The following is a 57,671-nucleotide window of genomic DNA, read 5'->3' as shown; positions in this document are numbered from 1 at the left end:
CATTACTGTTGCTCAAGGTGATGAAGTTTCTCATTTTAGTGAACGAGAGGTTTCTTGGGAATCACCAAATCCTAGCAGTATTTCGGAAGCTGTTCCTAATCACAATCATAAAACTACTGATTTAAACTCTAAATATGTCTTTTCCCGGTTTGTAGTTGGTGCCAATAATCGAATGGCTCACGCTGCTTCTTTGGCAGTTGCGGAATCTCCAGGTAGAGAGTTTAATCCTTTATTTTTGTGCGGTGGCGTAGGTTTAGGTAAAACTCATCTTATGCAAGCTATCGGTCATTATCGCTATGCAATTTCGCCTAATTGTAAAATATTTTATGTTTCGACTGAGCAGTTTACTAATGATTTAATTACAGCGATTCGTAAGGATAGTATGCAAAGTTTTCGAGAGCATTATCGAGCCGCTGATGTTTTATTGGTTGATGATATTCAGTTTCTTGAGGGAAAGGAATACACCCAAGAAGAATTTTTTTATACTTTTAATACTTTACATGAAGCTGGTAAACAAGTTGTCATTGCTTCCGACCGTCCTCCTAACCAGATTCCTAGCTTACAAGAGCGACTTTGTTCTCGGTTTTCTATGGGGTTAATCGCAGATATCCAAAAGCCGGATTTAGAAACTAGAATGGCCATTTTGCAGAAAAAAGCTGAGGATGAAAATATTCGGCTTCCCCGCGACGTGATTGAGTATATTGCTTCTAACTACACTTCTAATATTAGAGAATTAGAAGGAGCTTTAATTCGGGCGGTGGCTTATATTTCCATTTGGGGCTTACCGATGACGGTGGAAAATATCACACCAGTTTTAGAACCGCCTAACGAAAAAATGACAGCTACCCCAGAAGCAATTTTAAAGGTTGTGGCGGATAATTTTGATATTTTAATAGACGATCTCAAAGGTAACTCACGACGTAGAGAGATTAGCTGGGCGCGTCAAATAGGAATGTATCTCATGCGCCAACACACATCTCTGAGTTTGCCGAGAATTGGCGAGGAATTTGGTGGTAAAGACCATACAACGGTAATCTATAGTTGCGATAAAATTACTCAACTTCAAGAAAGCGATCGCACTTTAGCACAAACCCTACGCCAACTGAGCGATCGCATCAATATGACTAGCCGCTCCCAAAAACCATCGTGAAGATTTATTTGAAGTTTTCCACAACCAGCACTCTGATCATTAGCCTTGACGGCTGAATAAGTAGTCGAGAATATTAAGTAACGTATAAAAATTGATTAAATTTAACTTATATTGTGGAAAAAATCTTACTTTTTGTGGAAAAATCTGTGGAAAACTTGATATTTTGCTGGTAAAACTTAATTAAGTATAATTACCTTGTGGAAAAACTCGCATGTTTTTCCACAAGTTTTCCACAGATGTAAAGTAGTTTCTGTTAATAATTTTTGCCTCCTGCCGACGCTCTCTACGAGACGCTGCGCTATCGTGTTTCCTGCCTCCTGGCTTTCTTTGTAACTTAATAGTAAAAGTGCTACCTTTGCCGAATTCACTTTGCACATCTATGCTGCCGTGGTGTGCCAAAACAATTGCTTGCGCGATCGCTAATCCCAATCCAGAACCGCCAGTGCTACGGGAGCGATCGCTATTCACTCGATAGAAGCGGTCAAAAATTCGCGTTAACTCTGGCTGGGGAATACCAATGCCTGTATCTTGCACCTGAATCACGGCATAATGATCACTGCGGTCTACGGAAACCGTTACCTTTCCTCCTGATGGGGTGTATTGAATTGCATTGACAATTAAATTAGAAAACAAGCGATAAAGCTGATCTTCATTGCCGACAATATTTAGAGGATTTGAAACCCGGGTTGAAGATGTTAGTGTAATATCGGCTGCGATCGCTAATGCTGCAAATTCCTCTATTAAGTCATTAACAATATCATCCAAGCAACAAATGTCTCGTTGCATTGGCACAGATTGACGATCCAGGCGAGTCAGCAGCAGCAAATCTGTAACTAGAGTTGTGAGCCGCTGATTTTGACGGTGTATGGTTTGTAGAATATCCCGCGCTTCTGTTTCATCTAATTGAGACATCATCAACGCGGATTCTACTGTCGCTTGTGTTGCTGCTAGAGGAGTTCGTAATTCGTGTGCGGCATCTGCTGTAAATTGTTGGACTTGTTTATATGAGCGATAAATCGGCTGCATTGCCAATCCTGCTAACCACCAACTTGCAACGCCAACCAAACCCATTACGATTGGTAATCCCAATGCTAAAGTGAGTTTTATAGCAGTGAGATAGCTATTAAATTCCGCAAGACTTCGCCCTACTTGGATGTAACCCCAATCGAGATTTTCTTGGGTATGCAGCACAAAAGAAATTTGATGATAAAAGTTGCCTTTGCTATCTTTAAGGGTTTGCCAAAGTTCTTTGTTAAAAATTATAGGTAATTCGTCTGGATAAGTTCCTGTGATCGCAATTAAGCGTCCTGAGCTATCGAAAAAACGGACATAGTAATTGCTTTGATTGATAGCGCTTAAAATATGGCGTTTGGAAATTGATTGTTCTTGAATACAACTTTTACCAACTACACAAATATTAGGTAAAAGTTGCTGTATTACTGGTTCCAATTGACCAGGCTTTTGTAATTTTAATTCAATAGTATCGTGCAATGTTCCCGCGACAGACTCCAGTTCTCGGTCTAATATCATCCAATGGGCATGGGAGATTGCTCTGTAGATGCCGAATCCGCACAGGCTTAAAATCAAAGCCATGACAAGCGCATACCACAGTGCTAAACGTAGGCGGGTTTGCTGAAATAGTTTATTCTGATTCATAAGAAGATATTGTGAACAGCCGTGCAGTTTCAACCTGTGGTTAACCTGTAATTATCCTAGTGCGATCGCATTCCCCATGTTTGAACAATTTTCCGAATTCATCCAGCAGTTTCTACCTGAATTTAAAATTGAATTAATGCGGATTGAGCCGCTTCTAAAAACAGTAAAGATTCAAAAGGGAGAATTCTTGTTTCGTGAGGGTGATGTTTGTGAGTTTCTCGGCTTGACATTAAAAGGTTGTCTGAGAACATTTTTCCTCAAAGATGGAAAAGAATTGACATTGTTTTTCCATCTGGAAAATCAACCGCTAGGTGACTACGAGAGTTTCCGCAAGCAACAACCCGCGTGTTTTTCTTGCCAAGCAATTGAAGACTCTGAGGTGCTGATCGTTAGCAATGAGTTGTTTCAAGTTTTTGAACTAGCTCCTGAAGGCCAAAAATTCTTGAGACTCCATGCAGAGAGCCTTGCATTTATGCTACGAGATAAACTGCTTTCTCTTTTTAAAGACACGCCTGAACAACGGTATCTCAAACTTCTTCAAACTGAAGCTGAACTTTTACAGCGCATTCCTCAATACTATATAGCGTCCTATCTCGGTGTTGAGCCAGAGTCTTTGAGCCGATTAAAACGAAGAATTCAAAAAAAGGCAATTTCTTAACCTAAGTCAATGTAAACGGTAATTTTGCCAGCTAAATTTACAAGAAGGTATTGAAAAACAAGAATCTGTATGTCTTTAGCACATAACAAATCCACTGTTCTGCAAGCTTACAAAGCTTTTGATTTAGGTGATATTGAACAAGGGAAAAGGTTAGTTTCCCCAGATATTATTGGTTGCGTGATGGGAAGTCATAAACTCGAAGGTGTTGATGCTTTTTTTGAGTATGCATTAATGATGCGTGCGGCTTTTCCAGATGGTTATCATACTTTTGAAGATGTGATTGCTGAAGAAAATCAAGTTGTGACTCGTGGGATTTTTTGTGGAACTCACCAAGGGGAATTTATGGGTATTCCGCCAACTGGTAAACAGGTTAGGTTCTCAGTTGTACATATAGATCGTGTTATAAATGGCAAAATTGTGGAACATTGGGGTCAAGGTGACACAATAGCTTTGATACAGCAATTAGGGATAGTAATATTACCGAAACATTGCTGATTATTATATTGCACTTGTTAAAACAGCAGTTCTATTAACTCAAAATTAAAGAGATTTTGGTAAAATGGTGAGTTTGCAAATAGTAGAATAGATGTAACAATTAGTGACTTTTTACTAATCAGTTTTCCATTCAGATTCGGGAATATCTGCACCTATCATGATATTACGCAAAGTTCCAATTGGCAGATTCCGACCTTTATGATAGGGCGCAATTACTTGTAGTTGGCGATCATCATTTCGCTATTTACGATGGCTACCTATTTGGGAAATAAGCTCGAATCCGTAGTTTTGTAAAATTCTTTCAACCTCATCCGCATTCATTCGTCGGGTACGAATCATCCTACCGTAACCTCGCGGGATATTGCTCCTGGTGCTAATTGAATTGGATCGGCTTCCAAATATAATTGAATTGCCTCACGGATATTTTCTAAAGCTTCTTCTTCCGTATCACCCGCAGATGTACAACCAGGTAATTCGGGACACCAAACAGCCCATTCCCCGGTTTCTTGATCGGGCTCGAGAATTACTCGCCACTTCATAGTCAATACGCTTCCTTGAAATTTATTTGACAGTTATAGCTATTTTTGAGTGTAACGGAATCTAAGATATACGAATCACTCTGTTCCATTCGCAATGACATACCTTGAAGTTTTCACACCGATCGCGCTTATGAAATTTCATTAGTAAGATTCAGACGATATCCCGTACCATGCAAAGTTTCAATTATATTTTCGCAGCCACTATTAGCTAGTTTGCGACGCAGCAACCGCATTTGAGCAGCTACCACATTACTAACTGGTTCTGCGCTTACTTCCCAAAGCTGATTACGAATTTGTTCTGTAGTAACAATTTGGTTTGGGTGCTTCATAAAATATTCTAGTAACTGGAATTCTTTATTTGTTAGGGGAATCTCTTGTTTATTTCCCGCAGCATTCTGACTAACAACTAAATTATTACCGTAATCTAAAGTCAGGTTGCCAACGGTTAATTCCTGGGGCTGAAATTGGGGCGATCGCCTCTGCAATGCCCGCAATCTTGCTAATAATTCTGCCATCCCAAATGGCTTTACTAAATAGTCATCTGCACCTGCATCCAGCCCAGCCACTTTATCTTCCATGCTGTCTTTGGCTGTCAGCATTAACACAGGCAGAGGATTTTTGTGGGAGCGTAGTTGTTTGCACAATTCTAATCCTGATATTCCTGGTAGCATCCAATCGAAAATAGCTAATGTATATTGTGTCCAGCTATTTTCTAAATATGCCCATGCATCTGTACCATCCAGTACCCAATCGACTAAGTACTTGTGTTGGGTAAGAGTTCGTTTAATAGCATCACCTAAATCTGTTTCATCTTCTACTAGTAGCACTCGCATAAATTTCACTTGTCAGACTAATTCGTAATTCAGTAAGTCGAGCTAACAGTTACCGATTAAAATTAAAACGCCCGTTTACTTTTTCACCTTTAATATCCGCAGTAATTTTCACCTGATATTGACCAGATGTATTTTCAGATAGCGTCGCCGCATAGTGTTTACCACTAACGTCATAGGTTAAAGGAATTGACTTTTGTTTCCCATCCGGTAGCTGAACTTGAGCAATTACCTTTGCATCAGGTACTGCTTCGTGATTGTCACCTGTTTGCAAATATAAATCCATGTGAGTTGTATTAGTTTCTTTCTCGGCTAAAAACTCTAAGTGATAAGTTCCTGTCTCTACAACTTGACCTCCTTTAGATTCACCATGCGGACTATTTGTTTTTTTAGCCCCAGGTGAAGGTATAACTGATGGAGTCTTGGCGCTTGAAGTAGAGGAAACTGGGCTATTTTCTGTATTAACTGTTTGATTACTATTACTACAAGCTCCTAAAAAAAGCAGTCCTACACTTCCGATAATAATGAAACTAAATTTTAGCTTTTTCATTGATTTCTTCCTTGTTTGAAATTGATTTTTCACAAATCATATAAGATTGCTTTAGTGTGCTGAGGGATCAAAAACCTGCCAAATTTGACATACAGTGCAGGGAGAACCACTAAGGTTAATGCCGTAGAAGTAAACAACCCACCTAACACTACTATTGAAAGTGGTTGTAAGATTTCCTTTCCTGGCCCACTTTCAATTACTAAAGGTGCTAATCCCAAAGCAGAGGTAAAAGCTGTCATCAAAATCGCATTCAAACGTTCCATTGACCCTTTAATCAGAACATCTTTAAGTGGTAGACCTACAGCAAATTTGGTGTTGTAATTATCCACAAGCAACAAACCATTGCGGGTAGCAACTCCAAATAGAGTGATAAAGCCAACCAAAGAAGCAATAGAAATAACACCACCAGTCAAAGCTACTGAAAATACTCCTCCCACTAAAGCCAAAGGCAAATTAATCATAATCATGGCAGTAGAAGAGATAGATTTGACAGAAATGTACATGATGACTGTAATTGCAACAAAGGCGATCGCACTCGATATTAAAATATTCTGAGTTGCTCTTTCTTCTGCTTCAAATTGACCCGCATACTGGATATAGTAACCAGATGGTGGATGTACTTGTTGATTAACTTTGTCTCTAATTTCATTGACGATAGAGCGTAAATCTCTACCATTAGCGTTAGCGGAAACAACAATTAATCGGGATACATTCTCTCTATTTATAGTATTAGGTCCAGTACCGTTTTCAATTGTAGCAACCTGTGATAGAGGAATTTTTTGACCGATAGGAGTATCAATTAACAAATTGCCAATCGTATCCAAATTTTGCCGTGCATCTGGCTTCAACCACACAGCTAAATCGAAAGTTTGTTGTTTTTCTAAAATTTGAGATACTACTCGTCCATTCAGAGCAGTTTCAATAATTTCCGAAAGTTTGCCTATTGTCAAGCCATACCGGGAAGCAGCAGGTCGGTTGAATTTTATTTGTATTTGTTCAATCGGTATTTGGGGTTCTAGTTGTAAATCTACAATCCCATTAACGGTTTTCATCACATCATTAACTTGCTGTCCAACGGTGTGGAGTTGTTCTAAGTCTGGCCCGAAGATTTTGACAGCGATCGCACTCCTCACCCCAGACAACACCTCATCCATGCGGTGGGAGATAAAACCACCAATATTTGGTGCTACCCCTGGTAACTTAGCAAATTCTTCCCTTAACTTCTCAATCGTCCCCTCCCTATCTTTCATCGCTGCATCGCTTAACTCGATATCCAAGTGTCCTAAATTCACCCCTGCTGCATCCCCGTCTCCTGGCGCACGTCCAGAACGCAACTGCACATAAGGAAATCTCGAGTCTCCCTTGAGTGCGTGCTGAAGTGCTTCACCAGCTGCATTAGTAGCTTCCAGTGAAACCCCCGGATAAAGAGTTAGGGTATTTACTAAAGTTTGCTCCTGAAACTCTGGTAAAAATATTCTGCCAAAGGAGGGGAAAATTATAGTTGCAGCTACCAAACTAGCGATCGCTAAACCTAAAACAATTTCCGCACGCTTGAGAGAAAATATTAATAATGGATAATAAAGTCGTTTAAAAAATCTCGCTATCCAAGGTTCTGTTTCTGGCAAGCGACCATAAGGCAGTAAAATTGCACATAAAGCCGGAGTCACCGTTAATGCTGTGATACTAGAAGCGATAACTGCTGCCATATAGCCTAATCCCATCGGGATAAAAATGCTACCTTCTACACCAGCCAAAGCAAAAACTGGGGAGAAGACAACTATAGTAATGATGGTAGCTCCAAATACCGAATCGCGTACCTCTTGACAACCGTCAAATACAACATCTAAAACCGGGCGGGGGTTGGGAGAATATTTATTTTCTCGCAGGTTACGGTAAACGTTTTCAGCATCAACAATTGCATCATCAACGGCTGAACCAATCGCTACGGCTAACCCTCCCAAAGTCATAGTATTTAAACCCTGTCCTAACCAATTTAGTAATAGTACTCCTAGTAATAAAGATAAAGGTAGGGCAGTTAAACAAATAGCTAAGTTACGCCAATTCATTAAGAAGGGAATCAGAATTAAAGCAACAATAATACTGCCTTCGATTAAAGCCTCTCTAACATTTTCAATAGAAGAATCAATATAGTTTTCTTGACGAAAGGTAGGTGTGACTTTGATATCTTTGGGCAATCCTCCTTGAATCTCTAACATCGCATTTTCTATAAGACGGGTGACAGTAGGAGTATCGGCTTGAGGCTGTTTGTTAATCATCACAACAATTGCCTTTTGAGTGTTAAAACTACCATCACCCCGTTTTATCGCCGCCCCAATTTGCACATCAGCAATATCTGAGATATTAACAGGTGTACCATTACGAGCAGTAATCACTGATTGCTGTAATTCTTCGATAGATTCAATCCGCCCAATCCCCCGAATTAACTTTTCTCGATCAGGTGTAATTAAATAGCCACCAGGAGCATTGACATTGGCAGCTTTGGCTGCTTGCTCTACCTCTTCTAAAGTGACATTAAAGGCTTTTAATTTTTCTGGATCAACTAATACTTGATATTGGCGAACATCGCCACCATAAGCTACTACCTGACTAACACCAGGCACAGCTAAAAGACGATTTGTTACTTGCCAATCAACAATACGCCGCACTTCCATTAAAGGAGTGCTTTCGGAGGTAAAGGCATATTGTAATACAGTCCCAATGGGGGAGCTTGTAGGGGAAATTTGGGGAGTTTCCACTCCTGACGGTAGCTTATTAAAGCTCTGTTGCAATCGCTCTGTTACTAACTGACGAGCTTGATAAATATCAGTATCCCAGTTAAAAATGACTTTAACCACAGAGATTCCTGCTGCTGAAGATGAGCGGACTGCTGTCACTCCCGGAGTACCATTAATCGCACTTTCAATTGGTAAAGTTACTAAGGATTCTAATTCTTCGGGGGCGAGTCCTGGTGCTTCAGTTTGAATTTCAACTTGAGGTGGTGCAAAGCTAGGAAAAACATCCAAAGGCATTTGGATAATCGTCCGAAATATCCAAATAGTGAGGATAATTGTCCCTAGAATGGCTAACCAACGGCGAGCGATCGCCCACTTAATAATGGCACTCAGCATTGTTATTTCTCAATCTCTGAATCTTTACTTGTCACCCGATGGTTATCATTGAATTCTGGCGCGGCACTGTTTAGAGGTTCTTTTGTAAGGTAGCTTTCTGTGGCTAATTGATATTGATATTTGCCATGACGGCCGGCCCAGAAAGTACCTGCCATAAAAGCTACAGTAGCTAGTGCTGATCCTCCCCCGGCTGCAATCCACCAGGGTACTGGCAAGCTAGGCGTAGTCTCTGCTGTTTGTACAGGAGTTTCCGTGTGTTTGTCTGCTTTTTTCTTGGTATCACCGCGCAGAGATTGAGCGTAAAGTTGCGGTGCGCGTTGCGTAACTATCAAATCACCCTCGAATAAACCAGTTTTTACCTCAACCATGTCTCCAGAGGTTTGGCCTAAGGTAACTTCAACAGGTTGATAAGTATTGCCATTTTGAATGTAAACAACTTTTTTATTATTAGCTTCTACCACAGCCGCGCTCTTAATCGCCAAGATAGCTGAGGAGCTTTGGTTTGTCAAAACTTCCAAGTCTGCAAACATTCCTGGTTTGAGTACACCACCAGGGTTATTGATTTCGGCTTTTACAGGTACAACCTGCGTCTCACCTGTTACTACAGAATTAATTACCGCAATTCGTCCCGTAAAAGTCCGATTCGGGACTGAAGCAACTTTAACCCTAACTTGTTGTCCTGCTTTAACTTTATCTAAATCTTTTTCATATATATTTGCTGTGGCAAAAACCTGATTGTCATTGACAATCGTCATCAATTTACCACCTGCATCTTCAAAGGTTTGACCAAGGGTAACTTCCCTATCTGCAACCTTCCCAGAAATGGGAGATGTTACTGTCACCAATCCTTTAGCATTGCCACGGATTCCTAGTTGTTGCAGCCGAGTTTCATAAGTGCTGTTACTGAGAGTAATCTGGGATTTTGCTACGTCAACAGATGCCTGAGCGCGTTTAAGTTGATTTTCAGCTTCAATCACCTCTCGGCGGCTATTGGCTTTGGTAAGTTCAGCTTTAGCTTGTGCCAGTTGAGTTTGAGATTCGAGAGCATTACGCCGTGGTAAAGCACCTTCAGCAACTAATTGTTGATCTTTGTCATACTTCTCTTGGGAAAATGCCACTTGACTTTGGGCTTGGGCGATCTCTGCTGTGGTAATTTGTTGATAGCGATCGCGGTTTTGTTGGGCTAATCTTAAATCAGCTAAGGCTTGTTGTAAATCAGCCTGTCCTTGAGCCAGTTTTTCTTGGGAGTTAACCCGCAGTTCTACCAAATCAGGACTAGATAGTATAGCGACGGGTTGACCTTGTTTAACTAATGCACCAGGTTCTACTAATAACTCAACCACCTTCGCGCCTGCAATTGGTGTGGTTACTTCTACTTGTTTACTAGGTAGAGTTTCAATCTGTCCTGTGGTTTTTATACCCACAGCTAAACGCTGACTTTTAACTGGCTCAACTTTAATTCCTAAACGTTGGGCAGTTTGATTGTCAACTTGAATAGAGCTAGTTGCTGGGGTGGCTTCACTTTCTTGGTGAAATTCATCTCCGTGTCCGGCGTGGGCTAAAACTGCTACTGGGCTTGCCAATAATAGCAAGCTGACAAGTGTACCAGAAACACAATGCATGGTTAGAATTGGTTGGAAACGCAGAGAGTTGGGCATCGCTATTAGAAATCCTTGAGTATAGGTGCAAAGAAATTGCGATCGTAATTTTTGGTAAACAAAGCTAGCTTTGTTTTGGGGGATTTTTCTGCACCTTATACCCAGTCTTTCATCTCAAAATGAAATTGGCATGAAATTGAGGATTGATATCAAAATTTTCGGTTCCGTTCTTCAAGCCAATCTACATTGGAGTTATTTTTTAAGCTTAACCGAGCAATAAGGTAAAATCTATGTTTAGAGTGATGATTAAGTAAAAAGTTTATGGCCACAACAATCAAAAAACTCACTCTGGACGAGTATCTTGTCTATGATGATGGCACAGATGTTCGCTATGAACTTGTGGATGGAGAGTTAGTTGAAATGCCACTGGAAAGCGATAGGAATAACTTGATTTCTCTCTATCTACTGTCACAGTTTCTCAAGTTTGTCCCGATTCAACTCATTCGCCATAAAGATACAGAACTTGTGGTCATAGGCAACCGCACTCGTGTACGGCTACCTGATTTAATGATATTGACACAAGAGTTACTAGAAGCGATCGCAGGCGGACGAGCGACAATCACTCCAGATATGCCTTCTCCAACATTAGTGGTTGAGGTCGTCTGTCCTGGAAAGGTAAATGAGGATAGAGACTACCGCTATAAACGTTCTGAGTATGCTGCACGAGGTATCCCTGAATATTGGATTGTTGATGCTCAGAGAGCTAGAATTACTCTACTGACTCTGGTAGATGGACTGTATGAAGAAACTGTATTTCAGGGAACAGACATTATTAAGTCAGCGACTCTTCCAATGCTGGATGTGACTGTAGTCCAAGTATTGACGGCTGGACAAGTCTAAAATCCGATTATGCAACAATGCAGTAATATGGACTGACTCTGAGCATTGATCGCGCAGAGCGCCAGAGAAATGAAGAAGGGAAAAGAAAAAAGCGAAGAGGGCAATAGGGCAAGAGTGTAAAGGGATACTAAGTCCTGAGGGGAGCCGCAACCACAACCCGAAAACCCACAATGCGGTTCCTAAAGTCACGCGCGTATCTGCGGCGAATGGCCGAGCGGCAGTACTTCGGTTTGCTGCCCCACGAACCACCACGCAGCCGCCGATCATCATTATCACTTATCCAAGCGCTGCCGTCTGTTGGCGCTCCTTTATAATTTTCGTGCCAAGCATCCTGACACCATTCCCATATAGTACCATGCATATCAAATAAACCAAAGGTATTTGGTGGAAATTCTCCAACATCTGTTGTTTGCTGACGATATTCACCCTTTGACCCAGCACCATAAGTATAGTTACCGTCATAATTTGCTAAGTCTGTCGTAATCGTCTCACCAAAATAAAATGGGGTAGTAGTTCCCGCACGACAGGCATATTCCCACTCTGCCTCACTAGGTAAGCGATAGGTTTTCCCAGTCTTGTTAGATAATCTGGCACAAAACTCAATCGCATCATCCCAAGACACATTCTCAACAGGTCGATTAGCGCCTTTGAAGTGCGAGGGGTGGGGATTTAAATCAATATTTACCTTTTTCAGCGCAGCTACAACAGTCCATTGGCTTTGTGTAACTGGATATTTGCCCATGAAAAAGGGTTGAATGGTAACAAGGTGCTGTGGACTTTCCCAATCGATTCGTTCTGGCTCATTCTCTGGGGAACCCATCAAGAATTGTCCACCAGGAATTTTAACCATTTCCAGAACTACGCCATTGCCCAAATTTTCTGTAAAAAGCCTTGCTTCCTGTTCTTGCAGAAGTTTTTCTGCTTGCAGTTTTTGATACTCTACTTCTTGCTCTTTCTCTAAGCGAACTGCATCTTCATCTCTAAGTTTATAGTATTGTTGTAATTTCTTTAATTCATTTTTAGCTTTTTCATCCAATGGATATCCATGTCGGTCTACAAAATCTGGCAAAAATAGCCTGTATTTGTCTATATTTTTCTTATATATACCGTAAGGCTCTAATGCTTTCTCTCGGATTGCACTGGCTTCTAAATCTGTTAATCCTAATTTTTCCTGTAAATCTTTCAATATTTCCGATTCCACAAGAGAAATCTCGCCATCAGACGCAAAACCTTCAGCCTGCTGACGATACTCAACTATGGCGGCTTCTCTAATTACCCGTTTTTGCTCACGCTCCTTAATTAACTGTTCAGCAGCAAATTTAATTCCCTCAGCTACATTCGTGAATGCATCGTCTTGATTATTCCAAGACTTAACAGGTTGGGCATTTTTGGGCAGAGCTTGTAGTTTAGCAAATGGTGCCGATTGCCAAGAAACGTTTCGCAGAATAATTGGAATGACGCAAGCCTCTCCAGCTTCGTGGCGTTCTATTGCTTTGGTAACTTCAACATCCCAGCAGTATTTAGAAAAGATAAAGTCTGAACTGACGAGCAATAGAATAATGTCGGCTGTGTTCAAATTCTCATTAATCTGCCGATCCCATTCTCTTCCAGGCGGGATTTTGCGATCGTGCCAGGTTGAAATTACACCTTGCCGTTCCAACATAGTCAGGTGTTTAGCTAGTTCATCCTTCAGGGGTTCGTCGTTGTGAGAGTAGGAACAGAATACTTTGAGCGACACCAACGATACCTCTTGCGTCTTTAGGAGTGGGATAAATTAGGCTTTTCACAAATTATAGTATGTTTGCGTACTACACTGGGCGACTGGAAGTCGCGGCTACACAGACAAAACCCGCCTCCGCGGGTTAAAAATCTTGATTTTCTGTTAATGAGGTATATCCGTAGGGGCACGGCATGCCGTGCCCTTACACCTTGCGATATGTTGTACTAACTTACGATCGCAGCCGATGCCCCATTCATAGATCCATTTACAGAAGAAGGCTGAACAGAATCGGCTGCTAAAGGATTGGTGACTTTGGAATTGCCTAATACGCTTCGCTTCTTCTTAGTATTACCTCGTCGCGCACCACCCGCCATCTCGTATTCCTGGCTGATTTTACCGTAACGACTGGCAACTCCTAATAACATTTTTTCTGACATTGCTATTACAACCTGTTCTGCGTTCTTCACGTCATCAGTGAGTTTGTCAATTGTAGATAAAGCAGTGTTGTAAGCAGCAAGCTTAGACCGGAGATCGTTAATTGTCATATTATAAGCTTCTATAGTCAGTCCTTGGCCAAAGTCAAGTTCTACGCTGATAGATTGTAAACTTTCAATTCGGCGATCGGCTCGTTCTAAAACGTTGGAATTTCTTTTACGACGTGCCATAATGCATCTCTGCCACTAGGTTGATAGTACTGTTTTATACAAAAAATGCTTGATTGGCATCGGAAAATATAGCAAAATCAGTTGCTTAGGCGTAGCTTGTCGTAAATATCCCATCTCCAAAAATTTAGTTAATTTCACTGAGACTGTTTTAAGCGTCAAGTAGCAAATGCTTTTATAAGTTCATTACAACAATTGCTGCAATGATTTAAGCGTTTCTTATACATGGAAGAGCATTTGTTGCAAAGTATTAAACAATTGTTGCAACGACTTATACGTTTGCAAGAAATACTTAAGCCTTTCTTATACATGGAAGAGCATTTGTTGCAAAGTATTAAACAATTGTTGCAACGACTTATACATTTGCAAGAAATACTTAAGCCTTTCTTATACATGGAAGAGCATTTGTTGCAAAGTATTAAACAATTGTTGCAACGACTTATACATTTGCAAGAAATACTTAAGCCTTTCTTATACATGGAAGAGCATTTGTTGCAAAGGTTTAAACTTTTACAGTTTGAACAGTAGAAGCCATCGCTTTTGCTTGTTGTCTGAGATGAAATAGCCCCTGAACACTTGTTAACGTGATAAATGAAGTTTTGTTGGTATTGAGACAGATAATTTATGACAGCCAGAGAGCAATTTATTCAGGAAATTGAGCAGGTTTCAGATTCTTTAGTGGAAGAAGTGCTAGACTTCTTGCTATTCATAAAAGATAGACAGGATCAGAAAAATTCCACATCTCATGGTGAGCAAAGCATTCTAGAGCGCATGGGAGGAATTCCCCAGCATTTGCTCTCAGTAGGTAATTTATCAGACCGCCTACGCACTAATCAAATAAATAGCGATCGCCTATAAACAATAAGAATGTTAGGATATCTTTCACCAGCTGCATCTGACTTATGAAATTAGTTTGCTCCCAAAGCGATCTCAGTACAAACCTCTCACTCGTTAGTCGTGCAGTTCCTTCACGGCCAACTCATCCAGTACTTGCTAATGTGCTGCTCCAAGCGGATGCTGAAACTAACCAAGTAAGCTTAACAGCCTTCGATCTCAGCTTGGGAATCCGCACCAGCTTTAACGCAGAGGTATGGCAAAGTGGTGCGATCGCACTTCCTGCTAAATTACTTGTAGACATCACCTCTCGTCTTCCAGAAGGCGAAATCACTCTAGACGATGAATCAGCCTTGACAGGTGCAACACCCGGTGGAGAAGGTTTAATAGTCACACTCACGCCCAAGAGTGGACATTACCAAGTCCGAGCAATGGGGCCGGAAGAATTTCCCGAACTACCTGTAATTGAAAATACCGAAGTAATCCATCTCACCACCGCCGCATTAATTGAGGGATTACGAGGTTCATTGTTTGCTACCAGTGGTGATGAAACCAAGCAAGTACTCACGGGAGTGCATTTAACAGTTAAACAAGATACCTTAGAATTTGCAGCTACCGACGGACATCGCCTCGCAGTAGTAGAAACTAGCAACGAGCGTCCTCTAGGCGGGACTACTCAACTAGAAGTAACAGTACCAGCTAGAGCATTACGCGAACTCCAACGAATGCTAGCTCATAGCGCCTCATCAGATGAACCTGTCGCTTTATATTTCGATCAAGGACAAGTTGTGTTTGCATGGCAAAATCAACGCTTGACTAGTCGCACATTAGAAGGGCAATATCCTGCTTATCGACAATTAATCCCCCGCCAATTTGAGCGACAAGTGACAATTGAACGGCGACAATTCGTCAGCACTTTAGAACGGATTGCTGTGCTAGCAGATCAAAAAAACAATATTGTCAAGCTCAGTATTGACAGCGACGCTCAAGAAATTACTTTATCTTGCGAAGCTCAGGATGTAGGCAGTGGTAGAGAGTCAATGCCGGCGCAAATTTCTGGGGAGAATATAGAAATTGCTTTTAACATTAAATACTTGATGGAAGGTTTGAAAGAGTTGCCATCTTCCGAAATTCAAATGCATTTAAATCAAAGCCTAACTCCAGTGATTTTTACGCCGTTGGGTGGTTTGAAAATGACCTATTTAGCTATGCCGGTGCAACTGAGAAGTTAAAAATAATTGTAGTTGGCGATCTGTAGGGGATCACATGTGTGCATTTGTGTCAACTTAACGTTAAAGCGTTTGTTGATAAAGATATTAGATCCCCCAACCCCCTTAAAAAGGCGGCTAAAATTCTAATCCCCCCTTTTTAACTACGTGTACACACAAGTCGAATTACCCCCCTTAATCCCCCCTTGGAAAGGTGGGAAACAGGAATCTAGTTCCCTCCCCTTTTCAAGGGGAGGGTTAGGGTGGGGTAAAACTGACGCGAATTTCTTTCTATGATTTCGTGATTTGTCTAATCGGAATTTCAATCCAAAATTCTGTACCTAACCCCGGTTGAGAATCACATTTAAACACACCACCGTGTTTATCTACGACAATCTGATAACTAATTGATAACCCCAAGCCAGTGCCTTTCCCCACTGGCTTAGTAGTGAAAAAAGGGTCGCAGATTCTTGCCTTCAGAGCCTCCGGTATTCCTGAGCCATTGTCCGCAATGCGAATTACTACGCTCTTAATATTACCTTCAAGCTCTCCAACAGCAGTATGAATGGTAATTTGACTGCTATGAGATTTTGATTCAGATTCCCTGTAATCTTCTAAAGCATCGATCGCATTGCTTAAAACATTCATAAATACCTGATTTAGTGGCCCGGCATAGCACTCTACTAAAGGAAGATCACTGTATTCTTTGACTAATTTAATAGCCGGACTTTCCGGTTTTGCTTTCAAACGATGCTGCAAAATTAGCAAGGTGCTATCAATGCCCTCATGAATATCAACTGGCTTTTTCTCTGCCTCGTCAAGGCGCGAGAAATTGCGTAAACCCAAGACAATCTGACGGATACGATCAATGCCAACTTTCATGGAAGATAAAGTTTTGGGCAAATCTTCCATGAGAAATTCTAAGTCTATCTCGAAGGCGCGATCGCGAATCTCAGGGTTGGGGTTAGGGGAGTCTTGCAAATAGAGGTCTAGTATACTGAGTAAATCTTGGGCGTAATTGTTGACATGATTGATGTTGCCATAAATGAAGTTCACCGGGTTATTAATTTCGTGAGCAATACCAGCTACCAGTTGACCTAGTGAGGACATCTTCTCAGTTTGGATCAGTTGGGTTTGAGTTTGCTTTAAATCATGCAGAGCTTGAGTCAGCTTTTCTGTCTGCTCTTTGGTTTGATGATGCAATTGGGCTTGTTGAAGTGCAACCCCAAGCTGATTGGCAATTTGAGTGATAAACTTAATTTCCGAGGCTTCCCACTGGCGGGGTGCAGAGTTCTGGTAAGCTGCTAATAAGCCCCATAGCTGTTGCCCGATAAATATAGGTGCGATCGCATACGCCTTTGCCTGTAATTGCTCCAGAGCCGCAACGTGGCAATCAGAGTGACCGGCTTGATAGATGTCATTAACTGCAAAGGTTTCATTGTGACGATATCGCCCACCTTGGGTTTCCTGCAAATAACTATCTTGCCAAACTGTATTGATATTATTATTTACTAACTTTACCCAACCATCACCCACAAACTCAGCGATATATTCACCACTCCAATCAGCCTGAAACCGATAAACTGCAACTCGATCTGCTTGTAGTGATTTACAGATTTCTTGGGTGGTTGTCTGAAAAATCGCATCTAAATCAAGAGATTCCCTAACTTTCGCAACAACTTCAAACAATACCCGTTGTTGTTCTGCTGCTTGTTGCAAATTTAACGTCTGTTGTCGTGTCTGAGCGAGTAATTCAGCTTGCTGGAGTGCTACCCCCATTTGGGCAGCAATCTGACTCAGAAAGTTAACTTCAGAGGCTTTCCATTGCCTGGGGCCAGTGTGTTGATAAGTTGCCAGCAAACCCCAAAGTTTTTGCCCAACAAAGATCGGAGCAAGCACAAAAGCGTGAATTTGAAACTGCTCTAGATTGTCGATATGACACTTAGCAAACCCCATCTTGTAGATGTCATCAACTGCAAATGTTTCATTGTTGCGGTAGCGTCCTCCCTGTGTGTCTTGTAAATAGGTATCATTCCAAATTGTATTGATACCTAGTTCGGACTCATTCGACCAGTATGGACTAGCAGCCTCGAAATCGCCGACAAATTCACCACCCCAATTAGAATCGAAACAATAAACAGAAACGCGATCAGCTTTAATTAATTGACAAACTTCTTTAGTAGTGGTTTGAAAAATGGTATCTGTATCAAGAGATTCCCGAATCTCGGCAATAACTTTAAACACAGCCTGTTCTTGTTCAGATGTCCGTTGTAACTCAACTGTGCGTCTTTTAACTTGTTTTTCTAAATTTTCATTGAAGACTTGTACTTGTTGGTATAGTTCATACTGCTGAACTGCTGAAGCAAAGTGTTTACCGAGGTCTCTAGCCAGTTCAATCTCTTCATCTGTCCATTTTTGAGCTTGTGCTTTTTTAGATTCGCGCCAAACCTCAAACGATCGCCGGGGGTACAATTGCCTTTGATCGCTGTCATACTGCCCTGCCCATAAGGTTTCTGTATCTACTTCGTTGCGGAAAATGCTTAAGTAGCCCAGCAACTGCTGACGATATAAAAGTGGGATCATCAACATGCTGCGAATTTTAGTTGGTTCAAAAGCAACTTGTAAACTTCGCAAGCCGGGAGTGTTATATATATCTAAAATCGCCCAAACGTCGTAGTTACTAGACTTATAGTGTTCGTGCCAGACACTGTACTGCTCTATTAGCGGATATATAGTTTGTTCTGGCATCACAGGTTGCTGTCCACAGATGTAAAGCTTGATACAAGTGTTTCCTGGTATTAAGCATTCTGTTAAGCTGGTGACGTTGCCATTTTGAAAATCAAAAGCTTCATTTCTAATGCAAAGCCTGCCACCAACACCATTAAAGGCAGCAACAGCAGCTTCTAGGGCTGGTTGTAGTACAATCGTTGGCAGTGCATGTAGTAGAGTAGCAATGCGGTTAATGATAGCTTGCCGTTCGGCTGTTTTGCGGACTTGAGTCAGCAGGGTACTTTGAGCGATCGCTACTGACAGCTGATCTACTACCATCTGTACTGCTTCTAGTTCATATTTTGAAATCAAATGCACTTCAGAATTATGAGATACCAACAGCCCCCAAAGCTGATCTTGATAGATAATGGGCGCTACCACAGAAGACTTTACCCCCATTGCCGTCAAATATTCAATATGGCAGGAGTCTACAGAGCGGTAACGGATCTCCTCTGATATAGTTTCTCCATTATCCAAGTCACGCAGATGAATTTGACCAATCTTTTGAGTATCAACATTCACAATAGAATGCACCCGTGATTTGATAAATAGATCACGGGCGCTGAGTGGAATATCCTCAGCCGGGAAATTCAACCCCAGTAGTGATGGCAACCGATTTTCGTAAATTGACTCAGCAATGACCTGACCACTACCATCGCCATGAAATTTGTAAATCATCACTCGGTCAGTTTTTAGTAGCGATCGCACTTCTGCCGTTGTCACTGTGATAATTTCTTCCAACTCTAAGCTTCGTCGGATACGGTTTGTAATGCGGCGTAGTAAACTTTCTTCATGACGACATAAAGGCAAATCTTGTTCAGGGTTGGAGGTCATTGCTGATAAAAAATAAATTAATAATTAGCAAACTGGCATAATTAAAGCTAAAGCCATTTTTAAATTTATTTAATATATTTGTCTTCAGTAAAACTACTGGCAAATCATTAATAAAAATATTTATTTACCTTTTATAAAAATACACAAAAAAAATCATAAAGAAAGACGCAATTTTAATAGCGTCTGCATCATTTACAAGAAAAAATCTTGCTTTTGAGTTTTAAATTTTCGTTGACAGAATAACAATCAATAAAATTAAACTCTTATGTTATCGGCAAAGCGTATTTTCAGATAGTCATCTTCCATCTTTGCCCCTCCTGGTTGTAGTGCTGCTAAGGCTTGTGGCAAAACTAAGTTCCGACGGTGGTTACCAATGGTAATGTTTAATTCATCCCCATTCTTACTCAGTTGAACTTGGTTTTTAGGAATACCAGGTAAATAAATTTCTAAGCTGTATTGGTTTTCCTCTTGCACGACTCTCATAGTCGTTTCTTTGTAATAAACCTGAGTTGGATCTTCATCTTTATAGAGAGTTTCCTTCAGGCGTTCTAATGAAGCCAATCCGCACATTTCCTCAGAAAAAAGTGGAACTTCTTTCACCGGTAGAGGGTGAAAATTATCATGAATTTCCTGGCGATATTGTTCCTGACTTTCCTTCCAACGTTGGAAAAATGGATCTTGAACTTCACTTGGAATAATCCGATTAGCCACGACTAAATCTGTTGCAACATTATACAAACTCAGATAAGCATGGGCACGAAGAGACTCTTTAATCACCATCTTTTCGGGATTAGTGACCAGACGCACTGAAGTCTGAGTATTATCTGTTAATACTTTTTCCAGAGCTTCAATTTGTTCATAAAACTCATAAGGTGCATCCATCACCTCTTTATCTGGTAGCGAAAAACCAGCAATTGGTCTAAAAAACGGTTCAACCAGGGGCCGAAGTGCTACCGAGATGTTTTGAAATGGTTTGTAAAAACGGCGCATATACCAGCCACCGACTTCAGGTAAACTCAGTAAGCGCAGTGCAGTGCCAGTGGGGGCTGAGTCGATAATTAAAACGTCAAACTCACCTTCATCGTAATGGCGTTTCATCCTTACCAAGCCAAAAATCTCATCCATGCCTGGTAGAATCGCCAATTCTTCTGCCTGTACGCCGTCTAAACCCCTTGCCTGTAAAACTTGGGTAATATAACGTTTTACAGCACCCCAGTTTCCTTCTAGTTCTTGCAGCGCATCCAGTTCAGCACCCCAAAGATTTGGACGAATTTTTCGGGGTACATGTCCCATTTCTATGTCAAAACTATCTGCCAGAGAATGAGCGGGATCTGTACTTAAAACCAATGTCTGATAGCCTAGTTCCGCACAACGGAGTCCAGTTGCAGCAGCAACGGAAGTTTTGCCCACGCCGCCTTTACCGGTCATCAAAATTACACGCATAGATACTTCTGTCCTGCCTGAAGATTTTATTACATTTATTTACATTATCGACTGTTTAAGGAAAATAAATGCTGTCTCACTACGTTTAGGCGTGAACAGTTTGAGTTATTCATCAGTCATTGCGGTCTTTTCTGACCAAGGGCGTGATGGTCTACCACTTATTTTAAGATAACGTGCGCCTCCGTTGGAGACTCACGTTAACGCTGTTTTATTACTCTGAATAGATAAAAGCTTCTTGTTACTTCTTATTCCACAGACTAATAAATTCTTTATAGATGGCGGGAGTTATCTGACTTTGTAAGTGAGTTAGTGCATCACGATGGTTTTGATTGTTGTCATCATAGTAAGTGAAGACATTCGTCAGCTTGACAATCTCAGGATTTTGATCATTTGTCCCCCTCCATTTGTTAGTGACTTTGTGTAAAACGTCCTTGGGTAGATTTTGCTGTAAGTTATTTAGGGCTGCGATGTAAGAGGGATTTTGAGGATTCTTTTTAAATTGGAAGCATAAATCTATCAGTCTGAGTTGTGTCTGAGGCTGCGGCTGCGGCTTATTTGTTAAACTAGGTTGCTGTAGAATTTGACGCTGTTCAATAGTAGCAATGCCATTTTCAGTTAAACCCTGAGATTTCTGAAATTTCTTGACTGCTGTATAAGTGGCTGGCCCATAAAAAGGCTTGTTTGGAGGAATTTCGGCATTGGTTGCGAAACCGTGAAACTTCAATCTATTTTGAAGTCCTATGACTGTATCTTCCATTACGCTTCGAGTCTCGGAATCAGCGTTACCATTAACCACAAGTTTTTGTGAGTACTGTTTCTGAAACTTTTTAATAGCTTCTTCAGTAGGATCATCTGTCAAGGAGTTGTTATTCCGCTTCCAGGGAGCAAATTTAGTCAGATCCGGCTTAGGATCAATCTCAGGAGCTAAATATCCCAGCCCAATCAATATATGACGGATGACTTCAGGACTACTAACAGCCATGCTTTTTGGTTCCTTTGCGACTAAACTACCATTTAACGTATCTTGTTTTACAAAAATTATGTAAGTAGGAATAAATAAATCTAACATGTCTTGTTTGCAAGGCACTCCAAAAGTTAAGCGATGTGTGACACGAAGGTGCAACTCTTTGAGAGGTTAGGCGTAGGTGACTATAAACTGGTAAAAAGAAAGATGGTTTTAAGTCTTGGTAGGCGATCGCGATCGCTTATTCTCAACTATTGATGATGATACTATGCGTTAGGGGCACACGGATGTCATTGGTGTCAATTTAAGCTCCAAGCCAGTCTATAACAAGCTTTTAGAGATTGTCTCATTCCAGTCGGAGACTGGGAACGCATAATGGGGGCTGCCGCCTCTTGACTTGAAATTGAAGCGATCGCACTGGCTTAGATCCAGATACGCAGTAGGCAAATTTTGACTGCTCTACCATCTAGCAAGGGTGCATCTATGCGATCTGTGATCATCCTGGAAAATGCCCGCCTCTATCAGAAGGCGCAGACTTATGCTCAACAGTTGGAGCGATCGAATGGTGTCGGAATGCCTGAAGAGGTTAAGCAATGGGTATTTGATTACCTTTCACCACCAAGCCCGTGGGTCAAGGAACAGGTTTAGGATTAGCGATCGCTCAACAAATTGTCGTTGAGGGACATGGGGGAACGCTCAAGGCGGATTCTGTTCTAGGACAAGGAACAGAGTTTACAATAATGCTTCCTGTTGCGGTTAAAACTCACTGAGAGTTAAGCCCTAGATTATAATCGGTGCCAGAGAAAATTAGTCATGCAAAAGGGAACTGCGATCGCATTTTGCCACAAATCGTTTCTCAACTCATCTCAATAAGAAGCAAACAAACCAAACTCCGATTTAATATTCCAGCGCTTACCGTCGTGAAGTAGTAGCGTTAATTTGTCGGCAGTAAACTCAAAATGCAACTGACGCTTTTCAAATTCTGGCCAAGCAGTTCTAAAGTTATGCTTTGATAAATCCCGAAAAGCAACCGTCATGTGGGGCGCAAAAGGGCGGGTTTTAGAAACCTTGTCAACAATTCCCAAGTTGCTTTCTGTATAAGCCATTAAATCAGCTTGCAAAGTCAAAAGTTCTTGAGTTCTGTCTACATTAATATATATGACACGAGGCGCAAAGGCATCAAACCCCTTGAGTGTAATTGCTACTGGCAGTTGTCCACTAGCAAACTCCTTCAAGGATGCTTCTAGCTGTGGCAAGTTAGCATCTGTCCATTCAAAGGGCGGTTGCAGGGTAATATGAGGCGGAGACTTTAACGCCCCGCTACTAGCATAGCGATCAGCAAAGTACTGCTTAATCTGGTTGGCGTAATCTTGAATGTCTTGCGGTGGTAAAAGGGCGACAAAAAAACGGCTCATTTATCTATATTAATTATTTTTGTTCTTTAATAATTGCTGGTTAGTGGGAAAACTTAGGGAAGGCGGATCGAGTTGGCGCTTGATCCGCCATGTTGTTTACCGAAAGAGAAAACTAAATGAGCGATCAAATTATTCTGTCCGATGAGGATGTTGTTTCTATGGCTCAAGATACTAACTTGACTGAGGCTTCAACATCGACAGGTGGAGAACTGATGGAACGTCTGAAGTATTTGGTGTATAGGAGCAGCAACTTAAAAGAGGACAAGGCTTCAGACTGGTTTGGAGATGGTGTGAACTGTAAGCTTTTACTGGCTCAGGGTGGCGGCTGGCAGAAAGGTAAAATCCGAATTCTCTTTGAATTTGTTCCTGACAAGCCGACACCAACAGAACGACTAATTCCCACTAACTCGGCATCTCCATTGGATGATCTGCGATCGCATCTAGAGGTCTAACAGTCACAGATGTATCGCTTCTGCTGTTTTAGTTAAATCTTCAGTAAATCGCTGTAGCTCGTGTATATTGCTACTAAATTGCTACTCAAAAATAGCAATAACTAAAGCAGGCTGTCTGTTGTAACTGGAGTTAAGAAGCAAATGCCGTGGTTTGTAAAGATTGAAGAAGGCAAAGTCGATAAACCGACCTTTGACCAATATGTACCTGCCCACAAAGCCTACATTCAGGACTTGATTGCTAAAGGACACAAAGCACGAACAGGCTATTGGGCGGAGCAAAGAGGCGGGATGTTGCTGTTTGAGGCTGCCTCAAAGGCTGAAGCAGAAGCAATTGTAGCTGATGACCCATTGGTGCAAAACGGCTGCGTTAACTATCAGCTTTATGAATGGCGAATTGTTATGGAATAACACACACTTACTGAATTTTAATGCTATGCTTTTAGAAGACCTGGATCTATGCGACTGCAACACCCAAATCTTGTCAGAACCGGAAGGTAGCAGCAACACGGGAGGCTTGTGGTAGGCGTAGTCTCCGGGTCGCCCTATTTTTAGGAGCGTTCAGCAACAATGCCTGGTTTTGGAGATATTGTTCAAAAAGCTTTTTACCTCGGTGTTGGATTAGCTTCTTACGCGGGTGAGAAAGCAGGGGGAAAATTAGCGGAAGTGCGATCGCAAGTCCAAAAACTGGCAGATGAAATGGTGGCAAAGGGTGAAATGAACACTGAAGAAGCCCGCCGCTTCGTTGAAGATATGATGAAGCAAGCCCAACAGCCCCAAGCATCTGGTGAAACCTCTGAGAAAACACCCCATTCTGAACCTCGCCGCATTGAAATTTTAGAGGAAGATGAAGAACCAACGGTGAAAGAGGGATCAGCTGATGAGAACGTGGATAAATTACGCCAAGAAGTGCTAAACCTGCAAGATGAGTTAAAAAGATTGCAGCGCGATCAATAATTAAAGCATTCTTTGATCGAAATATCAGTAATAAGTGGCACTTTGACATGGCACTTCAGATAGAAACTTGATAAGATACATTGCCTAGTGTGTACTTTGGTGCTTCGAGCCAGATAACACAAAGCGTCCTGTTTATAGCCTGCAAAGGTGTCAAGTTTATGGAACAGTGGCAAAAAGATTTAGTGGAAATCGTTGAAACAGTGGCTGATGAAGTAGAGCGTTTCTTCCTAGGAATGAGTGAAATGGTAGACGCTTTTTTTGAGCTAACGGAAGAAATTACCGAGCAAGTTCCTAATATTGTCACTGAAGTCGATCAGTATTTACAGGATTTAGCTGAACCAATGTTGGAAGCTTACTGGGAACTGGAAGATATTGTAGCAGATGTAGATCCTGGTTTTCCTTATTCAGTCGAACCCACAGCCGAAAAAAATCCTGCCTGTATCGGTTGTACTCACTACCACGGTCAAGTTTATAGTGGTAATTTGTTAGTTTGTGCCATGCATCCCCACGGTTGTGAAGATGAGAATTGTCCAGACTGGGAAAAGGAAGAGTATTGAGTGGGTAGAGACGCGATTAATCGCGTCTCTACTAGGGAATTAGGAGTTAAGAAGCTACAAAATTACTAAAAGGACGTAAAAATAAATAAAATAACTAATGACAAATAACAAATGACAACTGACAAAATATCTGAAAGTCTATCCCAGACAAGCCAAGAAATGAAGTATGGCGAACGCGACATTGCGGAAGGTAAACTAATTACCTTTCCAAATCCGCGTGTGGGAAGGCGATATGACATTAACATTACTTTGCCGGAATTTACTTGTAAATGTCCATTTTCTGGTTATCCTGACTTTGCGACAATTTACGTTACCTATGTGCCAGATGAACGGGTAGTGGAATTGAAGGCACTTAAGCTTTACATTAACAGTTACCGCGATCGCTACATTTCCCACGAAGAATCTGCCAATCAAATTTTGGATGATTTTGTGGCTGCTTGTGATCCGTTAGAAGTCACGGTGAAAGCAGATTTCACACCTCGCGGTAATGTACATACCGTTGTTGAAGTACGTCACCAAAAGTAGGAGACGTTTTAAACGCAGAGGATTACTTTGCGTACCTATGCGTTTAAACTTCAATCGCCGCCTCTTTCTCCTCACCTTTTGGCTGTGAACTCAGCCGATCTAAAATATCTAAAACCTCTTGTTCAAAAGCAACTTGGGCGCGATTAGTTTTGCCACCAACATACAAGCGATCGCCTTTTTGCAATGCCCATATTTGCGAATGGGAGAAGTAACTCATCACCACACCCAGCATTAGCAAGCCAAACCCTGAGTAAACAATTGGTATACCTGGATCGGCTTTAATTTGTAAGCCAGTGCTACCAATGACATCCAGAATTTTCAGCTTCACACCATTGACTTGGGTAGACATCCCCGCGCGGACAGTATCAACGAGTTTGCCTGCGGGATCATAAATTAATACCATTCCTTGCAAGTCTTTGGCTAACAGGGAGACACCCTCACTCAAATCCGGTTTAGTCGGAACCCAGGTTCCCCAAATGCGCCCGTTCCCGTTGGTGTTCAATTGCGCCATCGGTAGCTGAAAAATGGGGCTGTTGTTAAATTGAACGCGAACACCTGCAATTCCCCAATCCGTTTGATAGAAAGTTACGCCATGATAGCGCAGAGGCTCGTTGACAAAAATTTTCTTATGGTCAACTTCCTTTCCCTGATTATCTAAGACAGACATATCCGAATAAAATTGATCAATGCCGCCAGATGGAGTGTAGTCAATCCAAAAACGATTGACACGCACAGACCAATCTTTCGGGACTTGGGCTGCTGCTAAAGGGCCAGCATCGACAATATTTGTAACTTTAAATGTATCACCACTGGCAACCATTTCCTGAGCCAGAAACCCAGTCATCGCCCCCCAAATTCCCCCTAGCAGAATAGCGACGATGCCAATATGAACGATAATTGGGCCGATGCGTCCGACTATTCCCTTCCGGGCATAGAGGAGATTTTCTTTTTCTTGATCTTGAAAAATTTTATAGCGGTGTTTCTGTAATATTTGGTTTAAGGAATCTAGAGAACCAGTATCTATTTCTGCACTCAAAGCTAACTTTTGAAATTGCCGTGGTTCTTCGTAATATTTCCAGCGCTGGGCAGCTTTTAAGGCTGGTAACTGACGGGTAAAAGAACAAGCAGTTAAGCTAGTTCCAAATAAAATGAGTAATGCCAGAAACCACCAAGTACGATACACGTGGTCTAACCCAACTACCTGAATTACCTTCCAAGTTAGGAAACCAAATAAAGCTGGATGTTCTGGGTAGTTGGCTTGGTAAAATGCGGGTGATTGACCTTGTTCGATTACAGTACCAGTAGAGCTAAAGATTGCAATCAATAGCAATAGTGCGATCGCTAGTCGTAAGTTGGTCAGTATAGGCAAAAGCTCTTGGCGTAAGAACTTCCCAGGTAGTGCCCACCATTTTAATTCTTTGGACGCTGAATCTTCTAAAGTCATTATGTGTAAAATCTAACAAAGGTGTTGATATTAAAAACTGCCAAGGGGAATCCGAGAAATCAAGGAAAATACACCGAATCCTACCAATAACGCCCCACTGACTGGGTTAATCCAACCAGACCAGCGACGCAATTCTAGTAACTTTTTAATTGAAGCTGTGAAAGTACCTGCCAAAATCAACGGTGCTACATAACCGGCTGTGTAAGAGAGTAGCAAAACAGCACCTAAAATTAAGTCTTGTGTATTAGCAATCCAACCCAGCAAGCTAGCTAAAACAGGCGTGCTACAAGGGGATGCCACTAAGCCGAAAGTCAGCCCTAGCAAATAAGAACGCAATCCTGCTGGTAAATCTTGCGAAATCCAATTCGTTTCGCCCAAGGATGGAAATTGCAGAGGCAGTGCTTCTAATAAGTTCAGCCCCATGAGAATGGCGATAATGCTGACGATAATCGGCAAACCAATTCCCACTTGACCATAGACTTTTCCCACCAAACCTGCTATAATGCCCAACCCTGCCAATGTAGTTGCTAATCCTAAAGCAAACCAGGTTGATTGGGCAGCTGCTTGTAGGCGGCTTTTGGCTTCATAACCGCCGATGTAACCAATGGTAATTGGCAGCATAGAAAGCATACAGGGTGTAAGACTGGTGAGCAAGCCAGCGGCAAAGATGATACCAACACTCACCATGCTAAGGTGTGTCAGTTGGTTAGAAACTAGGCTGTTGGCAAATTGTTCTAGTTGGTAAATTTGGGTTTGCAGGTTATCAAGCATGGGAGTTTTTGAGCGGGAAATGCTTACTCTGCTTGAATTTTAGCTTATTTTTGGTTTGTGAGTCAGCAGAAGTGATTATTCGAAACTGATATCATCTAAATTTCATCTGCCCAAGGAAATGTATCTAAAATACAATTAATCTCGGATTATCCCTAAAGAAACACTGCTGGAGTATTTGGCATGATGATTGCATTACCCGGATTTAAAATTGTCACTTTGTTAAAAGCAGGGGTAAAAGCAGTCATATACCGTGGAATCAAAGTTAAAGATCAGTGTCCGGTAATTATTAAAAGCCTACATCCAGAACAGTGTACACCCAATAATATTGAACAACTCAAACATGAGTATGCGATCGCTCAAAGGTTAAATACCACAGCCGCAGTCAAAGCTTACGCCTTAGAAATGTACCAGGGAATTCCTTATTTAATTATGGAGGATTTTGAGGCGCGATCGCTCGACCAGCTGCTAGACCAATTTCAAGAACCTGTTTCGTTCCTAAAAATTGCTATTGAAATCACCAGCAAACTTGCACAAATTCACACTCATCATATTGTTCACAAGGATATTAAGCCGCAAAATATCTTAGTTAACCTCGAAACCAGTCAGGTCAAAATCGCCGATTTTGGAATTGCTGCCTTCATTCCATATGAGCAACAAATAGTTAGCAGTTCCAGTCGCATTGAAGGCAGTTTACCTTATTTATCACCTGAGCAAAGCGGGCGGATGAATCGAGGAATTGACCATCGCAGCGATTTGTATTCGCTGGGAGTCACCTTTTATGAGATGCTCACAGGTCAGCTACCATTTCAAGGCAAAGACCCCTTAGAGTGGGTACATTGCCATATCGCCAAATCTCCGCCATCCCCGAAAAAACTAAACTCTGATATTCCTCAAATGCTTTGTGACATCATCATAAAATTGCTGTCAAAGGTTGCAGAACAGAGGTATCAGAGCGCTTTAGGTTTGCAATTTGATCTGGAACGGTGCTTAAAGCAATTGGAGACAACCGGAGAAATCCAATCCTTTGTTTTGGGTGAGCAAGATATCTCAGAGCGCTTTCAAATTCCCCAAAAATTGTATGGGCGAGAACAAGAGATTGCAAAGCTTTTACAAGCATTTGAGCGAGTTGTTCACCAAGGTAAACCAGAACTTGTGTTCGTCTCTGGCTATGCTGGTGTTGGTAAATCTTCTCTAGTGAAGGAGATTCACAAGCCCATTGTAAGAGAACGCGGCGTTTTTATCTGTGGTAAGTTTGATCAGTACAAACGAGATATTCCTTATTCCACTATTGTTCAAGCTTTTAAAACACTTGTTAGACAAATTTTAACGCAGCCTGAAGATCAACTTACCTCTTGGAAAAAGCGAATACAAACAGCATTAGGGAATAATGGTAGATTAATCACAGATGTAATTCCAGAAGTTGGATTAATCGTTGGAGAACAACCTCCTATACCAGAGCTGGGGCCTGCTGAAGCTCAAAATAGATTCAATTTGGTGTTTGAGAATTTTATCAGTATCTTTGCTCAAAAAGAGCATCCACTCACTGTATTTTTAGATGATATGCAGTGGGCAGATAGTGCTACTTTGAATTTAATACAAACTGTTATTACTGGGTCTAGTATCCAATATCTCTGCTTTATTTTGGCCTATCGAGATAATGAAGTAGATGTTGTACATCCCTTTAGTTTGATGATGGAGAAGGTTTGCCTATATGGAGCAAGAACAACCGATATTCTTCTTACTCCCTTGAGTATTGTTTATGTAAATCAGTTGATTGCTGATACCCTGCATAGTTCAACAGAACAAGTAGAACCTCTAGCTCAATTGATTATCCAAAAAACTGACGGTAATCCTTTTTTTGTCAATGAGTTTCTGAAAACACTACATCAAGAGAATTTGCTGAATTTTGATCGCCAACATCGTGTTTGGCAATGGGATCTAGCTCAGATTGAAACCCAAGGTATTACAGATAATATTGTTAGTTTGATGATTGTGCAGATGCAAAAACTGCCATTAGCAACTCAACAGGTGCTGAAGTTATCCTCCTGTATTGGTAATCGCTTTGATTTAGAAATTTTAGCAATTGTTGGTGAACAATCTATTGAAGAAACGGTAAATGCACTTGTTGATGCAATTTTAAGAGGATTAATTATCTCTATTGAGTCAGATGAAACTACCCAGAAAAGCTATCGTTTCTACCATGACCGAGTTCAACAAGCTGCTTATGCATTAATTGCCGATGAATCAAAGTCGGCTGTTCACCTGAAGATTGGGCAGCTTTTGCTGAAGAATGCTAGTCATGAAAAAGTTAACGAGCAAATTTTTGATTTAGTCAATCAACTCAATCTCGCTGTGGATCTAATTGTTGAAAAGACAGAAAAAGATGAATTGGTACGATTGAATTTAATCGCTGGTAAGAAGGCAAAAACATCTACAGCTTATACTCCTGCTAAAAGATTTTTGAGTATAGCTATGAATCTTTTAACTGAGAATAACTGGATTGAACAATATGAACAAACATTTACTTTATTCAGAGAACTAGCTGAGTGTGAATTTTTAACAGGAAATTTAGGACAAGCAGAAAAATTATTTGAAATACTATTTAATAAAGCTGCTTCTCATGTGGATAAATCTAATATTTATATGCTGCAAATCCGACTCTACCAAGTTGCAGGTAGATATGAAGAAGCACTCATAGTGGGATTAGAAGCTTTAAAACTTTTTGGGGTGACATTCCCTGATACACATGAGCAAGTGCAAGCTGCGATCGCAATTGAAAGAAACCAGGTATTAACCAACCTAGATAATAGACAAATATCCGATTTAATTAATGCTTTAGTAATCCAAGACCCCAATATTAAAACAGTTATTAGTCTGTTGACTACTTTAGGCCCGCCTACTTATCTCGGTAGACCTCATCTCTTTCCCTTAGTCGTACTTAAAGCAGTTAACTATTCACTCAAGTTTGGTAATACGGAAGATTCCTGTTTTGCTTACAGCATGTACGCTATGTTGTTAGTCTCCATCTTCCATGATATTCCTACAGGCTACGCATTTTCTGAGATGACAATTCAATTGAATGAAAAGTTGCATGGCTTGAAACTTAGAGGAGTTGTTCTGCATATTCATGGAAGTCATATCAACGTTTGGCGTAACCATATTGCTACTGATATTCCCTTTTTAGAGCAGGGATTTATTGGCTGTGTAGAAGCAGGTGATGTGACGATGGCGAATTACAACGGCTATCAAAGCTCATGGCAAATTATCCAGTTAGGTTCTCCACTTGCAGAGACATACAAATCTCTAGAAAAATATACTGCCTTTGCCCGCCAGTCTAAACATGAGGCTGTTTATCAGACAATCAGACTACAGCAGATGCTACTGATGAATCTGCGCGGACTCACTCACCAAAACCTAACCCTAAATAATGATGAATTTGATGAATCACGCGCATTATCTGTAATTACAGATGCAGGCTTTGTCAGTGGAATTATATTTTATAATATTATCAAATTAATTATCTTTTTTACCTACGGACAATATGCAGAGGCACTAAACTATGCCTTAAAATTATCAATATTTCCAGTTAAAACATTAGCACTACCAATTGAAACAGATTATATTTTATATTACTCACTGACTCTAACAACTCTTTATTCAACAGTCTCTTGTCAAGAACAAGAACAGTTTTTGCAAACCCTAGAATACCATCAGCAGCAATTGCAATACTGGGCAAGTCACTGTCATGCTAACTTTTTACACAAGTCTCAATTAGTCGCTGCTGAAATAGCTCGAATTGAAGGTAGGGACTTGGAAGCAATGCGCTTGTATGAGCAATCGATCGCTTCAGCCCGTGAGCAGGGATTTGTACAATATGAAGCTTTGGCTAATGAGCTAGGCGCTAAGTTTTATTCGGAGCGGAAGTTTGAATTAATTGCCAAAACCTACTTGCAAGAAGCTAAAAACGCCTATATACGCTGGGAAGCATCCGCTAAAGTTAAGCACCTCGAAGAATCCTATCCTCAGCTATTTCCACAACAACAACTTGTCTCTAACGGAACGTTTATCACTACAGGTGAGCATTTAGACTTTTTATCAGTAGTTAAAGCCTCTCAAACCATATCTAGTGAGATTGTTCTTTCGCGGTTGTTAAAGACATTAATGCAAATTGTCATTGAGCAAGCGGGAGCAGAAATCGGTTATTTATTGCTTGAACACGAGCAAAATCTGGTAATCGAAGTAGAAGCTAAGGTTAATCCCCAAGCAGAAAAGCTCAATGTTTCTCGGCCTGTATTAGAGGGCGAAATTTCACAATTTATTCCTCAATCAATCCTGAATTATGTTCAGCGAACTCAAGAAACAGTGATTTTGCAGAATGCCACTAAGCAAAATCTGTTTTCAAAAGACGAGTATGTAATTCAAAAGCAACCTAAATCTGTACTTTGTTTGCCGATCGCCCGTCAATCGAAATTACTGGGTATTTTATATTTAGAAAACAATCTTATCTCCAGCGCCTTTACACAGGAAAAACTTTCCGTACTGGAAATCTTGATAGTTCAAATTGCCATTTCCCTAGAAAATGCTCGTCTTTATCAAGGTCTAGAAGACAGCCAAGCACAACTTAACCTGGCGTTAAAATCTGCTCAAATCGGTGTTTGGAGTTGGGATATTGCCAACGATCGCTTTGACTGGGATGAGCAAATTTATCAACTATTTGGGTTAACACCTGAAACTTTTGCTGGCACATCCGAAGCAATTTTAGCTCGTCTACATTCAGATGATCGAGGATTGCTAGCTCAATCGTTGAGTCGAGCGATTAACGAAGGCGTGGAGCATGACTTAGAATATCGAATTATTCTAGATGACGGCAGTATCCACTATGCAGCTTGTCGAGGAAAAGCCTTTTTTAACGAAGCAGGTAAAGCTACACACATGAGTGGTGTTGTGCTTGATATTACAGATCGCAAACAATCTGAAGTCGAACGTATCCAACTGATTCAAGAGCAAACCGCCCGTCTGGAAGCAGAAGCCGATCAGCAACGAGCAGCGTTTTTAGCTCAAGTCAGCGCAACACTAGCCTCTTCTCTAGATTACGAAAGCACGCTAGCAACTGTGGCTAACCTAGTTGTGCCTTACTTCGCCGATTGGTGCAGCGTTGATCTGCTGCAAGATAACCAATCAATTAATCGGGTAGCAGTTGCCCACCGAGATCCAGAGAAAGTTAAACTCGGTTGGGAACTTCATCAGCGTTATCCTAGAAAGTTTGATGAACCTCAAGGTGTGCCTAAAGTGCTGCGTACAGGAATTGCTGAAATGGTAACTGAAATTCCAGATGCAGCTTTAGTACAAGGCATCTTAGACGCAGAACATCTCAGGATTGTGCGTGAACTTGGTTTAAAATCCTGTATGATCTTGCCCTTAATGGCACGCGAACGGATTTTTGGTGCCATTTCGTTTATTACTGCTGAATCAGAACGTCGTTACAGCACGGCTGACTTGTCATTAGCGGAAGATGTTGCCCATCGAGCTGCGATCGCCATCGATAATGCCCGCCTTTACCAAGAAGCGCAGCAAGCACAAAGAATAGCAGAACAAGCATTAGAGCGCATTGCCCGTCTCCAATCCATCACTGCTGCTCTTTCAGAATTGCTGACACCGGCCCAAGTATCTGAAGTCATTGTAGAACAGAGCATGGCTGCCTTGGGAGCCAATTCTGCCCTCGTCGCCTTGGTGAATGAAAGTAAAACTGAACTGGAAATTGTACGTGCAGTTGGCTATAACCAGAATTTGGTGGACGCTTGGCGGCATTTTGCCATCGATTCACCCTCTCCTTTAGCAGAAGCTGTGCGGACTGGGCAACCTGTTTGGGCTGAACCAACAGAAAATCGAGTAGCTCGTTACCCACATTTGGCCCAAATGTACGCCCAATATGACTTTGAAGCCTGGATTTCTATTCCATTGATGGTAGAAGGTTCGGCAGTTGGAGGTATAACTTTGGGATTTGCCCAGCCTCAACAACTGAGTGGAGAAGATCAAGCGTTTATTTTGGCTCTTGCTCAACAATGCGCCCAAGCGATCGCTCGCGCCCATCTCTACGAAGCCGAACAAATGGCACGAAGCGCTGCTGAATCAGCAAACCGCATCAAAGATGAATTTCTAGCCGTACTGTCCCATGAACTGAGAACACCGCTTAACCCAATTCTGGGTTGGACAAAACTGATGCGAACCCGCAAGCTTGATCAAGCAACAAGCGATCGCGCCCTCGAAACCATTGAGCGCAACGCCAAGTTACAAACCCAATTGATTGAAGATTTGCTTGATGTCTCCCGCATCCTTCAGGGTAAACTGAACCTCAACTTCGGCTCTGTTGATTTAGCATTAACTATTCGATCTGCAATGGAGACAGTGCGTTTATCGGCGGAGGCTAAGTCTATCCAGATTCAGACAATTCTTGAATCTGGTGTCGGGCTAGTTTTAGGTGATGCCAATCGATTACAACAAATCATTTGGAATATCCTTTCTAATGCCATTAAGTTTACTCCTGCTGGGGGAGAGGTAAAGATTAAATTAGAGCAAGTTGGCTCACAGGTACAAATTTGCGTCACTGATACAGGAAAAGGGATTGCACCTGAATTCTTACCTTATGTCTTTGATTATTTCCGTCAAGCAGATGGTGCCACAACTCGAAAATTTGGCGGCTTAGGTTTAGGATTAGCGATCGTCCGGCATCTTGTAGAACTTCACGGGGGGGCTGTTCAAGCAGAAAGCCTGGGGGAAGATCAAGGAGCAACTTTCACTGTCAAACTTCCATGCTTACAGGATGAAAGCCAAAGAATCAAGGATGCAAAAGATAACTCCTCACTTCTGGCACAGTCTTTACCCTTGACTAGCTTAGAGATTCTCGTGGTGGATGATGACGCAGATATGCGAAAGTTTTTGCCTTTCATGTTGGAGCAATATGGCGCAACTGTAACCGCTGTAGCCTCAGCCATCGAAGCTTTAACTGCACTGAGTCAATCCCAGCCAAATTTGATCATCAGCGATATCGGGATGCCAGAAATGGATGGTTACATGTTGATGCGACACGTGAGGAGTTTGGAACCAGAGCAAGGCGGGACAATTCCAGCGATCGCCTTAACTGCCTATGCTGGCGAGATGGATTATCAGCAAGCGATCGCTGTCGGATTTCAACAGCATATTTCCAAGCCTGTAGATCCAGAGGAATTGATAAAGGCGATCGTGTTATTAGACTTATTACCAAGGCGGCGGTAAGCCCACTTGCTTTTTGGGGTGTCTGGGATAGCCGCCCTGCCGCCGTTAACTGTTGACTGTCAACCATCAACCGTCATCAGCCAACGTGACATCTCCTTTGAAGGGTGCGATGAGCTTAAAAAGATAGCGCAGCGGTAGCGAGTCCGCGAGCGTTCGGAGTATGACTGTATTTGCACTTTGGTCATAGGTAATTGACTTCCACCTTCCTCCACAGGATGACGCTAGCTAAACAAGCGATTAAACTATGGATAAATATGTTGCTTTTAGCACTACTTACATAAATTTAATTTCATTGTTAAATCTAAAATCTCATCCTGCTATATAAAATACCGGTTATGTCAGTGTATCAAGGAAGTTGTGGGGAGACCGCCGATTTGATTATTGGTGTTCACAACCAAGAAAACCGCGAATTACAAGCAAATTCTGCTCCTGTGGGTGCTCTTGCCACAAGACAAGGAACTTTTTCTACGTTTCTTGCTCCCCTGACTCAAGATACTTTTAAACAGGTCGTTAAGGATGTCGAGCAAAAATTACAGATTGTCCATCAAACCCTATCAATGCTGGATTCTCAGGGATTTGAAACTCTTCTGCAAGAAATGTTGCATTCGATTACCTTAAAAACCGGGGAATTGTTGGGGGCAGACCGGACGACAATATTTTTATTGGATGAAGAAAAACAAGAACTCTGGTCAATTCTGGCTGAGGGTGAGGGCGATCGCTCTTTAGAAATTCGCATCCCCGCCGATAAAGGCATTGCTGGGGAAGTTGCCACCTTCAAGCAAGTTATTAATATTCCCTTTGATTTTTATAGTGACCCGCGATCGCATTTTGCCCAAGAACAAGAAAAAAGAACTGGCTATCGCACCTACACTATGCTGGCTTTGCCGTTGTTAAATGAACATGGGCAATTAGTTGCAGTAGTACAATTACTGAATAAATTAAAATCTGGTCATAATCACGATGCTCCACTTGCAGAGCGCATTGATACCAAAGGTTTTATCTGTGCTGACGAACAATTATTTCAAGAATTTGCCCCTTCGATTCGCCTAATTTTAGAATCCTCGCGCTCTTTTTATGTAGCCACCCAAAAACAAAGAGCAGTGGCGGCGCTGATGAAGGCGATCAAGTCCCTCTCTCAAAGCAGTCTCGACTTAGAAGACACCCTCAAGCGGGTGATGGATGAAGCCAAGGAACTGATGAATGCCGATCGCAGTACACTATGGTTAATAGACCGCGATCGCCATGAATTATGGACGAAAATCACCCAGGATGATGGTTCAACCAAGGAGTTGCGAGTCCCAGTAGGTAAAGGTTTTGCTGGTATAGTAGCGGTTTCTGGCAAGAAACTGAATATTGCCTTTGACTTGTACTACGATCCTGACTCAGAGACAGCCCAACGATTAGACCAGCAAAATGGGTATCGCACCTGTAGCTTGCTTTGTATGCCAGTGTTTAACGCCGAGCAACAACTGATTGGCGTTACCCAACTCGTAAATAAAAAGAAATCCGGGGATTTTCCACCTTATAATCCAGCTGATTGGCCCAAAGCTCCCGACTGCTTCCAAGCTAGCTTTGACCGCAACGATGAAGAGTTCATGGAAGCTTTTAATATTCAAGCGGGAGTTGCGCTGCAAAATGCTCAGTTGTTTGCCACAGTCAAGCAACAAGAACAAATGCAACGGGACATTCTGCGTAGTCTTTCCAATGGAGTGGTTTCCACTGATAAAGCCGGGTTAATTATCGCCGCTAATGAAAGTGCCAAGCGTTTGCTAGGACTGGAGCCAGAAGACCGTTTAGAAGGTAAATTAGTTACTGATGCGATCGGCATCAAAGAAGGCGACTTTAGTAAGTGGTATCAGGATGCTTTACATGCAGCCGACTTAAAAGGCCGCCAGCAATATTACCCAGATCGCACGCTCCTAACTACTGGTACAGAACAGCACAGTATTAATTTATCCATCAACACAATTGCTGATGCTAGTGACCAAGAGCAAGTTCGTGGGGCGCTGGTGGTGATGGAAGATATCAGTGATGAAAAGCGGCTTAAGAGTACGATGTACCGTTACATGACCCAGGAATTAGCCGAAGAATTGCTGAAATTGGATGATGCTAAACTAGGAGGCGATCGCAAAGAAGTTTCGATTTTATTTTCCGATATTCGTGGCTACACCACTTTGACAGAAAACTTGGAAGCAGAAGAAGTGGTGAGTATGCTCAATGAATATTTTGAATCAATGGTGGAGGCAGTCTTTAAACATAAAGGCACCCTTGACAAATACATCGGCGATGCCATCATGGCTGTGTTTGGTTCTCCTCTACCTTTGGAAGAACACGCTTGGATGGCAGTGCAAACATCTTTAGAAATGCGCGTTCGTCTGCACGAATTTAATCAACGTCGCTATGTCGATGATAAACCCAGAATTAAAATCGGCATTGGCATCAACTCTGATACCGTAATTAGTGGGAATATTGGTTCTAGTAAGCGGATGGAATTTACCGCTATTGGCGATGGTGTTAATCTTGGCTCTCGATTAGAAAGTGTCAGTAAACAGTATGGTTGCGATATTATTATTAGCCATAACACTTTTAAACCATGCCAAGATTATATTTGGGCTAGGGAGCTAGATTACATTCGTGTCAAAGGCAGAAATGAGCCAGTAGCGATATATGAATTACTGGGTTTGCGTTCCAATCCTATTGAAAGCGAAAAATTGCAAGTGATTGAGCACTATCACAAAGGGCGCGAGTATTACCTCAATCGTCAGTTTTCCTTTGCTAGAGCTGAGTTTGCCAAAGTTTTGGCAGCAGACAACCAAGACAAAGCTGCTATGTTGCATCTCCTACGTTGTCAGCATTGGTTACAATCACCCCCAACAGATTCAGATTGGGATGAAGGAGTATGGACATTTCAAGAAAAATAAACGTCCAGTAATTAAATTCAAGCTAATTCTTAATTATTAATTAAAAAGGGTTTAATTCTCCCACAACTAACAAGCAGTCTTGTTTGAGGTGGGTTTAAATCCCCTTTATGTTACATAATTATGAATTTTCAATGAATTAATCTGGACATTTTTCTTCTTTAAATGTCTAATATTCAGCGTGACAAAGACTGTTTATCCAAAACTGACAAACTTAGAAGCTTGTTTACCCGTTTTAGGCATATCCTTGTGAAATATGTAAACCAAGTAGTAATTCCTACTAGTTTAAATGTATCTTCTACGGCAATAGGTATACTAGGAAATATTTTATCGCAAATAATTGATAATCCAAAGAATATTAGAGAAAATAACAAAATCATCAATTCAGTTTTTTTCAGAATAGTTTTAAACTTTATAAAAAACAGTAACCCAAGTGCAATGTAGCTTGCGTAAACGATACTTTCGTTAATATGTAAATAATCAGGAAATACACTTTCATGAATTAAGAAAAAGTCATCTATCAGTAACAAAGATGTCAATAGTCCAGAAAACAAAAAGAATGAGGAATATTCTTTAGCTCTGATATCTTTTCTGAGTAGTGCATAACTAAAGAGACATATGCTTGCACAAGAACACCAAAACAATATACCAATATTTGAGAAAAACCCCAAGTAGAAAGGCACACTCATTATGGCAGATGGATCTCTCGTCAAATAGTCGGCAGGTAGTTTAGTTTTTAATTTGAAACCTATTACCAGTAAAGAAAATGGAATAATTGTTGCCAAAAATGTTAATAAAAAAACTTTCAATTGATGAAAATAGTTTGATTTTTGAAAAACTAAGTTTGTCATGAGTTTCCACCTTGATTATCTAGCCCACTTACCGCAGATATTTTCAGATATTTAAGTATTCTTGTTTTAAACTTGAATATCTGCTGTGAAAGTATGATTTTCCTGCCCGCGTAAGATTACTCTTTATGCACATATGCGGTGCTTGACTGATAGGAATAAGTTTACCCATCAGCCCAGATATTCACCAAATATACTTCAGTAATCTTTAGGCAGGCAAAAGTATTATTTTTTACTTAAATGTTCGCTTGATTAGCTTGTCAAATGTGAAATCCTTGATTTGTAAGGGTCTAAAATTAAGCGAAGGTTAATGAAATTAAATCAACAAGTTAAGATTATTTCATATAATCAAAAAATATTCAAGTTCTTTGTGTCTTGATCTTATTGAGGTTTTAATGAACTTTGCCATCTCAGTCTGCATAACAAACTAGATAAGCTGAATCAAATTTAAGTTCCGTTATCCAGGGCTGAAATAGCTCTCTAGACATATAAAAAGAATATCTGCATTGATTCAGACTGTTGCCGGAGTGCTCGAAAGTCATGTTTATCTGTATAAAACAGTCCATCTCTGCACAGGGCATCATGAGGGGAATTCAACAAAAATTGGTGGGAATCCCATACTGCAAGAGGTGTCCGGGATAGCCGCCCACCGATTTAGTCATTAGTCATTAGTCATTAGTGCCAATGAATAATGACTCAAAATCCCAAGGCTTCAAGCCGTGGGATAAGTTAAATTTTACCTGCCTTTTGAACGGGGTTGGAGGATCAGATTTCAGTTGTTACTGCTACTCAACTGAGCGCCACTCCATATTATCTTTTACTAGTAATTGGTATTCACTCAAATCTTCTGATTTACTTGGGAAATATCTATTTGGTGTGATTATCGCAATTACTGAAGTGTCAGCTTTAACACCCGATATTGTTTGACCAGGGACTTGCGATATAAAAAAATTGAGTATTTCTAACAGGCAAAATCTATTTAAATTACTTTTTAAAATATCTTCATATTTCTCAACTAAATTTAAAAAATATTGAGATTGGATTAAGTATTTAAGAGGGAATCGCTTTGTAAAGGTTAGTTGATATTTGTTGTCAAACTGCTGGTGAAGTTAGAAACTAAGAAATATACAACACACGCAATTATTTTATGACTGCTATTTCTAGCCTTGAATTCAAACGACCAATTTGGCAAACCGCTATCATATTGACTTTGGGGTTTTGGCTCAGTGCTAGTCTAGTTTTAGACTGGGTAATTATGCCTAGTCTTTATCTTTCTGGCATGATGAGCCAAGCTGGTTTCACGACAGCAGGCTATACGATTTTTTGGAACTTCAATCGGATGGAATTATTATCTGCTGCTGTAGTCCTGACTGGGGCACTAGCTTTGAGCAAAACCCGATATCATTGGCGTATTGGCAGCATTGTTTTATCTGTGTTGCTGCTAACTATAGCTATGCTTGACACCTATTTTTTAACCCCGCAGATGTGCGCGATAGGTGTTCAACTCAACCTATTTGAAGCTGCTACTGCTATTCCATCGACAATGAACTTACTACACGGTAGTTATTGGGTATTGGAAGTAGTTAAGCTGGTAGCTGGCGGTACACTTTTAAGCTGGTGCTGGCGGGAGCAAGTTTAAGTACATGGCGAGGTATAACGGTGAGAATGTCCACTTCTAAATCTCACGCCAAAGACGCAAATAATTTCTTTGCGTCTTTTTGCTAAATATAACTTAATGCGTTAATGAATGCGATTGGGGACAATTTTGTATTATTTGTAACTTTAAAAATTTAAGATTTTTAAAGCAAATTGCTCCCATAAAATGATTCACTCATTTATAAGTGTAATTCAATTAACAGACACAATTATCTTTTACGGTACATTTTCAGCCTTTCCGGATATTCGATCAAATAAATACTGAAAGATAATATTAATTAGTTTTCATGTTTCCTTTACTGATTTATCATGAAGTTTATATATTTTTGCTAACTTTTTTTGAAAATTATAGTAATCTGAATTTTAGTGGTTACTTACTTGTTATCTACCATCTAGCTGAAAAGAGCTATTTTGCAGGTATATACTACCAATCAAGAATTTCGCTGCAAGTTCTTGAATTTGTAACTCCAAATTGTGCCGGGTGACTAATTAGCCCCACACAATATTGGAACCCATTTCCAGTTCAGTATTTATGAAGAGACTCCCTTCTGCTGATTTGGTTGCCTGTGCATCTCACCACACACCATCATGGCGGCAATTACCAGCCAGCTAACTCATCCTTGGTCGGAGGTTACCATTCTTGTTGTGCAAGTGATAATTTTGCCCAATCCCAACACTAAGAGTTGCTCTACAATCACAAATCTAAGTATACCTAAAACTTTTAGAATACTTAGTTTTTAATAATACTTTTTCTCTTGAAGAAGTTCCCCTCAAGAATAAACTTCTAGCAAAAGTACCCGGCGACTTTCGTTACGCCTACAAAAACATAGTTTGTCAGCGCAAACTGAATGGCTAAAAGCCTTGATGGAGAATTATTTAGGTCTACGTTACAGTAGATTTTGGTCGCTCCAGATTTTAGCATCAGAGGCAAAATAACTTTTGCAAGAGAACTAAAGTATCTACAATTTTAGGCTGCTAAATACGGATACCAATGATGCTTTTGTGACTGATGGGCGAGAGCCAATGGTCTGTGTGTTGCACTTGAGTTACTGTTAGATTGGCTAGATTAGCGAAAGATACAGAAAACCAATCTAATTTTTGAAATACTATATCCTGGCAACCAGTCGGGCCATTTTGCTATTGGGCAATAATATGGATTGGTTTAGTTGTAATTCGTGCTTTATAGCTTAACAGAGATTGGTGAATTAAGAGTTGGGGGGTGTGGAATCTCTGTACTAACTTAAATGTGACCGCTATATTTATTTGACAGTGCTCCCAACAATGTCGCGGTGAATTCCGAAAAGGTAATTCACTAATTTTGCCTGCAAATGTTGATTTTATTCCAGAGCTATCCCAATGAAGACACTTCCGATTAGTAGATACAGATTTTTCCAAAAGCTCCAGCCTTTATCTCTGTTAAAAAAAATCACTGGTAAGTCGGTTACTGGTTGTTTGCAAGTGTTTAGCACGTCAGGCTCTTGGTCAATATATATGGACGAGGGTAAACTAATTTATGCCTGCTACTCAGAGAAAATGTTTGAGCCACTTTACAGGAATTTGCAACGCTTGAGTCAGCAAATTTCTACTCTCCCTCGCGGAATTCACGAACAGTTGCGGGCGATATTTGAGACTGGTATTGAAAATCAAGCAATACCGAACCCAGATTATTTGGCTATTTGCTGGTTAGTCAATCAGAAATATATCAGTCCCTCTCAAGCGGCGATACTGATAGAGCAATTGGCGCTAGAAGTTCTGGAGTCATTTCTTAACTTAGAAGAGGGGAGTTATGAATTTATTCCTGAAAGCTTTCTGGATGACATGCCAAAGTTTTGTCATTTAAATCTCCGCTTACTAGTTGAACGATGTCAAACGCCCCGAAGCGTTGGCGTTCGCGTCTCTGAAAGAGAAGCCTCTCGTCAGACATCGCCAACTTCCCAATCGCACCCCTCACAATTGTTCCAAATAAATCAGCCGCAAGCTCAAACCAAAACTACATCTAAATCGTCTAGAACAAACAGCTATAAACCACCAGCCTATAATACTAATGAACATAGGGATAGGGGTCAGCGAATCATCCAACCGCCTGTTAACAAAAAAATCTACACAATCTTTTGTATTGATGACAGTCCTACGGTATTGAATACTATTAAAAGTTATTTAGATGATCAAACCTTTTCTGTTGTCGGAGTCACCGATTCTTTAAAAGCTTTAATGCAGATTGTCTGCACAAAACCCGACATAATTTTGTTGGATATTTCGATGCCTAATTTAGACGGGTATGAACTTTGCTCTTTGCTGCGTAAACACTCACATTTTAAAAATACACCTGTGATTATGGTGTCAGAAAAAGTAGGATTTTTAGATAGGGCTAAAGCTAAAATGGTCAGAGCTTCAGGCTATTTAACTAAACCTTTTACACAAGGAGATTTACTAAAAGTCATCTTTCAACATATTGTTTAATTCCGTAATATAGAAAATAGCTCCACGAAACCCAATATATTTGTTGGATATTTTAGGTTCAGTATTACCTGGCTGGTTACCATTCTAGTTATTTAAAATTGTCTGAGGGAATTTAAATTGGTGAGTCATTAATGTCATTAAGGTGACTAGTGCGAAAGAAGATTTAGAAATAATATTAGAAGAAAAGTCGGATGCTATTGTTACTGATGTAGTGATGTTGGGAATGAGTGGATTTGAATTGTATCGCTTCATCAAAACAAATCTGATTAATGAAAAAGTAACTGTTGTAATTTGTAGTAGTAAACATCAGGCAATTCACCGCTTGTAGGCAAAGAAGCAGGGTGCTGACGCCTACATAATTAAATTATATACGCCTGAGCAGCTACTGAGTATCATTCAATCGCTTGAGGCATAAACCTACACTGTTCAGTTAAGAATAATTAAGAATTAGTGGTCTGTCCCATTAATTTTGCGGGGTTGTGAAAGTTCGTAGTAAGTTTAGTGTGGTCTTCTCGCCTTGAGAGAAAGTTTAGTGGCTCTGATCCTTGAAGTTGAGCAAAAAATCGCTTACTAAGAACCTTTTTTTGGGTTAGAATTGACGACTTTAGTAGCTCTGAGGAAGTGGTACCTCCCTTAATATTTCTAAAAGCGATCGCACCATAACTTCACTGACAACTTTATTACCTTGTAAGTTGAGATGAATGTGGTCGTGATACAAACCTTGTGGGTTGGTAGTTGAATTGAATATCGGTAAAAAGTCTATATAGTTGATTTGCTTTGCTCTGGTAAAATCGTTCAAGCGGTGACGTGCTGTAATTTCGTAATCGCGGGGGCCTGGTTCACCAATTTCTCGTAATAAGGGAGTCATGACTAGTAGAAATTGGCTGTTGCTTTTGCGAGTTAGGGCTTGAATTTTACCGATCGCCTCCAGATTAAACCCCACGCGATCGCCTGCTTCATTTTGCACTGCTTTCATTTCGGCAATTGGCTTTTGCTTGACGATATAACGTTGCCACACTTCCACCAATGCTAGGGGAGGTTTACTATCAGGATAGTTGCGATCGCGTCCTACTGGTAAAGAGGTGGGAGGGGTAGCAAACAAATCATCGGTATTAATTAATAACACTACTGCTTGCGCGTTGAAATTGCTAAACTTTTGTAAATAAGCTAACTCGTTTCTTGGCCCCCAAGAGTTAGCTGAAGCATTCAGCACTTCTACTTCTTGATAATTACTATTAGTGGATGATGCTAGAGAATGCATCATCATTGTGGATATTGTATTAGTCTGATCTGTCCACCAGCCACCATTAGCAATAGAATCCCCTAACAGTAAAACTCGCAGCCCAGAAGGTACAAGCGTCTTTTTGATCGGACTACCTCGCATAGAATACTCATTAATTTGAATGCGATTACCAAAACGACGGGTACGTTGGTTAGGAGCCAATAAATAACCAATCTGCTCATCACCAATGTAAATTAGGGGATTACCAAAGCCAAAGAGCGATCGCAGTCCGATCTCAGCTACCACAAACAATCCCACAACCACTGCTAAAATTACGATCAACGCCACTTTCACCTACTCACACCCTCTTATACTGAGTTGCTTTTCAACGATAGTAACTGACGCATTGGGCATTGGAAAGAGGCAGAGAGGCAGGGTAAAAAGGAAAACTTTTCTTCCCCACTTTCCAGACATCTGACCGAAACAGTCTAAAGCAATGAGTTATCAGTGCTGAGTCTTAAGGTTGCACATAGTACTAATTGCTCGGTAATTTGGTCTGGAAGAAGTGACTTTAGTCGTGGAATATAATAACCAAGTTGCTTATTCAATTCCCTAACTTTAGTTATGGGATTCTCCTCTAAGCCGAGAAACTTGGCACTCAGTGCTATTCAATAAACAGATTAATATGTATTGGAATATGTTGAATCAGCTTTGAAAACAGCAATTATAAGGCTATTAACTGTCTATCTATTAGTTTACCAAGCTTTTGATATACTTTCGTTACTTTTGTGTAGGAGGATAGCAGTGTTTTCTAGTGATATAATTTTGTATTATTAGGTATTACTATATCTACAATTTTCATCATTTTATCAATTAATTAATTTTGCAAAAATTTTTTCGGGGGTAGGGTAGGATGATAAAAATAGCCACACGTAAATCTTTAGGTAAACAAAATGTCTATGACATTGGCGTTGAGCGTGACCACAATTTTGCGATCAACAATGGCTTAATAGCTGCCAATTGCTTCAATAAATCCCATTCAACTGCCTATGGTTATGTAACTTATCAAACAGCATATTTAAAAGCTAATTACCCATTGGAATATATGGCAGCGCTGTTAACGGCTAACAGTGGAGATACCGATAAAGTACAGAGATATATTACTAACTGTACAAATATGGGTATTTCCATAGATCCACCAGATATCAATCGTTCTGGTGTTGATTTTACGCCGACAGCGGGAAAGATTCTTTTTGGATTTTCGGCAGTGCGTAATGTGGGACAGAATGCGATCGCCTGTATTTTGGAGGCGAGAAATGAGACAGGAGAGTTTAAATCACTCGCTGATTTTTGCGATCGCGTGGATTTACGTGCTGTTAACCGCCGGACTCTGGAATCGCTTATTTACTGTGGAGCCTTTGACAAAATTGAACCCAACCGTCAACAGTTAATTAACGACTTAGAATTAGTGTATGATTGGGCACAATCTCGCGCTAAAGATAGAGCTAGTGGTCAAGGGAATCTCTTGGATTTATTAGGCGACGGATTTTCTTCTACTCAGAATAAAAGAGCAAATAATGCCTTTGAAACTGCTCCTAAATCTAAACCTGTGATGGATTTGCCCCCACAGAAAAAGTTGCAGATGGAGAAAGAATTATTAGGCTTTTATGTATCAGATCATCCACTGAAATCCTTACGGCAAATAGTACCGCTTTTGACCCCGATTAACCTTTCGCAACTGGCAGAGCAAAGGGAAGAAACAAGGCTTTGTGCAGTTGTCATGTTGAATAATGTCAAAAAAGTGGTTACTAAAAAAGGTGACCAGATGGCAATTTTGCAAATAGAAGACCTAACTACACAATCAGAAGCTGTAGTCTTTCCCAAAACCTATGAACGCATTAGTTCCCTACTCCAAGTTGACACCAGATTGATTATTTGGGGAAAAGTAGATCGACGCGACGAGCAAACTCAATTTATTCTTGAAGATGCAGAACCAGTGGAAACAGTACAAATGGTAATGGTGGAGTTAAATCCGCAGCAAGCAGGTAATATCGAAGAACTGCATCGCTTGAAAACAATTTTGCAAGAACAATCAGGAGACAAAGAAAAGGCAAAAATGCCAGTGATCGGAATTATACAAACTGAAAATTCTCGTAAACTTGTTCGCTTGGGTTGGCAATTTTGCGTACAAGATTCTAGAATAACCGTTCAAGCTTTGCAAAATGCCAGTTTTCCTGCTCATATAAAATTGCTGACTGGTAGCTGATACCAGAAGTGAAAAGTCCATTAATACTGAAAAGCAGCTTAAAAATTAATTCTGCTGAACTGTCAACAGTAAATCGCCTTAAGTATTGAGGATTTTAAACGTTTTTTTAGTTACTTATGCGGATGATAATTTCCTCAAGGTAATGGTATCTTTTTATGCTAATAGCCTTAAGGCTGCGACCGGGGGAAGGAGTTAGAACTTGATGAGCGTAAACGAGCTACAGAAATTTGTTTCATATTGTAAAAAAATTCAACCCCAAACTCACGAGGACATTCAAAAATTTTTTGAAGGAGTAATTTTGTTTCCTTATGATAAGGAACTTCTATTGCAAGCTTATTTATTTCTGAATATTAAAGACTTGTTTCCGTCGTGTGCTGAATTGCTGTTATTTGAAAAATCTCCAATTTCAGATTATACAGATTTAGGTAAGTGTGATTTTGTCTACCTGACTTTTAAAGGTAGTCTGTATTTAATTGAAACTAAGTTTATTGATACAGAAGCAACGGGAGCTACAGAAAGAAAAAGAAGAAATAAACACAGAAACAAAGTATTTGAGCAAGTTATTACTTTAAAAGGTCGATTTAGTGAATATTGGAATATGAGGCTAGATCAATTAGAGTGCGGGGTTTTCACAACAGATCCAGAAGTTGCTTGGCGAGGAAATGGTGTGAATGTCACATCTAAATCAATATCTATAGACCATCTCGAAAAATGGCGAAGAAGTTATCACACTAGTGAGAAACTTTTATCTCATCAAGATGGGTCAAAGTTTGAGGGGAAGCTGAATTTGAAAGGTTGAGCCAAGACCCAAGTAGACTTTTTACGGTGATTCATCCCCCATAACCTTATACAATTTGTGGAGCGATGCCTGCGGTTTTTGCTAGCCTACGCAAGTCCGAGTCCAAAGCCGCCAATTTGGGAAGAGGGAACATCGGTAACCTTGGCCCGGAAAACATGTCAGATTACTTGAATAAGTACCAAAAGTCTGACAGGAAAATTATACTAATGAGAATTTGGGCTACTACTGCTGTGCTAGCTTTTTCTTGGCTAATATCTGGGGTCATAGGTTCTGAGCCAATCAACGCTACTTCTGTTTTGGCAGAAAATGCTATATTATCTCCTGCATCTCCTGCGCCAACGAAGAAAAAACAGATTACTGTTAGTAACATCGAGTTTGGGCTGAAGAGAGTTGATTCTCAAGGTAACGTTACCATTTTCCAGACAAAAAGAGTGCCACTTCAGCAAGGAAACACCTACGGATGGCGGATTAAACTCAAAGACTACCAAGGTGAAGTGAAATGGCGCGAAGTCTTGCGTTTACCAAAACCTCCAGAAACTTGGGGTACAGATAAGGGTGAAGACTTCTCTATGTCAGCAGATGGGATGACATCTGTGACGCGGCGCACACAATCGGCTCCAGAGGGTGTGATTGAGAATTTTTGGACGATCACTCCTGGCGATCCGCTTGGTAAGCATGAAATAGAGGTCTATATTGATGACCGTTTAATCAGTACTTTCGAGTTTGAAATTATTCCAGTCAAGTAGATGTAAAAGGCATTGGGAAGAGACAAGAAAGACAACAAAGAAATCTTGTTCAATAATTCTTTCTTGTCCCCTTGTCCCTCTCATTCTCCCCTTAACCTTAAACTGAGGAGTATCTTAAAGATAGAAGTTTGATTCTTGTTGGGTGGCGATCGTGAATACAGAGGAATTCTTGCGATTAATCGAAAAACAGCGCCCATGTCCTCAGACACTGCCAAAAGGTCTGCAAGCAATGTGGTATGACAAGAAAGATGATTGGAGCAAAGCTCATGAAATAGTTCAAAATGCCAGCGATGCTGATAGTGCCTGGGTTCATGCTTACCTGCACCGCAAAGAAGGCGATTTGAACAATGCCCATTTCTGGTATCGTCGCAGTGGTCAGCCAGAATTTTCAGGAGAACTAAGCCAGGAATGGGAACAAATAACTTCTGTATTGCTAAAGAAGGTGAACGCGACGCATGAATGCTGAGGAATTAAAACGGCGTTTTGCCGCAGGAGAAAGATATTTTCCAGCCGTCAACTTGAGTAGGGACAAGCTGATTGGTGCCTATTTGCCTGGAATCAATTTATGGGGATCTGACTTGAGTGGAGCGAACCTAGCTAAAGCTAAACTCTGGGGAGCAGATTTGAGTAGAGCGAATTTAGCCAAAGCGAACTTGACCAGAGCTAATTTGAGCGGTGTCAAACTGAATGAAGCAAATCTCCGGGGAGCAAAACTCAACTATGCCAAGTTGTATGGAGCGAATCTGACTGGCGCTTACTACGATGAAAGCACGCGGTTTTCTAGAGGTTTTGACCCCATCAGTCAAAATATGCGAAAGGTGTGAAGGGGATTAGAGACTGAGTAATTTCCCTGCAAGCGGATTTTATATTACAGCGTTTTTCGATTCAACCGTAAGTGGTACAGAATTCATGCTGAATTCTGTACCACTTACTCCTTGACGATTTCTGGTTAAATTGGCGTTCGCGTAGCGTGTCCTAAAGGACAAGGTATTGCTTTAAATAACTGATTTTGATATATATTGATGTCAGCTATTTTACATAGATGATATCAACATTTGTTCAAAGACTTTGGAAAGAGCAGTTTGAAAACGCTGACGATGTTTGAGTTTGAAAAAAGGTCGAACTATTTCTGCATAGGCGTAGCCCGCCGTAGGCATCGCACCGTTACCCTCTCTGTTATCAATCACTCGAATTGCCCGCAGAGTTCCCAACTGTATTTCTTTTTTTACCATCAACTCAGAAATTCCAATAGCACCGACACCATCTTCGATCGCTGCTTTTGTCATCTCTCCACTGTTGAACACTAAAATTACATCCAATTCACTGAGATTGATTCCCCAATTTTGTAGGGCTTCCTCAAACCTTTGCTGGGTTCCAGAACCTGGTTCTCGCATCACCCAAAGGGTTTGAGTTAATTGGGTTAAGTCAATTTCTCCCCATTCAAACCAAGGGTGTTTTTGACCTACCACAATTTGCAAGCGATCGCTCCCCACTATTTCGGACTCTAGAGTATTCTGAAGCGCTGGCTTTACATCTCCTTCCACCAAACCCAAATCAAACTGTCCTGTCGCCGTTCCAACACAAATCTCTTCTGTATTGGCAAGGCTACAGTTAATCTGGATACCAGGATATTGGCTCTTAAACTTACTAATTTTGCTTGGTAGCCAGTAGTTAGCAATTGTCAGACTTGACCCTAATTTCAATTCACCCCGTTGTAGATTGTTCAATTCCCGCAATCCCCTTTCAGTCAAGGAAACTTGATCGAGAATTTTCCGTGCTTCCACTTGCAGTAATTTACCAGCCTCAGCAATCTCAATATGGCGACCAATCCGATGGAATAGTTTCACTCCGTATTCTTGCTCTAAGTTGTGGATTGCTGCACTAACGGCAGGTTGGGTAATATAAAGCTCCTCTGCTGCGCGAGTAAAGTGTAAGTGCTGCGCCACAGCTAGAAAGATTTTTAGCTGCTCAAGCGTCATTCCTGCCATTTATGGTATCCCTACAACTTGGTGTAAAACTTTAATCACTTTCATTTATCATTTTGACAAACAAAAGCATTTGTTTCTATCGATTAGTTTGACTAAAGTATAAACCAAGGCTTTCTACCTAGTTGTTAGTCATTGGTTATGCGTCCTTTGTAAATGACCCATGCCAATGCCCAAGCATGAAATATAAGGACTTCCACAAATGAGCGGTTTAGTAACTGCAATTACCATAGGGATAAGGGCATTCATTGCCACCAACATCAATGATTAGGTATATGTTGCAAGAAAAAGATTTGGGTCATGGGAACCAGGACTTCTGCCAATGGGGAGTATGTCAGACCAATAGAACTACAGAGTCCTGGAAGGTTATTCCCGATGAATTGGGTCTACGTTCATCTATAGGCTGGGGTAGTTCACAACCGCACCTTATACAACTCGAATAATTCCCCTGATTTCTGCGTTACTACTTTACCACCAGCCGCTTTAATAGTTTTTTCCCACTTAGCCAAAGGCTCTAAAAACACCTCAGCCGCCAAATAGGTTTCCAGAACTGCCCAATCTTCTGCTAAAGGCTGTTCTGGGTTGAGAACGTCAAACACAAAATGCCCACCTGGTTTTAACACCCGCTTGACTTCTGCCAGTACAGCATCCCAATATTCGAGTGGAAAATAGCAGCTAAATCCTGTTGCGATCGCAAGGTCAAACTGTTCTGATGAGTAGTTTAACTGATGAGCTGCTCCCAACTCAACACCTTTGAACAGCTTAGAATTTAACTGCGGCCCACGGGAATTAAGGGTATCCCGTGCCACATTACTGATTTCTTGACCATGAAAAAATGCTTGCCAATCCCGCCAAGGATAAATTAAAAAGCTGATACCACAGCCAATATCTATACAGTGCTGGTTCTTTTGAGGTTTAGCAATTTCCCAAAAAGGGGAAGCAATTCTCCCTGAGAAACTACCTCCAATCCACTCACGGAATATCGGCATCGCTTGTACTTCTGTTGGGAGTTCAAAGGTTTCACCTTGATACTCGCGGTTAAAGCGATAGGCTATTTGGGCTAATCTTTCGTCCCAGTTTGTTGATTTGGGTGAAGTAAAGAGATTTTGGAACTGCGAATCGGGCTTTTTGGACATCAGGTTGCTCTTTGAGTACTTCAGTCCAATTTTAGTGTAGACAAAGTGCAAGCAGTAACTGTAAAATAGCTAACTTGAAAACTAATTTCCAGATAAAAATTTATTTTCGGAGTAGCAGCGACGTACTAGGATTAGCTTGCTATTCTGGGTAAGACTGCGATCGCAAATTCTCCAAAATCAGCAGAGTGTTTAACGGGAACCAGCACTTTTAACTACATTTTTTCCAGGCTGGATTGGAATCTCAATCACAAACTTTGTTCCACCATCTGATGTCGAATTATACCAAATATTGCCACCGTGTTTTTCTACAACAATTTGATAACTAATAAATAATCCTAGTCCCGTCCCTTTGCCCACAGGTTTGGTGGTAAAAAATGGGTCAAACAACTTCAAGCGAATTTCTTCGGGAATACCCCCGCCATTATCGGCAATTGAGATAGACACTAGATTGTCTGAGGTTAGCTGAGTTTGAATCCAAATACTGGGTGTTTTATGTTGTCGGTTAGTTTTTTCGACCGACTCTTCTAAAACATCTATAGCATTCGTTAGGATATTCATAAAAACCTGATTCAGTTCTCGAACATAACACTGCACCAAAGGCAATTGACCATATTCTTTAATAACTTTAATTCCAGTAGCATCTGCTTTTGTCTGAAGGCGGTGATGCAAAATTATCAAGGTATTATCGATACCAGAATGAATATCCGCTTCCTTAAAAGAAGCTTCATCCAAGCGGGAGAAATTTCGCAATGATACAATAATATCCCGGATGCGTTTTGTACCAACTTGCATCGATTGAAGAATATTGCCGAGGTCTTGTATAATAAAATCGAGTTCTATAGAGTTAAGTTGTTGTTGAAGTGATGGGGGTGGATTGGGATAATGCTGCTGATAAGCCATCACTAATTGCAGTAAGTTTTGGGTATATTCATCTATATGGTTAAGGTTGCCATAGATGAAATTGACAGGATTGTTAATTTCGTGTGCTATTCCTGCTACCAGTTGCCCCATGCTGGACATTTTTGCTGTTTGAATAATTTGTGCTTGGGTTTGTTGCAGTTGTGAGAGTGTATGTTGAGCAAGTTGAGCATTCTCACGAGCTTCGGTATAAAGTTGTGCTTGTTTGAGAGCTATTAGCAGTTGACGATGAGCGTAGATGTAATCCAAAATTAGTCCAGCCAAGGGCACTAAGTAGGCAACAATTTTCAAAAAGTGAGCAATATTAAAATGATTATCGAACAGAGCCGTTGAACCAAAAACCATGTGGAATTGGGTAGCGACATTAGGAATAGTACTAATAATTAGAGCGTGAGAGAATAAACTAGGATACTTGCGCCAAAAGCGGGGATAAATTAGAATGCCAGCTACCAAGAAAAGGATCAAGGGTATGATATCCCAAGGTCGAGTAATAATTGAGTTGGGAAAGATAGTTTGTGGTAAGGTGTGACTAGTGGCGCAAACAGCAATTATGCCGTAACAAACTAACCCAAAGCCCAAAGTCACTGCAACTATAAACTTTAAACTGCCTTGCCACCTTGTAGGTTTACTGAACAGAAAAATGCTGACACCAATTATCGTCACTAAGGCATTGCAAAGTCGGCAAAGTGCCCAAGTAAAAGGGATGAGCTTACTGTTATCAGCAACAGCTTCAATTAACCTATCGGCAGCTAGGGTGTGGAACGCATCTATTAGTCCGGCACACAACAAAGTTACACCAATGATTGGTGTAATAATATCGCTTTTTATATAAAAGTGAGCAAAAGCCAAAATAATAGTGAATATGGCAGTACAAACTGCGCTCCATTCTAAAATTGTATGGACGAAGCTTCCTTGCAATCTTTGGTAAATAACTTCTTCAATAAATCCCAAACTAGCAGGATTACAAACAATCTCTAAATTCCGGGGTAACAGACTAGAAGCAAAACTAACTCCCAACACATTTAACGCCGATGGCAATAAGCAAATTAGCCATATTATCCAAATTAACTGAACAGGAAGTTTTAGTGTTTGCTCTGTTGATGTCGTAACCACAATCACCTCTGGAGAAGAAACTAATGGGGAGGAAAATAGAACAAAGTGTGTTGGAATCTATTGTGAACACAAACTTCACTTTTTCTTTTTCTTAGAATTCCCAAAAACCATTCGTCTCTAACTACCGCAGTGGTCTAGTGGTGATACTACAAGTAAGCTGTTAAGCATTTAATTTGCACATTGAGATCGCAGGGGGGCAGGGAGCAGGGAGCAAGGGAGAGGGTTTGCAGCTTTTATTACCATGAAAATGATGCAATTTAAATGACGATTAGCTTAGTAATACCTCATTTTGGTATCTTAACTGCAAACGAAAAATTCCATTACTGAAATTCTTAATTAACAAAATTTTCAATTAACTTAGTTAGACTTACGCTATTAGCCAGAGATATAAATCTCTGGCTGATGAATAAGAAAATGCTACATTCTGAAGAAAAGGCTTGTCTAATTGAGCCTTTTAGCAGATAAATTGGGATATTAACCCAAATCGAAAAGCAAGATTTCGCCGCCGATATTGGTGCTAATTTCTAGCTGTTCTTCGCCGTTGATTTGCACGCCATCGCCTGCTCTGAGTTCTTGGCCATTCAAGTTAACTATGCCTTGCGCTATTTGTAACCAAGCATAGCGACCAGGTTTAACTTGATAATTAACAACATCACCTTCCTCTAAAACAGATGTGTATAAATCAACATCTTGGTGAATTGTCACAGCACCATCGCGCCCATCTTTAGCAGCAATTAAGCGGAGTTTGCCACGCTTTTCTTCTAGAGGAAAAGCTTTTTGTTCATATCTTGGTGCTAATCCTTCTTCATCGGGAAGAATCCAGATTTGTAGCAAGTGCAGTGGCTCGGTTGGTGAGGGATTGAATTCGCTGTGGCTGATCCCAGTACCAGCACTCATGATCTGTGCATCACCAGGGCGAATCACTGACCCTGTACCCAAGCTGTCTTTATGCTCTACAGCACCTTCTAAGACATAGGTAAGGATTTCCATGTCCCGATGGCCATGGGTAGGGAATCCAGCACCAGGGGCGATGCGATCGTCGTTGATCACCCGCAGAGAGCGAAATCCCATGCGGTTGGGATCGTAAAAACTACCGAAGGAAAATGTGTGATAACTATCGAGCCAGCCCATTTTAGCGTGACCGCGGGCGTTTCTATCATGAATTAGATGGCTAATTGTATTTTGAGACATAGATTTACCTCGTTGTTAATGAGTATTTAGTTAGGAGTAGAGACGCGATTATACTCTTACGAGAAGCCGCTCTTCGAGCGTCTACGCGTCTGTACAAGAGTTAAAAATCAGAATGAAATTAGCATACTTTTTCATTAATACTTTAACTTCAAAAAGTTAAAGTATTAATCTTGATGTATTATTTGTCGAAGATATTGTTGAATTTCTCGACCTAGTTTTGAACTATTTCAATAGTAAAGTATATACATATAAATGAAAAGTACGCACTTAAAAGTGACGTACTTACCAAAAAGATACTATTAGATTTAAGAAAGACTACTTTTCTCAGAATTGCTTATTTTACACCAGCAGGGATTTTTTGAGTTTTAGTAGTACCCGCTTTGCCATTCTCTGCCTTAATTTCTGCTACTTGTAGATGAGCTTCTAAGAACCAGAGTCGTTTGTCAATAGTGCGGGAAATTTCGGTGTAAAGGTCAGCGGTATCAGCATCCCCTAATTCATCAGTTTTAGCGATCGCTTCCCGGATATGTTTAGCATAAAGTCCAAAACGATCTGACAAGGCTGTTACATGGTCTTTACCATCCAAAATATCTAAGGGATATTCTGGCAAAATTGAATTACTAGCTGCGGCGCGGGCTGTCCCAAAGGCGTATCCGCCTAAAGCTGTGACGCGTTCAGCTACCATATCGATGTATCCTTCCAATTCCACAGCAAGTTCATCAAATAATAGGTGCAACTGGTAAAAGTCAGTTCCTTTAACATTCCAGTGTGCTTGCTTTGCTTGGGTTTTCAGATCAGAAGTAGCTGCCAAAGTTTGGTTGAGAAGTACCACGATTTGCACTCGCGCTTCGGCGGGAATGTCAATGCGGGTAGGATACAAACGTGATGTAATGCTGTTGTCGCTCATGATTCTACGTTGTTAATGCCTTTTAAACTTAACTCTACAGAATTGTTTGCCGGTGCGAAACTCTCTGACGATGGATTGTATTAAAGGCTGAATGTGTTACTGTTTATGACTATTAGTTAAATGCGATGGTTTTCTATGGTATTGAATGTGCCACCGAAAAGGCGATCGCGAATATTATCATTCTGCAAAAAGTCATGGGGAAAACCCAGTTCAATTTGACTTACGTCATTTAAACGTTGCAAATGTTCTGGCGAAAGTACGACATCTAAAGAAGCTAAGTTATCTTGAAATTGCGTTAATTTACGTGCCCCAATAATCGGAATAATCACACCACTTTGAGTGCGTAACCAAGCTAATGCTATCTGTGATGGTGTGTGTCCAATTTCTGCTGCAACTTCACTGACAACTTGAGCGATCGCTAAATTCCGTTCTGAAATAGTTCCTAACGCTGCATTTGCTAATCTTCCTTGTTCGCTACCTTCTTGAGGAGGCTGATTATACTTACCTGTCAGCACACCACCACCTAAAGGCGACCACGGTGTTACCGCTAAATCGAAGGCTTTAGCCATCGGTAGTAAGTCACGTTCTGGGGTTCGTTGAATTAAACTATATTCAATTTGCAGAGCGACAAACTGCGTCCATCCTTGGAATTGGGCGATAGTATTTGCTTGGGAAACGATCCAAGCGGGTGTGTCAGAAATGCCGATGTAAAGTACTTTACCTTGACGGACTACATCATCGAGCGATCGCAAGACTTCTTCAATAGGTGTTGTAAAATCCCAAGCGTGCAACCAGAATAAATCAATGTAATCGGTATTCAGCCGTTTCAGGCTACCTTCTAAAGACTGGATTAAGTTCTTGCGATGGTTTCCACTGGCGTTAGGATCGCCTTTTTTGTCATTCATTCGCAAGGGAAAAGAATATTTTGTTGCAACTACAAAGCGTTCCCGTTCTTTAGCGATCAACTCACCAACAATTTTTTCACTGCTACCATCGGTATAACCGTTGGCGGTGTCAATGAAATTTCCCCCTGCTTCTACATAAGTATCAAAGATTTTACGACTTTCGTCAGCAGATGCACCCCAACCCCAATCTTCACCAAAGGTCATGGTTCCCAAGGAGAGTTCAGAGACTCTTAACCCGCTTTTGCCCAAGAGTTTGTATCTCATGAATATTTTCTCATTAATGAAAAAACTAAGCAAATACCATCCCAAAGGCATGATAACTGGAAACTGGAAGCGATGTTTGACTTAACGCATCGCCCTGCATTGTGAATGCGGTGACTTGCATTGTGAATGCGACGACTTGCATTGTGAATGCAGCGATGTTTGACTTAACGCATCGCCCTGCAATGTTAATGCATCGACCTGCATTGTGAATGCGACGACTTGCATTGTTAATGCATCGACCTGCAACTTTAATGCAGTTTTTTTTTACTTCGCACTGGTTGGGTGAGGCAAGAGCGATCGCAATTCGTTGTCACCTCGTGGTAGTTTTGCTTGATAATGCCTTCGCTACAATAAGCCTACGTCAAGTCAAAACAAGACCTATCTTCTGATATCTTGCCAAATTTACAACTTAAACTCGACGACATTATGCATATTTGACGATCGCCACGGTATCGGAAAGTAAGTAGTTGAAGTAATGATTGCTAATTTGCGGCTTTTTTCTAAGCTAGAATACCAAAGCTGTGTTTAAACACATCCGACAAGTCAATTGCTAAAGAGCCGTTCTTTTTATGAATTACTACGTAATATACGATGGGAATTGTAATCTCTGCGTTACTCTAGTGCAGTTGCTAGAAACCTTAGACCAAGGAAAGCTGTTTCGCTACAGTCCGATGCAAGATGAGCAAACACTTTTACAGTGGGGAATTACAGCTCAAGATTGTGAACAGGGGGTAATTTTAATTGATGGTAATGAACCTCAGAGACGTTGGCAAGGTAGTAACGCTGCTGAAGAGATTGGGCGGTTATTGCCAGTAGGAAATATATTTGTAGACGCTTATCGAGCCTTACCGGGGATGAAATGGGCAGGCGATCGCTTTTACGAACAAATCCGCGATAATCGCTATGCACTCTTTGGTAAGCGTTCTAATACATATCAATCGGCATACTGTGTGGATGGTAGCTGCAAGCCGTAGAGTCTGAGGCAGGGGGCAGGGGGCAGGGGGATGAG

46 protein-coding genes, 1 other RNA gene and 1 pseudogene (1 of these 48 running past the window's edge) are annotated in these 57,671 nt (G+C 40.9%); 26 read left to right on the top strand and 22 right to left on the bottom strand.

Annotation, left to right across the window (positions count from 1 at the left end; genetic code table 11):
* On the top strand, nt 1-1,150 hold the 3' portion of the coding sequence (dnaA, locus tag F8R90_RS25405) for a chromosomal replication initiator protein DnaA (RefSeq protein ID WP_196512980.1). Its footprint begins 233 nt before the window's first position; 1,150 of the gene's 1,383 nt are visible here — the last part of the coding sequence; its start codon lies beyond the left edge, outside the window; the stop codon is at nt 1,148-1,150.
* Nucleotides 1,151-1,330: 180 nt separating this feature from the next.
* On the opposite strand, the gene rppB is transcribed toward dnaA, so the two are convergent.
* Nucleotides 1,331-2,806, bottom strand: a complete 1,476-nt coding sequence (gene rppB, locus F8R90_RS25400) for a two-component system sensor histidine kinase RppB (RefSeq protein WP_196512979.1) — start codon at nt 2,804-2,806, stop codon at nt 1,331-1,333.
* A 76-nt stretch (nt 2,807-2,882) separates the two neighbouring features.
* Between rppB and F8R90_RS25395 the strand changes: the two genes are divergently transcribed.
* Both F8R90_RS25395 and F8R90_RS25390 read left to right on the top strand, forming a co-directional pair.
* Complete coding sequence (locus F8R90_RS25395; RefSeq protein ID WP_196512978.1) at nt 2,883-3,464, top strand: Crp/Fnr family transcriptional regulator; 582 nt, start codon at nt 2,883-2,885, stop codon at nt 3,462-3,464.
* A gap of 69 nt (nt 3,465-3,533) precedes the next feature.
* On the top strand, nt 3,534-3,959 hold the full coding sequence (locus F8R90_RS25390; RefSeq protein WP_196512977.1) for an ester cyclase: 426 nt from the start codon (nt 3,534-3,536) through the stop codon (nt 3,957-3,959).
* Nucleotides 3,960-4,294: 335 nt separating this feature from the next.
* Here F8R90_RS25390 and F8R90_RS25385 read toward each other — a convergent pair whose 3' ends face one another.
* The 5 genes from F8R90_RS25385 to F8R90_RS25365 form a co-directional block, all read right to left on the bottom strand.
* Nucleotides 4,295-4,498: a type II toxin-antitoxin system HicB family antitoxin gene (locus F8R90_RS25385; RefSeq protein WP_086687204.1), complete on the bottom strand. Its 204-nt coding sequence runs from the start codon at nt 4,496-4,498 to the stop codon at nt 4,295-4,297.
* Nucleotides 4,499-4,626: 128 nt separating this feature from the next.
* Complete coding sequence (gene rppA / locus F8R90_RS25380; protein ID WP_196512976.1) at nt 4,627-5,331, bottom strand: two-component system response regulator RppA; 705 nt, start codon at nt 5,329-5,331, stop codon at nt 4,627-4,629.
* Nucleotides 5,332-5,380: 49 nt separating this feature from the next.
* Nucleotides 5,381-5,878 carry a hypothetical protein gene (locus F8R90_RS25375; RefSeq protein ID WP_196512975.1) on the bottom strand — a complete coding sequence of 166 codons (498 nt, stop codon included), beginning with the start codon at nt 5,876-5,878 and terminating at the stop codon, nt 5,381-5,383.
* Nucleotides 5,879-5,907: 29 nt separating this feature from the next.
* Complete coding sequence (locus F8R90_RS25370; RefSeq protein ID WP_196512974.1) at nt 5,908-9,006, bottom strand: efflux RND transporter permease subunit; 3,099 nt, start codon at nt 9,004-9,006, stop codon at nt 5,908-5,910.
* 2 nt (nt 9,007-9,008) lie between these two features.
* On the bottom strand, nt 9,009-10,664 hold the full coding sequence (locus F8R90_RS25365; RefSeq protein ID WP_196512973.1) for an efflux RND transporter periplasmic adaptor subunit: 1,656 nt from the start codon (nt 10,662-10,664) through the stop codon (nt 9,009-9,011).
* Nucleotides 10,665-10,925: 261 nt separating this feature from the next.
* On the opposite strand from F8R90_RS25365, the gene F8R90_RS25360 reads away from it, so the two are divergent.
* Entirely contained in the window at nt 10,926-11,504 is a 579-nt protein-coding gene (locus tag F8R90_RS25360; RefSeq protein ID WP_196512972.1) for a Uma2 family endonuclease, read from the top strand.
* A gap of 127 nt (nt 11,505-11,631) precedes the next feature.
* Here F8R90_RS25360 and F8R90_RS25355 read toward each other — a convergent pair whose 3' ends face one another.
* Complete coding sequence (locus tag F8R90_RS25355; protein ID WP_196512971.1) at nt 11,632-13,242, bottom strand: SUMF1/EgtB/PvdO family nonheme iron enzyme; 1,611 nt, start codon at nt 13,240-13,242, stop codon at nt 11,632-11,634.
* A 206-nt stretch (nt 13,243-13,448) separates the two neighbouring features.
* Nucleotides 13,449-13,889: a hypothetical protein gene (locus F8R90_RS25350; RefSeq protein ID WP_196512970.1), complete on the bottom strand. Its 441-nt coding sequence runs from the start codon at nt 13,887-13,889 to the stop codon at nt 13,449-13,451.
* Between the two features lie 222 nt (nt 13,890-14,111).
* Between F8R90_RS25350 and F8R90_RS25345 the strand changes: the two genes are divergently transcribed.
* From F8R90_RS25345 to dnaN, 3 genes are all read left to right on the top strand, one after another.
* The gene (locus F8R90_RS25345; RefSeq protein WP_196512969.1) at nt 14,112-14,414 is read left to right on the top strand and encodes a hypothetical protein; all 303 of its coding nucleotides are present in this window, start codon (nt 14,112-14,114) and stop codon (nt 14,412-14,414) included.
* A gap of 96 nt (nt 14,415-14,510) precedes the next feature.
* Complete coding sequence (locus F8R90_RS25340) at nt 14,511-14,744, top strand: hypothetical protein (RefSeq protein WP_196512968.1); 234 nt, start codon at nt 14,511-14,513, stop codon at nt 14,742-14,744.
* A 44-nt stretch (nt 14,745-14,788) separates the two neighbouring features.
* Nucleotides 14,789-15,952 carry a DNA polymerase III subunit beta gene (dnaN, locus tag F8R90_RS25335; protein WP_196512967.1) on the top strand — a complete coding sequence of 388 codons (1,164 nt, stop codon included), beginning with the start codon at nt 14,789-14,791 and terminating at the stop codon, nt 15,950-15,952.
* Between the two features lie 267 nt (nt 15,953-16,219).
* Here dnaN and F8R90_RS25330 read toward each other — a convergent pair whose 3' ends face one another.
* From F8R90_RS25330 to F8R90_RS25320, 3 genes are all read right to left on the bottom strand, one after another.
* Nucleotides 16,220-19,531, bottom strand: coding sequence for a GAF domain-containing protein (locus F8R90_RS25330; protein WP_196512966.1), 3,312 nt, complete (start codon nt 19,529-19,531; stop codon nt 16,220-16,222).
* A gap of 255 nt (nt 19,532-19,786) precedes the next feature.
* Nucleotides 19,787-20,974 carry a TRC40/GET3/ArsA family transport-energizing ATPase gene (locus F8R90_RS25325; RefSeq protein ID WP_190896038.1) on the bottom strand — a complete coding sequence of 396 codons (1,188 nt, stop codon included), beginning with the start codon at nt 20,972-20,974 and terminating at the stop codon, nt 19,787-19,789.
* 238 nt (nt 20,975-21,212) lie between these two features.
* Complete coding sequence (locus tag F8R90_RS25320) at nt 21,213-21,956, bottom strand: peptidoglycan-binding domain-containing protein (RefSeq protein WP_196512965.1); 744 nt, start codon at nt 21,954-21,956, stop codon at nt 21,213-21,215.
* A 543-nt stretch (nt 21,957-22,499) separates the two neighbouring features.
* On the opposite strand from F8R90_RS25320, the pseudogene F8R90_RS33725 reads away from it, so the two are divergent.
* Nucleotides 22,500-22,708, top strand: a pseudogene (locus tag F8R90_RS33725) (sensor histidine kinase); the annotation flags it as partial.
* A 96-nt stretch (nt 22,709-22,804) separates the two neighbouring features.
* Here F8R90_RS33725 and F8R90_RS25310 read toward each other — a convergent pair.
* Nucleotides 22,805-23,353 (bottom strand): 2'-5' RNA ligase family protein, encoded by a 549-nt coding sequence (locus F8R90_RS25310; protein ID WP_196512964.1) that lies wholly within the window; start codon nt 23,351-23,353, stop codon nt 22,805-22,807.
* A 116-nt stretch (nt 23,354-23,469) separates the two neighbouring features.
* Between F8R90_RS25310 and F8R90_RS25305 the strand changes: the two genes are divergently transcribed.
* From F8R90_RS25305 to queF, 6 genes are all read left to right on the top strand, one after another.
* Nucleotides 23,470-23,805 (top strand): KGK domain-containing protein, encoded by a 336-nt coding sequence (locus F8R90_RS25305; protein WP_196512963.1) that lies wholly within the window; start codon nt 23,470-23,472, stop codon nt 23,803-23,805.
* 141 nt (nt 23,806-23,946) lie between these two features.
* On the top strand, nt 23,947-24,213 hold the full coding sequence (locus tag F8R90_RS25300; protein WP_190896032.1) for a YciI family protein: 267 nt from the start codon (nt 23,947-23,949) through the stop codon (nt 24,211-24,213).
* Between the two features lie 37 nt (nt 24,214-24,250).
* An RNA gene (gene ffs / locus F8R90_RS25295) (signal recognition particle sRNA small type) lies at nt 24,251-24,347 on the top strand.
* A gap of 25 nt (nt 24,348-24,372) precedes the next feature.
* Entirely contained in the window at nt 24,373-24,759 is a 387-nt protein-coding gene (locus tag F8R90_RS25290; RefSeq protein ID WP_190896030.1) for a phasin family protein, read from the top strand.
* A 158-nt stretch (nt 24,760-24,917) separates the two neighbouring features.
* A complete protein-coding gene (locus F8R90_RS25285; protein WP_196512962.1) occupies nt 24,918-25,316 on the top strand; it encodes a hypothetical protein in 399 nt (132 codons plus the stop codon).
* A gap of 111 nt (nt 25,317-25,427) precedes the next feature.
* Nucleotides 25,428-25,841 (top strand): preQ(1) synthase, encoded by a 414-nt coding sequence (gene queF / locus F8R90_RS25280; RefSeq protein ID WP_196512961.1) that lies wholly within the window; start codon nt 25,428-25,430, stop codon nt 25,839-25,841.
* A gap of 43 nt (nt 25,842-25,884) precedes the next feature.
* On the opposite strand, the gene F8R90_RS25275 is transcribed toward queF, so the two are convergent.
* Nucleotides 25,885-27,285, bottom strand: coding sequence for a cytochrome c biogenesis protein (locus tag F8R90_RS25275; RefSeq protein ID WP_196512960.1), 1,401 nt, complete (start codon nt 27,283-27,285; stop codon nt 25,885-25,887).
* 30 nt (nt 27,286-27,315) lie between these two features.
* Nucleotides 27,316-28,056 (bottom strand): cytochrome c biogenesis protein CcdA, encoded by a 741-nt coding sequence (locus tag F8R90_RS25270; RefSeq protein WP_196512959.1) that lies wholly within the window; start codon nt 28,054-28,056, stop codon nt 27,316-27,318.
* A gap of 180 nt (nt 28,057-28,236) precedes the next feature.
* Between F8R90_RS25270 and F8R90_RS25265 the strand changes: the two genes are divergently transcribed.
* Nucleotides 28,237-35,328 (top strand): AAA family ATPase, encoded by a 7,092-nt coding sequence (locus tag F8R90_RS25265; RefSeq protein WP_196512958.1) that lies wholly within the window; start codon nt 28,237-28,239, stop codon nt 35,326-35,328.
* Between the two features lie 335 nt (nt 35,329-35,663).
* A complete protein-coding gene (locus tag F8R90_RS25260) occupies nt 35,664-38,249 on the top strand; it encodes a GAF domain-containing protein (RefSeq protein ID WP_196512957.1) in 2,586 nt (861 codons plus the stop codon).
* Nucleotides 38,250-38,422: 173 nt separating this feature from the next.
* Here the strand turns inward: F8R90_RS25260 and F8R90_RS25255 are convergent, their stop codons facing one another.
* Nucleotides 38,423-39,097 (bottom strand): hypothetical protein, encoded by a 675-nt coding sequence (locus tag F8R90_RS25255; protein ID WP_196512956.1) that lies wholly within the window; start codon nt 39,095-39,097, stop codon nt 38,423-38,425.
* A gap of 1,144 nt (nt 39,098-40,241) precedes the next feature.
* Here F8R90_RS25255 and F8R90_RS25250 point away from each other — a divergent pair.
* The 3 genes from F8R90_RS25250 (at nt 40,242) to F8R90_RS33935 (ending at nt 43,538) form a co-directional block, all read left to right on the top strand.
* The gene (locus F8R90_RS25250; RefSeq protein WP_190896008.1) at nt 40,242-40,733 is read left to right on the top strand and encodes a hypothetical protein; all 492 of its coding nucleotides are present in this window, start codon (nt 40,242-40,244) and stop codon (nt 40,731-40,733) included.
* Between the two features lie 1,373 nt (nt 40,734-42,106).
* Nucleotides 42,107-43,210: a response regulator gene (locus F8R90_RS25245; RefSeq protein WP_196512955.1), complete on the top strand. Its 1,104-nt coding sequence runs from the start codon at nt 42,107-42,109 to the stop codon at nt 43,208-43,210.
* A gap of 142 nt (nt 43,211-43,352) precedes the next feature.
* Nucleotides 43,353-43,538, top strand: coding sequence for a hypothetical protein (locus tag F8R90_RS33935; protein WP_442946761.1), 186 nt, complete (start codon nt 43,353-43,355; stop codon nt 43,536-43,538).
* Between the two features lie 276 nt (nt 43,539-43,814).
* On the opposite strand, the gene F8R90_RS25235 is transcribed toward F8R90_RS33935, so the two are convergent.
* Nucleotides 43,815-44,786 (bottom strand): SGNH/GDSL hydrolase family protein, encoded by a 972-nt coding sequence (locus F8R90_RS25235; RefSeq protein WP_196512954.1) that lies wholly within the window; start codon nt 44,784-44,786, stop codon nt 43,815-43,817.
* A gap of 559 nt (nt 44,787-45,345) precedes the next feature.
* On the opposite strand from F8R90_RS25235, the gene F8R90_RS25230 reads away from it, so the two are divergent.
* The 5 genes from F8R90_RS25230 (at nt 45,346) to F8R90_RS25210 (ending at nt 49,067) form a co-directional block, all read left to right on the top strand.
* Nucleotides 45,346-46,698: a helix-hairpin-helix domain-containing protein gene (locus F8R90_RS25230; protein ID WP_196512953.1), complete on the top strand. Its 1,353-nt coding sequence runs from the start codon at nt 45,346-45,348 to the stop codon at nt 46,696-46,698.
* A gap of 202 nt (nt 46,699-46,900) precedes the next feature.
* Entirely contained in the window at nt 46,901-47,497 is a 597-nt protein-coding gene (locus F8R90_RS25225) for a hypothetical protein (RefSeq protein WP_190895990.1), read from the top strand.
* Nucleotides 47,498-47,703: 206 nt separating this feature from the next.
* Nucleotides 47,704-48,243: a hypothetical protein gene (locus tag F8R90_RS25220; RefSeq protein WP_196512952.1), complete on the top strand. Its 540-nt coding sequence runs from the start codon at nt 47,704-47,706 to the stop codon at nt 48,241-48,243.
* Between the two features lie 151 nt (nt 48,244-48,394).
* On the top strand, nt 48,395-48,709 hold the full coding sequence (locus F8R90_RS25215) for a hypothetical protein (RefSeq protein ID WP_196512951.1): 315 nt from the start codon (nt 48,395-48,397) through the stop codon (nt 48,707-48,709).
* Nucleotides 48,699-49,067, top strand: a complete 369-nt coding sequence (locus F8R90_RS25210) for a pentapeptide repeat-containing protein (protein ID WP_190895986.1) — start codon at nt 48,699-48,701, stop codon at nt 49,065-49,067. Before F8R90_RS25215 ends, F8R90_RS25210 begins: the two co-directional genes overlap by 11 nt.
* A gap of 210 nt (nt 49,068-49,277) precedes the next feature.
* On the opposite strand, the gene F8R90_RS25205 is transcribed toward F8R90_RS25210, so the two are convergent.
* From F8R90_RS25205 to F8R90_RS25180, 6 genes are all read right to left on the bottom strand, one after another.
* Nucleotides 49,278-50,231: a LysR substrate-binding domain-containing protein gene (locus tag F8R90_RS25205; protein WP_196512950.1), complete on the bottom strand. Its 954-nt coding sequence runs from the start codon at nt 50,229-50,231 to the stop codon at nt 49,278-49,280.
* Nucleotides 50,232-50,641: 410 nt separating this feature from the next.
* Nucleotides 50,642-51,364 (bottom strand): class I SAM-dependent methyltransferase, encoded by a 723-nt coding sequence (locus F8R90_RS25200; protein WP_196512949.1) that lies wholly within the window; start codon nt 51,362-51,364, stop codon nt 50,642-50,644.
* A gap of 189 nt (nt 51,365-51,553) precedes the next feature.
* On the bottom strand, nt 51,554-53,395 hold the full coding sequence (locus tag F8R90_RS25195) for an ATP-binding protein (RefSeq protein ID WP_331000712.1): 1,842 nt from the start codon (nt 53,393-53,395) through the stop codon (nt 51,554-51,556).
* A gap of 474 nt (nt 53,396-53,869) precedes the next feature.
* Nucleotides 53,870-54,586 (bottom strand): pirin family protein, encoded by a 717-nt coding sequence (locus F8R90_RS25190; protein ID WP_196512948.1) that lies wholly within the window; start codon nt 54,584-54,586, stop codon nt 53,870-53,872.
* Nucleotides 54,587-54,920: 334 nt separating this feature from the next.
* Nucleotides 54,921-55,493, bottom strand: a complete 573-nt coding sequence (gene dps, locus F8R90_RS25185) for a DNA starvation/stationary phase protection protein Dps (RefSeq protein ID WP_196512947.1) — start codon at nt 55,491-55,493, stop codon at nt 54,921-54,923.
* Nucleotides 55,494-55,609: 116 nt separating this feature from the next.
* Nucleotides 55,610-56,662: an aldo/keto reductase gene (locus F8R90_RS25180; RefSeq protein WP_196512946.1), complete on the bottom strand. Its 1,053-nt coding sequence runs from the start codon at nt 56,660-56,662 to the stop codon at nt 55,610-55,612.
* A gap of 209 nt (nt 56,663-56,871) precedes the next feature.
* Between F8R90_RS25180 and F8R90_RS25175 the strand changes: the two genes are divergently transcribed.
* Both F8R90_RS25175 and F8R90_RS25170 read left to right on the top strand, forming a co-directional pair.
* Entirely contained in the window at nt 56,872-57,051 is a 180-nt protein-coding gene (locus F8R90_RS25175; protein WP_196512945.1) for a hypothetical protein, read from the top strand.
* A 180-nt stretch (nt 57,052-57,231) separates the two neighbouring features.
* A complete protein-coding gene (locus F8R90_RS25170; RefSeq protein ID WP_196512944.1) occupies nt 57,232-57,636 on the top strand; it encodes a thiol-disulfide oxidoreductase DCC family protein in 405 nt (134 codons plus the stop codon).
* Nucleotides 57,637-57,671 lie beyond the last annotated feature (35 nt).

This window comes from Nostoc sp. NZL, assembly GCF_015714705.1.
GTDB classification, from domain to species: Bacteria; Cyanobacteriota; Cyanobacteriia; order Cyanobacteriales; family Nostocaceae; genus Nostoc; species Nostoc foliaceum_A.
Note: the sequence above shows the minus strand (reverse complement) of the source record. Positions and strands in the feature narration are given on the sequence as shown.

Coding starts and splice junctions, on each gene's coding strand:
- rppB (WP_196512979.1), bottom strand. CDS start 2,806: ATGAATCAGAATAAACTATTTCAGCAAACCCGCCTACGTTTAGCACTG.
- F8R90_RS25395 (WP_196512978.1), top strand. CDS start 2,883: ATGTTTGAACAATTTTCCGAATTCATCCAGCAGTTTCTACCTGAATTT.
- F8R90_RS25390 (WP_196512977.1), top strand. CDS start 3,534: ATGTCTTTAGCACATAACAAATCCACTGTTCTGCAAGCTTACAAAGCT.
- F8R90_RS25385 (WP_086687204.1), bottom strand. CDS start 4,498: ATGAAGTGGCGAGTAATTCTCGAGCCCGATCAAGAAACCGGGGAATGG.
- rppA (WP_196512976.1), bottom strand. CDS start 5,331: ATGCGAGTGCTACTAGTAGAAGATGAAACAGATTTAGGTGATGCTATT.
- F8R90_RS25375 (WP_196512975.1), bottom strand. CDS start 5,878: ATGAAAAAGCTAAAATTTAGTTTCATTATTATCGGAAGTGTAGGACTG.
- F8R90_RS25370 (WP_196512974.1), bottom strand. CDS start 9,006: ATGCTGAGTGCCATTATTAAGTGGGCGATCGCTCGCCGTTGGTTAGCC.
- F8R90_RS25365 (WP_196512973.1), bottom strand. CDS start 10,664: ATGCCCAACTCTCTGCGTTTCCAACCAATTCTAACCATGCATTGTGTT.
- F8R90_RS25360 (WP_196512972.1), top strand. CDS start 10,926: ATGGCCACAACAATCAAAAAACTCACTCTGGACGAGTATCTTGTCTAT.
- F8R90_RS25350 (WP_196512970.1), bottom strand. CDS start 13,889: ATGGCACGTCGTAAAAGAAATTCCAACGTTTTAGAACGAGCCGATCGC.
- F8R90_RS25345 (WP_196512969.1), top strand. CDS start 14,112: ATGGAAGAGCATTTGTTGCAAAGTATTAAACAATTGTTGCAACGACTT.
- F8R90_RS25340 (WP_196512968.1), top strand. CDS start 14,511: ATGACAGCCAGAGAGCAATTTATTCAGGAAATTGAGCAGGTTTCAGAT.
- dnaN (WP_196512967.1), top strand. CDS start 14,789: ATGAAATTAGTTTGCTCCCAAAGCGATCTCAGTACAAACCTCTCACTC.
- F8R90_RS25330 (WP_196512966.1), bottom strand. CDS start 19,531: ATGACCTCCAACCCTGAACAAGATTTGCCTTTATGTCGTCATGAAGAA.
- F8R90_RS25325 (WP_190896038.1), bottom strand. CDS start 20,974: ATGCGTGTAATTTTGATGACCGGTAAAGGCGGCGTGGGCAAAACTTCC.
- F8R90_RS25320 (WP_196512965.1), bottom strand. CDS start 21,956: ATGGCTGTTAGTAGTCCTGAAGTCATCCGTCATATATTGATTGGGCTG.
- F8R90_RS25310 (WP_196512964.1), bottom strand. CDS start 23,353: ATGAGCCGTTTTTTTGTCGCCCTTTTACCACCGCAAGACATTCAAGAT.
- F8R90_RS25305 (WP_196512963.1), top strand. CDS start 23,470: ATGAGCGATCAAATTATTCTGTCCGATGAGGATGTTGTTTCTATGGCT.
- F8R90_RS25300 (WP_190896032.1), top strand. CDS start 23,947: ATGCCGTGGTTTGTAAAGATTGAAGAAGGCAAAGTCGATAAACCGACC.
- F8R90_RS25290 (WP_190896030.1), top strand. CDS start 24,373: ATGCCTGGTTTTGGAGATATTGTTCAAAAAGCTTTTTACCTCGGTGTT.
- F8R90_RS25285 (WP_196512962.1), top strand. CDS start 24,918: ATGGAACAGTGGCAAAAAGATTTAGTGGAAATCGTTGAAACAGTGGCT.
- queF (WP_196512961.1), top strand. CDS start 25,428: ATGACAACTGACAAAATATCTGAAAGTCTATCCCAGACAAGCCAAGAA.
- F8R90_RS25275 (WP_196512960.1), bottom strand. CDS start 27,285: ATGACTTTAGAAGATTCAGCGTCCAAAGAATTAAAATGGTGGGCACTA.
- F8R90_RS25270 (WP_196512959.1), bottom strand. CDS start 28,056: ATGCTTGATAACCTGCAAACCCAAATTTACCAACTAGAACAATTTGCC.
- F8R90_RS25265 (WP_196512958.1), top strand. CDS start 28,237: ATGATGATTGCATTACCCGGATTTAAAATTGTCACTTTGTTAAAAGCA.
- F8R90_RS25260 (WP_196512957.1), top strand. CDS start 35,664: ATGTCAGTGTATCAAGGAAGTTGTGGGGAGACCGCCGATTTGATTATT.
- F8R90_RS25255 (WP_196512956.1), bottom strand. CDS start 39,097: ATGACAAACTTAGTTTTTCAAAAATCAAACTATTTTCATCAATTGAAA.
- F8R90_RS25250 (WP_190896008.1), top strand. CDS start 40,242: ATGACTGCTATTTCTAGCCTTGAATTCAAACGACCAATTTGGCAAACC.
- F8R90_RS25245 (WP_196512955.1), top strand. CDS start 42,107: ATGAAGACACTTCCGATTAGTAGATACAGATTTTTCCAAAAGCTCCAG.
- F8R90_RS25230 (WP_196512953.1), top strand. CDS start 45,346: ATGATAAAAATAGCCACACGTAAATCTTTAGGTAAACAAAATGTCTAT.
- F8R90_RS25225 (WP_190895990.1), top strand. CDS start 46,901: ATGAGCGTAAACGAGCTACAGAAATTTGTTTCATATTGTAAAAAAATT.
- F8R90_RS25220 (WP_196512952.1), top strand. CDS start 47,704: ATGAGAATTTGGGCTACTACTGCTGTGCTAGCTTTTTCTTGGCTAATA.
- F8R90_RS25210 (WP_190895986.1), top strand. CDS start 48,699: ATGAATGCTGAGGAATTAAAACGGCGTTTTGCCGCAGGAGAAAGATAT.
- F8R90_RS25205 (WP_196512950.1), bottom strand. CDS start 50,231: ATGGCAGGAATGACGCTTGAGCAGCTAAAAATCTTTCTAGCTGTGGCG.
- F8R90_RS25200 (WP_196512949.1), bottom strand. CDS start 51,364: ATGTCCAAAAAGCCCGATTCGCAGTTCCAAAATCTCTTTACTTCACCC.
- F8R90_RS25190 (WP_196512948.1), bottom strand. CDS start 54,586: ATGTCTCAAAATACAATTAGCCATCTAATTCATGATAGAAACGCCCGC.
- dps (WP_196512947.1), bottom strand. CDS start 55,493: ATGAGCGACAACAGCATTACATCACGTTTGTATCCTACCCGCATTGAC.
- F8R90_RS25180 (WP_196512946.1), bottom strand. CDS start 56,662: ATGAGATACAAACTCTTGGGCAAAAGCGGGTTAAGAGTCTCTGAACTC.
- F8R90_RS25175 (WP_196512945.1), top strand. CDS start 56,872: ATGCGACGACTTGCATTGTTAATGCATCGACCTGCAACTTTAATGCAG.
- F8R90_RS25170 (WP_196512944.1), top strand. CDS start 57,232: ATGAATTACTACGTAATATACGATGGGAATTGTAATCTCTGCGTTACT.